The organism is bacterium (assembly GCA_037128595.1).
GTDB lineage: Bacteria > Verrucomicrobiota > Kiritimatiellia > CAIKKV01 > CAITUY01 > JAABPW01.
Map to the genome: position 1 here is coordinate 1 of JBAXWB010000009.1, position 57,169 is coordinate 57,169.

Sequence of the window (57,169 nt, forward strand, 5' to 3'; positions counted from 1 at the left end):
TGTTTCATCAAACCGACGTGTGCATGTGATTGGTTTCATTCTTTATAAACCCAACGTTGGCGCTTTGGCTGAGGCGCGTCAGCGCCGATAGCCAGGAGCGCCCGGTTGGGGGCATTTCTGTTTTCCTGATTCGATCATCTTGATTGTCCCTCTTGTGGGAGGCGCGCTATGCGCGGCGACTTGTCCGGTCCAGGCACCCAATTCAGCCTGTCGCGGCGCGTAGCGCCCCTCCCACCGGGAATCAATGCCCATTCATCATCTCTTCAGTTTCATTCCCCAACGCCGAAAGTCGGGTTCCGAGCGGGACGCGAGGTAACCTGCACTTTCTGGTTGGGAGTCCATTCATTCTCCCGGAATATACTCTGCTCTTTCAAAACTCCCGGTCTGGTGAATCCAAAATCGAGCCCCGCCGTTAGGAAGCCCCAAATCCCACCAGACTTGAATCTCCCATGTTTTGTTTTGATTCAACTCACATTTCATCACTTTGAGCTCGCCCGGCGGTTCACCCCACAGCACGTGATAGGCCGCGTTCGCAATTTGAATTGCCTTTTCTTTTGTGATGCCGCCCGGAGCCAAGCGGCGAGTCATCTCCTGTATTGACTCCTTCGCCGGTGCATTGGTTGCTGTCTGTGCCGACGCGAATCCACTCAGGACTACGGCGAGGAGGCAGAATATGAGTATTCTCATCATCTTTATCTTTCTCCCAACGGTGCTCATGACCCGCGGCGAGCGTGCGAGCCGTCGCGGTCAAAGAGCTGGTTCGGGTTTCGTTTTCATCCGGATTGCTTCTCTATGCCAATGCCGATGTCGGATCAAGCAAAAGATTCCGAACCCAAACGGTATCGCCGCTGACAAAGTACTAAGGCCAAAAGCACACGCAATCTCTTTAAGACCTGACATTGGCCGATCCGCCAATGGGGTTAGTAACGTGCCAACGCCCATGATGATCAAGAAAACGGCTGCAAGGCCATAGACTAATCTCGCTGTTCCGTATTTCATATCATTCTCTTATCCCGAACGTTGGCCTTGTGGCTGAGGCGCGGAGCGCCGATAGCCACAAAGGCCGTGTTCGGCTCTATTTTATTAATAATAATATCACTTCCATCCGAACAGCCACTGTCCAATATCCACAATCATATGCCCGACGACTGCGAAACCCAATACCCCCATGACAATGCGAAATACTCTCCTCGAACTCCTGTCTGACCCCAACCAAGCCTGCGCTCTTTGGCGATTGTCGCCTTTGTTGAGATATGCTCGCCAAGCAAACAAATACCCCACGCTGACGCACGAAATAACAATAAGTTCAACAATGTCATGCATGGTTTATTCTTGCCGAACGATCAACATGAGCATCGAGTTGAACCCGCGGGTTCACCGAGTATGCTCCATGTTTTGGTTGGCCCTTCATTGATCATGGTGATCTCATCAGGCATTCTTTGAACCGCCTTCTTCCCCAATCCGTCTTCATACACTCAACCGGAGTCAGATCATCCAAGGCAGGAATCGAACGCTTCATGTACTCCAAGGCGTGCGTCAGTGCAACATGGAAGACGACTCGTGTTATCTGGCTATCGCCACCGCAAAGTGCGAGAAGTTCTTGCCGACCATGCCACGCCTCAAACTGTGCGTCGAGGTCCAAGTCGGGTACACCCGCAAGTCTTGCGAAGGCTTCATCTCCACAATAGTATTTCTCTAGTGGCATTGATTTCCTTGGCCAACGGTCACAATCTGGTTGAGGAGCGGAGCGACGATAACCAGAATTGTGTTGTTCGAGTCCTATTTTCCATCTTTGTTTTCTTCAAGTCCAGATTGACCAAACAATGCGTGCATCTGGTTGATCATGAACTTCCCAAGGAGCCGAAAGGTGAGAAATCCGACCAAAAGTGAAACGATGGACGCTGTGGTCAAAATGACACATGCAACAATCTTCCCATTCCCCGAGCCCTTGATGAGAGCGAAGACCGCGAATGACAAACTGCCGAAACCACTCAACATGATAACTACTCCGACAATCTTTGATAAAATCATCGCGTAGATTTCAAATGCCCTGATAATTCCTTTACTGATTTTTATTTTATATTTCTCATGCTCGAACGTTGGCGCTTTGGCTGAGGCGCGTCAGCGCCGATAGCCAGGAGCGCCCGGTTGGGGGCATTTCTGTTTTCCTGATTCGATCATCTTGATTGTCCCTCTTGTGGGAGGCGCGCTATGCGCGGCGACTTGTCCGGTCCAGGCACCCAATTCAGCCTGTCGCGGCGCGTAGCGCCCCTCCCACCGGGAATCAATGCCCATTCATCATCTCTTCAGTTTCATTCCCCAACATATAATGTGCCGCCGGCGGTGATTCCCTGAAACCCGTCCCAGAGGCACTGCCAGCCTGATTGATCAGGAACCTACATCTGCAAAGTTATGCTGTCAAGAAGCCGTTCTTTTTGTCTCAGGTTTATTGCGCTTAACCGACTGCTACTCAAAGGTATAATGGAATTGTTATTGGCATTGCCGAGCCTGTAACCCACCTTTTATATCCATCGTTCGTTCGTCACGATTTCGTCACTTCCGTCACGCCGAGCGGTAATCACCCGTCAATATGATGGATGAGCCGCCAGCGGTATATCCCGATGCTTGAGCACTCAATTTTGGTTGTTTTGAGCGGCTAAAGGTAACTAATATATAGGCTATACCGCTGGCGGTAGTTTGTCGCCAGCACACAAATTGATAGGAGCTTTCGATGGAACCCTTTAATCTTGAACCGTTTGTGGCATTCATGAAGAGTCGCGGTCTGCCTCCGGAGAGGAATATCCCATTCTACGCCTCATGGGTGCGGCGCTATTTGCAGTCTGAAATGCCCGGCGTCATCGCGGATAGCACGGACAAAATCCGCTTTTTCTGTGAACAGTTGGCCCGCACGGAGGGCGTGCAGGATTGGCAGATCGAACAGGCGCAACGGGCGATTGAATTGTATGAGCGCGTTTTCAGGAAAGAGGGGCTTCCCAGTTCCGCTCCGGCTCAACCGCTTTCGGATGGCGAAACCGCTTGCGGCCGGATGCGGGAGTTGATCCGGCTCCGTCATTATTCCTTGCGCACGGAACAGACTTATCTGGATTGGGTAAGGCGTTATCTTGCCTATGCCAAGGCGAATCAACTGGATTGGCAGACGGACAGTACCTGCCGGAGTTATATCTCGTATCTGGCAACCACCCGCAACGTCGCCAGCTCCACCCAGAATCAGGCGTTCAACGCCTTGCTGTTCCTGCAACGGGAGGTTTTGAAGCGGGAGGTAGCGGATATCACTTCCGTCAGGGCAAAGCGCGGAACCAAATTGCCTTGCGTGCTCAGCGTGGATGAAGTCCGGGCCGTTTTAAAGGCGGCCCCGGAGCCTGCCCGGCTGATGCTTGAATTGACTTACGGGGCCGGGTTGCGCGTTTCAGAGACGATCCGCCTGCGTATTAAGGACCTGGATTTCAACAACCACCTGGTCTTTGTCCGGGCAGGAAAAGGCGACAAGGATCGCAGCACGCTGCTGCCGAAGAAATTGGATGAGCCCTTGAAGGCCCAAATCGCATTGGTGAAGTCCATCCATGAGCGGGACCTTGCCGCCGGCCATGGTGGGGTTTACCTGCCGTTTGCATTGGATCGCAAATATCCCCGGGCGGAAGTAGAGTTCGGGTGGCAATACCTCTTCCCGGCCGCGGATCTCTCGACGGATCCGCGTTCGGGGAAATTCAGACGGCATCATATCATGGACGAGGTGCTTCAGCGCGCCATGCGGGCGGCCGTCCAGAAAACGGGTATCAACAAGCCGGCGACAGTCCATGCACTGCGCCATTCCTTTGCCACGAATATGCTCCTTAAAGGTGTCAACATCCGGGAAGTTCAGAAGTATCTGGGTCATCAGAGCGTGGAAACAACCATGATTTACACCCACGTCATCCGCGGCATGGATTCGACCGCCGAGAGCCCACTGGATGAATTATAAGGTAGCTCCCACGCTGAAGTGATTTTTCGGATTGACTTAAAATACATCAATGCTTAACAGTTTAAGCATGAGCATAAACGTTTCCATCAAGGATGTCGCAAGGGCGGCAGGGGTGTCAGTCGCAGCGGTCTCTTATACACTCAGCGGGAAAGGTTCCAGATATCGCATTGCACCCGGGACCCAGGACCGGATCCGGGTTATTGCCAGTCAGTTGAATTACCAGCCGGATGGTTTGGCGAGGGAGATCAGGGTGAGTCGGCGGTCGCCGGATGGCAGTGGGCAAACGGTAGCAGACAAAGGACGACAGATCGGACTCGTGATCGCCGTCGGTAGCCCCGCTTCTACCCTGGCCCTGATTCCTGCGCAGGAACCGGTCCTGTCAGCAGCGGGGTTTACGACCATCTTCATTGCCTTGACGCCGGATCCAGAGGTGATTCGGACCCGGCTGGCCGCACTTCTGGCCTCAGGTGTTTCAGGGATTCTGTGCTGCCCTGGAGTCTTCACTGCCGTGTCAGCCACCGTGGGTGACCGGTGTCCGGTAATTGCGTTGAGCCCCTGGGCAGCTGAGCTGCTGGTGAAACCGAAGCCTGTTATTCCTGCAGCCACTCCGCCGAAACCGGCGCCCACGATGGTGGTCGAACCCGCACCTTTTGTGACGCCAAAACTGACCCCGGTCGCGGCGATAGCGCCAATCGCTGTTGCGCCCGCAACTGTGATGTCACCTGTGGACGCGGCGGTGACGGAGCACCGCCCTCCAGTTGTCCCAGAGGCCGGGCTAGTGCCCACTCAGGTCCCTGAGCCGGTCACCCTGCCGGAACCAGTGTTGGTGGCTTTGCCTGATGCAACACCTGTCCCGCCGGTCGTCATGCCGGAGCCGGTGTCTGAGCCGGTGTCTGAACCGGTAGTTGACGGGACGTCGGTGTCTGAACCCGCGACATCCCCGGTGGACACGGCGGTGATGGAGCACCGCCCTCCATTTGTCCCAGAGGCCGAGCCAGTGCCCACTCAGGTCCCTGAGCCGGTCACCCTGCCGGAGCCGGTGTTGGTGGCTTTGCCTGATGTAACACCTGTCCCGCCGGTCGTCATGCCGGAGCCGGTGTCTGAACCGGTGTCTGAACCGGTAGTTGACGGGACGTCGGTGTCTGAACCCGCGACATCCTCGGTGGACGCGGCGGTGACGGAGCACCGCCCTCCATTTGTCCCAGAGGCCGAGCCAGTGCCCACCCAGATCCCTGAGCCGGTCACCATGCCGGAACCGGTGTTGGTGGCCTTGCCTGATGCAACACCTGTCCAGCCGGCCGTCATGCCGGAGCCGGTGTCTGAACCGGTAGTTGACGGGACGTCGGTGTCTGAACCCATGACATCCCCGGTGGACACGGCGGTGACGGAGCACCGCCCTCCATTTGTCCCAGAGGCCGGGCCAGTGCCCACTCAGGTCCCTGAGCCGGTCACCATGCCGGAGCCGGTGTCTGAGCCCGCGACATCCCCGGTGGACGCGGCGGTGACGGAGCCCCGCCCTCCATTGACGCAGGTTTCTGAGGGGAAAGAGGCTGAAGCAGAGGCTTCAATCGACACGGAAATACCCAATGCTTAACAGTTTAAGCATCAGGTATTGATCGACGCAAACCCCTCGGCGATTTCCCGTCGAAGCCATGCCAATAACGCTTCGCGATCTGCCACCGTGCCTTCAAGTTGGGCGTCGTAGGCCTTCTTGCGCCAGACCCCGACTTCCGGTCCCTCGGGGATGCCTAGAGCGATAATGTCACGCCCGTTGACCCAGGGCTCGGGGAGCACGGGTTCCGAATCCATCTGCCGCCTGAATTCCAGGAGATACTCATGGTTCACTAAATCCCCGTGACTTGATGCGCAATCCAGCCGGTGCAGTTCCATTTCAGAGAGAAACGTCGGTGATCCCACCAGACGCCGCAAAGTGGCACGCCGCATGGATTTCACATCAATAAAGCGCATGTGGTTTCCCACCATAAACGTGATGGCATCGCGATCATCACAGGAGAATTTCAGTCTTTCCAGAATCACTTTGGCGGCCTCCGCCCCCACCTTCGCGTGACACTCGAATCGCCACCGGCCCTCTTTAAACTGGGCCGTAGGCGGCTTTCCGACATCATGCAGGAGCACCGCCCAGGCCAGCCGATAGTCATCCGTGTGCATCTGATTCAACATGATGATCGTATGTTGGAACACATCCCCCTCAGGGTGATATTCCGGAGGTTGTTCCACACCCTGCATGACGGCCACTTCCGGCAGGATCATCTGGAGCAAGCCCAGTTCCTTCAACAGGATGATGGCATCCCCCGCCTGCCGGGACTCGACCAGAAGCCGGTTCAGTTCCTCGCGAATCCGCTCTGCGCTGATCGCCCCGATCCGGACGGCTGTTGCCCGGATGGCATTGGCGGTAGCCGGCTCAATGGCAAATCCCAGCGTGGCGGCAAACCGGGCGGCCCGCAACATCCTTAGATGATCCTCCCGGAAACGATCTGCCGGCACCCCCACCGCACGGATGATCTGCCGGTCAATATCACCGCGACCACCCACATAGTCCAGCACCTGCTGCTCAAGCGGGTCATAGAACAGGGCATTTACCGTGAAATCGCGCCGCTGCGCATCCGTTTCAGGATCTGAAAAGGTGATGCTCGTGGGGTGCCGCCCGTCGGTATACACGTCATCTTTCCGGAAGGTCGCCACTTCATACCAATGCCCGGCCACCGGGACGCGCACCACCCCAAAGGATTTCCCCACCGCCACCGCGGCCGGGAACAGCTCCATCACTTTGTCCGGAACGGCATTGGTGGCAATATCGAAATCCTTGGCGGCCCGCCCCAGGATCAGGTCGCGAACGCATCCCCCTGCCCAATAGGCGATAAAGCCCGCGTCCTTGAGCCGGCGGACAATCTCCAGGGCACCCGGAACCGCCACGTGGGAGAGATTCAAAGGGACAGAAGTCAGAACACAGGATTCAGGATTCAGAATGCTCTCCAATCTTAAACCCCTGCGGCAGCAGGTCTCCCAGCAAGACCACTTCAAACTGCTTATGATCATCCAATGAGGCCAGGATCATCGGGAAATCAGAGCCGCAAAACTCGGCCAGCATCTGCAAACAGGCGCCGCAAGGACGAATGGGTTTTCCCTTTCCCCCCACAACGGCCATGACTGCAAATTTCCGCTTCCCCTCGGAGATCGCTTTCACCAGCGCCACCCGCTCCGCACACAATGTCAGCCCATACGAGGCATTTTCCACATTACACCCGGTAAAGACCTCCCCCTTCTCCGTCACCAGTGCCGCCCCGACCGGGAACCGGGAATAGGGCGAATAGCTTTGATTGGTCGCTTTATATGCCAGTCTCAACAGGGCCTTCATCTCCGTCAGTTTACTCATGGGGTCACCACCTTCTTTATAAATTCCTGCAACAAGCCGGTTAACGCCGGGACGGCCTTCCGGGCGCCAGCCAACACCTCTTCGTGAGAGAGCGATGAGGCTCCGCCTGCGGCCGCGTTCGTGATACAGGACAAGCCTGCCACTTTCAGCCCGGCGGCATGAGCCAGAATGGCTTCCGGCACAGTGGACATACCAACCGCATCGGCTCCCATCTGGCGAAACAGCTCAATTTCAGCAGGCGTTTCATAGGAGGGCCCCGTTACCGCAAGGTAGACCCCTTGCGGCAATGTCATCCCGGCACTCCGGGCCGCCTGCTCGAGCAAGGCCCGATACCCTTTGTCATAAATACAGGTCATATCCGGGAAACGGGGGCCCCAAAAGCCATGATGCGGGCCAATGAGCGGATTCGTTCCCATGAGGTTAATATGATCAGCAATCCCCATCACCGTCCCCGGCTGGAATGATTTCCTGATTCCCCCGGCACTATTGGTCAACACCAGCCCGGACGCCCCCATGAGTTTGGCAAGACAAACGGGAAACGCGACCGGGTCCCAACCAACGCCTTCATACACATGACGGCGTCCTGCAAAAATCAACAGTTCCACGCCCGCCTGTTCCGCCAGCAGGAGTTGCCCGCCATGGCCCGCCACTTGCGGAGCACCTAACTCGGGAATATCGGCATAGTTCAGTGTCGCCCTGACGGCAAATCCATCGGCCACCTCACGCCAACCGGAGCCCATCACCAGGGCTAATTCCGGGCGAAACCCTGGAAATTGGTTGCGGATTTTCTCCGCCGCTAAAATGAGTGTGTCCGTGTGTATCATCTTACTCCCATCCCCTCTCAAAGTCTTTCGAGCACCAGCGGGCCTGTTGGCACAGGATCCGGACTGATCACAAAGGCCTGACGCACCAAAGCCAGCCCCGCCTCCAGGCGCTCCCGGGTGGCGGCATGCAGGGTCACCAGCGGGGCCCCGGCGGCAACCGCTTCCCCTATCTTCAACAAATGGGATAAGCCGGCAGCATGATCAATGGAATCGGTCGTTTTACTGCGGCCAGCGCCCAGCAACAAGCTAGCACGCCCGATTTTATCCGCATCGACATCCTTCACAAACCCGCCTGCAGGCGCAGGGTAATCCATCCGCTCCCGACTGGCCGGAAACCGGCGGGGATCATCAAGCACCTCTGTATTACCTCCATGCAGACGCACCATTTTCTTGAAGCGCTCAAAAGGCTCGCCGGAGTCTAATGCCCGGCGGATAAGCGGCAATCCCGCTGCGGCGGTGGGAACCACTCCCGCCAGTACCAGCATTTCAGCCCCCAACATCAACGTTAACTCGGTGCTATCCGCAGGGCCCCGCCCCTTCAGAATATCGACCGATTCCGTGATCTCGAGGGCATTGCCCACGGTGCGCCCGAGTGGCTGATCCATCGCGGTAATCAGGGCGGTAACCCGCTTTCCCATGCTGCGCCCGACCTGGACAAGCGCCCCAGCCAGAGCCCGCGCCTCTTCCCGTGTTTTCATGAAGGCACCCCGCCCGCATTTGACGTCCAGCACGAGCCCGTCAATTCCCTCCGCCAACTTCTTGCTCATGATACTGGAGACAATCAGGGGAATGGAGGGCACCGTCGCGGTGACATCCCGCAAGGCATACAGTTTCCGGTCCGCCGGCACCAGCCGTTCCGTCTGACCGATCAATGAGCACCCGCAGGCCTGAAGCACCCCGATAAACTCGGAAATCGACAACCCTGTCCGATACCCGGGAATCGACTCCAGTTTATCCAGGGTTCCCCCCGTAATCCCCAGGCCCCGCCCGGAAATCATGGGAACCGCCACGCCGCAACAGGCCATGATCGGCGCCAGGGGAATGGAGAGTTTGTCCCCGATTCCGCCCGTGGAATGCTTATCCACCTTGGGAAGCAGGAGTGCGGAGGTATCCACCACGTCACCAGACTGCATCATGACACGCGTCAGACTGGCCATTTCCCCGGGAGTCATCCCCTTGAAAAAGATGGCCATGGCCAGAGCGGACATCTGGTAATCCGGAATATCCCCCCGGGCATAGCCCCCGATAAAGTGACTCAACTCTTCATCGGTGAGGAGTTCACCGTTACGCTTTTTTTCGATAATCCATTGGGGAAGCATATTGGGACAATACGAACGCCCTCCGCCGCTGTCAAACCCTTCCTCGAATCAGGGCATTTCCAGCAGGGCCTGTTCCGCAGCCTTCTGGCGCAAGGCCTGCCAGATTTTATCCGACCCATCGGCCCCGGCCACCGGCGTCCCGTGCAAACGCGCGATCCGGTCATATCCGGCCGCAAAGGCGGGAACCCCGAGGCGTCGCCAAATCTCACTTCGCACCAGCCAGTCCACCACCAACTTCTCCCTGCCAACCTGATCCAGGCCGGTCGCCCGGTCCGCCACCTCTTTTTGAATAAAGGCCTCAAGGGTCATCTCCCCGGCGATGCCATCCGCTTTCTCCCGCTTTAATTCCTGAAGGGCGGTGTTGGCCTCAAGCGGGCGATCAAATGCATATAAATACAGGGCCGACTCCTTGAGCAGCACGGTCACGGCCAAGCTCACCAACGGATCCCCTGCCGGTTTCGTATTGGCACAATGTCGAATGGCTTTCATCGCGACATCCAGCCGCGGGCCACGCTGATAGCGACGTTGCTCGGGGAGATACACCAGTGCCCCGCCCTTTACGGTCTCGGTCAGCGCCATCCAGACAAGCCGGTCACACCACACGGCATCGGCGGAGGCGAGCGATTTCCCCCGGTAGCCCCAATACATCGCATGCGTTTCCGGGAGACGCCAATCCAGAGGGCCATAGGCGCGATCAAGGGCGTTCATCACCTCGACATTCAATCCCAGGGAGGCCAGTAACGGCGCGGCCTTCCCCTGCTTCAAAAGCATGGGATAATCCGCCAGCCCACCGCCCAGCAGTTGGGTCATCTCACCCGCCCAGGCAATGCGGTAATACGGAGCGGCCTCATCCCACCGTCCGCCCACCTTGTCAAAGAACATCCAACCCAATTCCCAATAGAGCTTCGCGTTGGAGGGATTTGAGGGGATGCCTTCATCGCGCAGGAGCCGGATGCCATTTTTCACCCAATGCCAGCGGTCGGCCGGATCGGACACCACTGCGGTAATATTATAGGCCATATTCCAGGCATGATAGGCCCAGATTTCAGGATAGCGTGGTTCCAGCCGGGTAATCCAATCCGATAACTGGGCCACTTCAAAAAACCGGCCCTCGTCCTGGAGAGACGCCGCCCGTACCCAGAGGAAATCGGCCAGCAGTCCGCGAAACCCGCCCAGGGCCACGGAGACAAAGCGCACACCCGGCGGGGTGTCGGCAGTTAAGTCACGCGATGCAGGACCGGTTGAGGGGGAGTGCCCGCCCCATATGGCGGCCAGTGCGAGCAGTCCCGCGGCCAGAAGCACCAGCATGAACGTCGAACGCTTCGAATTCACCACGTTTCCTGATGTACCAGTTCGGCCATCGACTTCCTGCTTTTGGCGCGCACGGGTTCGGCCGGATAGCCGAGCGGAAGCATCGCCAGCGGCTCAATTCCGGCAGGCAGATTCAGCACGTTTTTCACTTTGGCCGGATCAAAGGCACCGATCCAGCAGGTGCCCAGGCCTAACTCAGCCGCGCAGAGCGTCAGATGGTCCACCACAATCGCCCCGTCTACATCCGCATAACTCTTGTTGTCCGAACGGACCCAGGCGCGTGCGGGTTCGACACAGATCACGATGAGCACCGGGGCCTGCCAGAACCAGTCCCGCGGATAGGCCACCCCCAGCTTGCGCCGCTGTTCTTCATTGCGGACCACCACCAGATGACAGGGCTGCCGGTTGGCTGCCGAGGGGGCCAGCCGCCCCGCCTCAAGGACCGCTTCAAGCGCCTCTGGAGGGATCGGCGTAACATCGAAACGCCGCACACTGAACCGCTTCTTCGCCAAATCAAGAAAGCTCATGGATTCTCCTTATCGGCAGGCTAGCACGACACGATCCCGATTTCCCAGATCCTGATGAATGTGCACCCCGTTAAAGCCGTGATGGCTTAAGCATTCCACAACCGGCGCGCCCTGGTCAAAACCTATTTCGAGGAAAATCCAGCCGCCCGGACGCAGCCTCTGCGCCGCCTGCTCCACCAATTTCCGGATCAGCTCCAGCCCATCGCCGCCGCCATCCAGGGCAGACATCGGCTCATGCTCCCGGATATGGCGCGGGAGGGTCGTGCAATCGGCCGTTGTAATGTAAGGCAGATTCGCCACAACCGCATCCAGTGAGCCCGCCTCAACCCCCTCCAGCAGATTTCCCAGCGTGAACCCGATGGCAGCCCCGACTCCATTCAATGCCGCATTCTCCCGGGCCAGGCTCAGCGCCGCTTCACTGGCATCCACCGCGAGGTAGCGGGCCTCAGGCCTAGCGATGGCCAGGCTGATCACAATGCATCCGGACCCCGTTCCCACATCCATAATCACAGGCTTTGCCACGCCCCACAATGGCTCGCAGGCCAGGATCCGGTCGATCAGGGTCTCGGTATCAGGCCGTGGAATCAATGCCCGCCGGTCGACCTTGAACCGGTGCCCCATGAACTCCGTGTCACCCAGGACATACTGCAGGGGTTCCCCCGCCCCCAGGCGCTTGAGGCCGGCCCGCAAGCTGACCAGATCGGGTTCAGACATCAGGGTTTCAAAGCGGATATACAGCTGGAGCCGGGGACATTTCAAGACATGGCTCATCAACTGTTCCATCACGAGGCGGGCAGGCTCAACCCCGCGTTCCGCCAGATAGCCGGTGCCAGACTGCAGGACCTCGAGGAGCGTCTTCATTTTTTGAAAGAGCCCATTTCCTTGCGGACCCGCAAATCGGTGTCATGTTCCTGAAGCGCGACGATCAAATCATCGAGGCCCCCCTCCATGACGCGGTTCAGGGTATAAATCGTAAAGTTAATCCGATGATCGGTGAGCCGGTTCTGCGGAAAGTTATAGGTCCGGATTTTCTCACTCCGGTCGCCGGTTCCAATCTGGGTGCGCCGGAGATTCCCGTTCTTCTCCTCATCCTGACGCAAACGCCAGTCCAGTAAACGTGCCTTCAGCACGCTCATCGCCTTTTCCTTGTTCCGGTGCTGGGAGCGCTCATCCTGGCTTTGCGCCACCAGGCCGGAGGGGAGATGCGTGATACGAATGGCCGAATAGGTTGTATTGACGCCCTGGCCGCCGGGTCCGGATGAGCAGAAGATGTCCACCCGCACATCCGCCGCCGGGATATCAACATCATCCACCTCATCCACCTCCGGAAGTACCGCAACCGTGGCGGCCGAAGTGTGAATGCGGCCCGATCCCTCCGTGACCGGCACGCGTTGAACGCGATGACAGCCGGATTCGTATTTCAGGAAGCTGTACACATTGCTCCCCGTGACGGAAAACACAATTTCCTTGAAGCCGCCCACACTGGAGGGACTGGCGTCAATGATGGAAATTTTCCACTTCCGTTCATCACAGAAGCGGCTGTACATCCGGAACAGATCGCCCGCAAACAAGGCGGCTTCATCGCCCCCTGTGCCGCCCCGGATTTCCATGATGACATTGCGCTCATCATTTGGATCGGAAGGGATGAGCGTGCTCAGGAGTTCTTTTTCGGCGACCGAGAAGGCCTGTTCCAGGCCGGCCACCTCTTCAGCGGCCAGCTCCTTCAGGTCCGGATCCGCGTCTTCCGACGCCAGCAAGGCCTGCTGTTCGTTCAAATCCCGCTGGATCCGGAAATAAATTCCCGCCTTATCCATGATCTTCCGGAGCCGGGAATGCTCCTTAATGGTCTCCCGGAATTTCTTCTGCTGGGCCGCCACGGCGGGATCGGCAATATCCAACTCCAACCGGACCATTCGGGCGGCCAATTCGTCGATATAAGCTTTCTCGATCACAGAAGCGCTCCCAGCCAGCAGGGTCAAAAACCAGGGTGGAATAAAAACGGAAAAAGGCCAGAACACCTTTCGGTCTTCCGGCCTTTTCCAACGATCCGAGCTGACTACTTCTTCGCGTAGCGCTTGCGGAACTGCTCCACACGACCCTTGCTATCCTGCAGGGCTGAGCGGCCAGTATAAAACGGATGACAAGCAGAGCAGCTATTCACATGCATAGTCTGGCTGGTTGACTTCACCTGAACGATCGCACCACAGGAGCAAGTAATCGTTCCATCAATATAGTTTGGATGTATATCCTTCTTCATAACAAAACCTTTCTTCCAAAAAAGCCGCGTACTTTTACCTGATTCCCACCGGTGGCGCAACCACTTTCTCAAGAAACCTTATTCAGGGAGTATCCAAGGCCTGCCGCAACTCGGTCACGAGCGCGGCCAGTTTCCCGTCTGCGGCGGCCTGGACCAGGGCACTTCCCACTACTACCCCATCCGCATATTGCGCCGCCGCCCTGGCCTGCGCCCCGTTACTCACCCCGAAGCCGGCCGCAATGGGAAGCGTGGTATTCTGCCTCAAGCGCGCCAGATGCTGGGATACATCAGGAGGAATGTCCGCCCTCACCCCGGTTACCCCTTTGACCATAATGTAATACACAAATCCGCGGGCGTTCTTAAGAATGACGGCCAGGCGTGCCGCCGGCGTCGTGGGGGCAATCAGCGAGATGAAATCCAACCCGTGTTTGTCCAAATGCGTCTTGAATTCTTCCCCCTCTTCAAACGGGAGGTCCACCACCAGGAACGCGTCAACCCCGGCTTCGGCGGCCTCTTTGGCCAGCCGGGCGTAGCCGTAACTGAAAAACGGGTTGGCATAGCCGAAAATAACGATGGGGGTATCGAAGTCCTTGCGCAAACGGGCCGCCATCTTCAGAACTCCGTCAAGGGTGGTTCCCGCCTCCAGCCCGCGCCGTCCCGCCGCCTGGATCACCGGGCCATCCGCGGTAGGATCAGAGAAGGGCACCCCCAGCTCCAGGATGTCCACGCCGTTTTGTAGCGCCACCCGGCAATGCGTCTCCGACCGGTCAAGGTCCGGATCGCCGGCCATCAGAAAGCCTACCAGCGCTTTGCGGTCCTGCTGTTTCAATCGCTCAAAGGTCTGTTTGATCCGGTTCATATGATGGATTTCTTGAATTGACTGTTAAAAACCATTAATTTGCCATATGCATGGCAGCCATACAAGCCTGAACGCTTCATTCAAATCCTCGCCGTTTGTCTGGCGCTTTAGCCGGGTTGTTGTAGAATAAAAGAACGAAGGACCACACGATGAAAATGAATTATAGAATTGCCCGTAGAGTGGTGATGGGGATTTTATCCACCGGCCTTGTCATGGGCGCAGGGGCCGAAGAGATCAAGGTTGGCGACACGGTGGAGGTGGTGGTTAAGGAATTGGGGAAACCGCAAGGCCGCATCACTTCGGGAGCCTACGATTTGTACATCTACCCCCGGGGAAAAGTGGAATTTAAAAATGGCACGGTGACCACGGTCGAACTGGTTACTGAAGAAGAGGCCACGTCACGACGCCTCGAGCTGGAACAACGACGGTTGGAAGCCGAGCAACGGACCCAGGAGGCCCAGGACCGACGACGGCTTGAAGGGAACAAGGTCCTGGCGGAACGGCTCGCCGATACCGCTTTCCGGGCTCAATCTGCCGGGGATCAACTGGCCTACTGGGATGTGTTTCGGAAACAATACCCTGAAATTGACATCGGTACCCTGTACGCCAATCTGGCCCGGCAGTCTCAAGCGGACCTGGATCAGGCCAGGATCCAGGAGCAGCTGGCCGACCTGCAACAGCGCACGGCCGCCGCCGAGGCCCGCGCCTTGCGCGCGGAGCGGGCCGCAGAAGAAGCCTATTGGTCACGGCCACCCGTGACCTACCTCGCCGCCCCCTGGATTCAAAGCTATTCCTCCTGGGGCCCCACGATCCCCCCATACACGTCCGACCATCCGCACACCAAACCGAGCAGAAGTACCGTGACGTATCCCCTTCCTGCTACCCACGCCGGGTCCATCCCGGTCCAGACCCGCACGATCCCGGCCGTTCCTTTCTCGCAAGCCGGCAGCTCCATCAGTTCCACCGGGACAACCCTCAACGGGAAATCGGGGCCAATCCACAGGCCCTGAAGGCATCTTTGGCTCTCACGTTGACTTAAAGGCTTCTGTTTCCTATAATTAATGGCCTATGACGACCGCATTGCCGACCAGTTTAACGGGATTGCTGAAACGCACCGGACTCTTATCTGAAGCCCAGATTGCCACCCTGCTCCAGCACGCCCAGCAAAATGATCTTTCCATCACCCGGTCCGCCGTGGCCCAGGGGTTCACCACCGAAGACGCCTTTCTCGAATCCCTCGCCACCGTCCTGCATGTGCCCTTCCTGCGGCTTGGCACCATTGCCATTGACGGAGCCATTCTTGAAAAACTACCCACCCGTACGGTCTTCCAATACAATGTCATTCCCTATGCCATTGAAAACGGGGCCTTGATGGTGGCCACCAATGATCCGTTTGACAGCGGTCTGGTGGATGCCCTCCGGCTCGCCTCCGGCATGCGGGTGAAACTGGCCCTGGGCCTGCTCAACGATATCGCCAACGCCACCAAGAAATTCTACGGCGTCGGCGCTGACACGATGGAAAAACTGATGCAGGATGACCATCGCATTGAGGTGGCCCCTGATGAGGCCCTCATGAAAACCGACCTGGGCGAACTCGACCAGGAGGCCTCCATTGTCCGTTTCGTGAACCAGATCATCTGGGAGGCCTACCAGGAACGCGCCACGGATATCCACATGGAACCCATGGAGACCCAGCTGCGCATCCGTTACCGGGTTGACGGGGTCTTGCACCAGACGCCGCTCCCCGCCCAACTCTCCCGGTTCCAGGCGGCCATCATTTCGCGTATCAAGGTAATGGCCAACATGGACATCGCCGAGAAGCGACTGCCCCAGGATGGGCGTATCGGCATGCGCATCCAGGGCGAAGATATCGACATCCGCGTTTCCACCCTGCCCACCGCCTACGGGGAAAGCGTCAGTCTGCGGTTGCTCATGCGCGGCAAGGAATTCATCGGGCTCCGCCAGCTGGGACTGCGTGAACGCGACGAAACCATTATCCGGAAAATCATTGAAAAGCCGAATGGGATCATCCTGGTGACGGGCCCCACAGGTTCGGGAAAATCCACCTCGCTCTACGCCTATCTCCACGAGATCAATACCATCGACCAGCGCATCATCACGGTGGAAGACCCCATTGAATACGAAATGGCCGGCATCAACCAGTGCAACGTCAAATCGGAAATCGGACTGACCTTTGCCAATGCCCTGCGCTCCATCCTGCGGCAGGACCCGGACATCATCATGATTGGTGAAATTCGCGACTTTGAAACGGCAGAAATCGCCATCCGGGCCTCCCTGACCGGTCATCTGGTGTTCAGCACCCTGCACACCAACGATGCCGGCGGCGCGGTGACCCGGCTGCTCGACATGGGCGTGGAACCCTTCCTGGTGGCGTCTTCGCTTGAAGCGGTCGTGGCTCAACGGCTGGTGCGCCGGCTCTGTCCGGCCTGTAAACGCCCGGTCACGAATCCGGATCTAGCCCTTCTGGGAAGTCTCGGCTTTCCCCTCGAAAAAATCGCCACCGCCACCATGCAGGAGCCGGTCGGGTGCGAGAAGTGCCGCATGACCGGTTTTCGCGGGCGAACCGGCCTGTACGAACTACTGGCCATTTCCGAGGGGATCGAGCATCTGATCCTGCAACGCTCCTCCTCCAATGCCATCAAGCAAAAGGCCGTCGAAGAAGGCATGCAAACCCTGCGCGATGACGGTTGGATCAAGGTGCTGGAAGGCATTACCACCGTGGAAGAAGTCGTCCGGGTGTCGGAGGATGCCGATTGATTTTCAACTACATAGCCAAGGATAAAGCGGGCCAGCGCGTGGAAGGGTCCCTGGAAGCCAATGACCGCCTGACCGCGCTGCGTCAGGTGGAAAAGAAGGGCTATACCCCTGTTTCGATTGCCGCCGAAACCGCATCGAGCAAACCTAAAGCGGCGAAATCAACCGCCGCCCCTTCCAAATTCGGCTTCAATTTCAACAAGACCCCGCGCATGAAGCCCCGTGAAATCCTGGTCTTTTCCACCGAACTGAGCGACTTGCTGGCCTCCGGCATGAACTTGGGCCAGGCCTTGTCGACCCTGGCGAACCGGAAAACGGGGTCGGCTTCGGATGACATCATCCGGGACCTACGCGATCAGATCATTCAGGGAACCACATTGTCCGACTCCATGGCCAAACATCCCAAATCATTCCCCTCCCTTTACGTCAGTATGGTGAAGGTGGGTGAGGCCAGCGGCGCCCTGGCGGAAATCATGTTACGCCTGGTCGAGCACTACGAGCGCGTACAGGACTTGAAGGAAAAAGTGGTGATGGCCCTGGTGTATCCCGCCATCGTGCTCGTCATGGGATTTGCCACCATGGTCTTCTCGATGGTGTTTGTGATCCCGAAATTTTCCGCCATCTTCCTCGAAATGGGAAGCACCCTGCCGCTGCCAACCCGCATGCTGATCGGCCTGAGCCAGGGGATGCTGAAATACGGCTGGCTGGCCGTAGGCTTGGCGGCACTGGGCGGGTTCCTGCTGAACCGCTACCTGAATACGACTGAGGGAAAACATAAGTGGCACCGCATCCAATTGAAGGCCCCGTTCATCAAGGGGATCGTGGCCGCCAGCACCTATGCCAATTTCGCCCGCACCCTGAGCACCCTCCTGAGTAACGGCGTGCCCGCCCTGCAAGCGTTGACCATCGTCGAAAAAACGGTTGATAACGTGGTGATTGCCGCCGAAATCCGGAATGCCCGCGACCGGGTGACCGACGGCACCACCATCTCCGGGCCGCTGGCGGCGGGCAAGGTCTTCCCCCCCCTGATGACCGACATGCTGGCCATTGGCGAGCAGACCGGCGATATGGCCAGTGCCCTCAAGCACATTGCCCACCGTTACGAAAATGAATTGAACCGCAATGTGAAACTGTTCACCACGGCCCTGGAGCCCATCCTGATCGTGGTCGTCGCGCTCCTGGTCGGATTTATTGCGGTCAGTATTGTCATGGCTGTGTTTAACATCACAAGCGGGTTAGGGGTCTAATAAAGGAGAAATCATGAATATGAACACGTTCGCATCCGTCCTGTTATTGAAATCAGAAAAGTCTCATTCACGCGCCGGCTTCACACTGGTCGAAATCCTGCTCGTGGTCGCCATCCTGGGAATCCTGGCAGGTGTGGCCGTGGTCAGCCTCAAGGGGCGGACCCAGGCCGCGAACATCACGGCGGCCCGCACGAGTATTCAGGCCATTGCCACGGCCATTGACACCTATGAGGTGGACAATGGCGTCTATCCGCCCAGCTTGCAGAATCTGCTGACCAAAGCCAGCGAACTGAACTGGAACGGCCCCTATTTAAAGGATGGCCGCATGCCCAAAACGCCCTGGGGTGAAGATTTTGTGTATGCGCTCAAAGGGGATGTGTATGAACTCAAGGCCCGTAAACCCGACGGGGAGTTCGTTACCAATTAATTGAAAATCGAAGCTTCCATGCCAGGGCTCCCCCACTCCCGCCGTCCCGGTTTCACCCTCGTTGAAATCCTGATGGTTCTTGCCATCATGGGAATCATGACGGTGGTAACCATGCCCTCGCTGGTCAAGTCCATCCGGGGCAACCGGCTGAGAGTGGGTACCCGGACCATCGTCATGGCGGCAAATTACGCCCGGACCAGCGCCATTCTGAGGAATCAGGAGATGAAACTGACACTCGACAAGGGAAATAATCAAGTGAGCGTCGACCCGCTGCGGTCCGCCGCTCCCGCCCTTCCGGGTGATCAGATCTTCCAAACGGAACCGTCAACACCCCTGACTGGAACGCCCCCGCCCGATCCCGATGCCCCCGCAGAAACGGGAACCAGCGCTGCGCCCTTCACCAGTATCATCCGCAAGTTGGACGCGGTACAAATTGAATCCTTTAGTGTGGAAGGGAAGAAAGACAGCCTGAAAGGGGATGCGGCCACCATCCTGTATCAATCGAACGGCCGGTGCACGCCCTTCGAAGCGCGTGTCGTGGACGAATTCGGCAGCAGTATGGTCATTACTGTGGATGCCATCGGATCTGTCAAGGTTACGCAGAAAGGGGATTAAGACGTGATCAGACGCTCCAAAGCCGGCATGACTCTCGTTGAAATTCTCATGGCGCTCGCGATTCTGGCGATTTCGGCCGGCGTTCTCATGACCGCCACCTCGCGCTGCCTCGCCGTCGTCAGTACGGCCAAGAATTACTACGAGGCCCGCCGTATTCTTGAAACCGGTGAACTGGACTATCCGTTGCTGGTGGTTAAGAAGAAAAATGAAAAGGACCTGAAAGCCCTGAACCTGAATGTGGGCCCCATCGACTATCCGCGTAACTTCACCTATCAACGCACCTCTGAACGGGATGCCGATAAAGAGGACCTGATGATCGTCAAGACCCGGGTCTCCTGGTCGGCGAAAGGGAAAGCCTCGTTCGAGGAAGTCACCAGCTACTTATACTTTACCAATGATGTGACCGGACTTTGAACCTCATGAATTCAGAATCCAGAATACAGAATCCAGAATCTTCCGGTAGTCATCGGACTCCGGCCTCCGGACTCCTGTCTTCAGGCGTCTCACGCCTCACCTCTCACGTCTCACGTCTTACGTCTCACGGATTCACCCTGATTGAGCTTCTGGTGGCCTTATCCATCATGACCCTGGTCTGCGGGGCGTCCTTCATGCTCCTGTCTTCGGTCAGCAAGGCCTGGCAGCGGGGAACGGCGTTAAGCAAAGATCTGCATGCCGGCGATTTTGTGATCGAGCAACTCGTGGGGGCGCTCCGCTCGGCCCGGTACCGCAATGGCGAAGACGGGTTGATCCTCAAGAAAAGCGGAAGCGGGAAGACGGCCTCCGACAGCATTTCCTGGGTCAAAGAGGGATCGGATCTGGTCGGCGTCAACTCCTATATGGCCAAGACGTTTCATCATGTCCGCTTTTTTATCGGACAGGACAAGAAAGGGACACGCGGCGCCGCCTATACCGCCTGGGGCGATGAGTACCTCCAACCGGAAGACTTTGATCCCGAGACCCTTGAGCCGGAAGTGCTCTCCGACCGGATTATCGGCCTGGGCGTCCGCGTGGCGACCAATGATTTTGAAACCGAGAAAATCGAGTGGTTGGATGAGTGGGAAGGCCGCTGCACCGCCGGGGGGGACCTCACCAACCATCTTCCGCGTTTTATCGAGATCACGCTCTATATGCAGCCCCTGGAAGAGGGTAACGAACCGCTTGAGATGCGCCGCCTGATAGATATTCCCATTGCCAAAGAGGGGTTACGATGAAACGCGGCTCAGCCTTAATCATTGTACTCTGGGTGGTCGCCCTCCTGTCAGTCCTGATCGGCGGCTTCGCCTTTGACATGCATGTGGAATCAAAAATCGTGTCGTACCTCCGCAAACGTCTTAAAGCCGAGTATCTCTCCAAGGCAGGGCTGGAATATGCCCAGGTCCTGCTGATTCACAGCCAGGAGGTTAAAGGCAAGGGAGACACCGAGGAGCTGAAGGGCAAATACTGGTACGATGCCGCCAAACGCCTGCGCCAGGGCTATGCCGTCATGGGCTTGACCGAGAAACTCGGTGAAGGCACCTTTGTGCTGGATATCCTCCCCGAACCCGCCCTGAGAAATATTAACGCCTTGAAAGATGAGGATTGGGAGCGGATATTCAAGCTGAGCGGCGTCCCGGAAGACCAATGGAGCGAGCTGATTGACTGCCTCAACGACTGGCGGGATCCCGATGATCAGCCTAATCTGGATGGAGCGGAAACCGATGACTATTACGCCCGGCTTGACCCGCCTTACAAGGCGCGAGGCCACAGTGAAAGCGGGTCTAGCTCCAAAACCCCAAAAGTCACCACTCCTAACAAATTCGTCAATTTAGACACCATTGAGGAACTCCTCCTGATCAAAGGGTGGAGCTATGCCATCCTCTACGGCGGTTATATGGACGAGGGGGACACCAACACCGTCGCCCTGACCGGCATTGCAGACCTGTTGACCGCCAACCCCGAAGCCGGGGAAACGGTCAATATCAATGCCGCCTCGAAGCGGGTATTGATGACCCTGCCCGGCATTGACAGCACCCTGGCGGATGCGATTATTTCCGAGCGGGAGAAGGGGGGCAGACAAGGTTTGACAGGAAGCGCGCAAATAAGTGAAGATTACTTTTTTACAGACGTGAATAACCTGTTCAGCCGGGTCCCGGAGCTGAGCAAGCTCACGGCTGAGGAGCAACAGCGGCTGAAAGCGCTGGGAGGAACCGTGTCCTCCGTGCTCCGGGTGCGTTCATCCGGAGTGGTGCACGGGGTTGAATACCGGATGACGTCCACCTTGGGAGGGGATCCCTCGAAAAATGGGAACCCGACAATACGTAAATAAGCGACGATTATGGCTGGAAAAGTCCTGACAAGTTTAGCTGTGCGGTCCCGCTCACTGGAGTGGGCCGTCCTGCATAAGGCCGGCGAAAAACAAGTCCTGCCCCCTACCCGCTCGGTTGAACTGGAGCTTGGCGAAAATCAAAAGGATCTTCTCGCGGGCATCCAGGCCGAACGGGACCGGCTGATAGAAGAGATCCGGACCAAATGCGGCCGCATCCCCGCCCCCGTCAGCATCGGGATTCCCGCCTCGTGGGTGCTGCTGCGCATTGCGGAACTGCCCTCCGGCAGTCCTGACGAGATCAAGAGCATGGCTGAACTTCAGATCGACAAGTTCTCGCCCTTCCCGATTGACGAGTCGGCCTTCTCCTATGAACTCCTGTCAGAGCAGAACGGTCGCTGCCGCCTGTTGTTAAGCGCGATTCGCACCGAGACCATCAACCTCCTGGCGGACGCCTTGAAAGCTGCCGGCATCGAACCCAAATGGGTGGACATCAACCTGCTGGGCTGGTGGCAGTTGCTTCAAGATGCCGGCAAAGTTCATGCGGCGGGGGTCCAGATTTTCATTATTCTGGAAGATGCCACGTGTGACCTCATCATCACCTCTGCCGGCATTCCCCTTTCCATGCGCTCGTTGAGCGGAATGAATGACATGCCCGCCAGTGAAGCGGATGAGGAAATTGCCAGGGAAACCGCCTTGACACTAGCCTCATTGGATCTGGACCGGGAGGGGGAACAACCGGCGTCCTTCACCATCTGGCACCGGGGCGATAGTCCGGCCGGCCTTATCGGGATTTTTGAAAGCCAGTTCCAGATTACCGCCCACCCCGAACCGCTTGATTCCCTTCCGCCCCTTGCCGAAGGCTTGCTCAAACGGACCGAAACACGGACGGACGGCAGAATGGATCTCGCCCCGGTTGCCTGGCTGCAAACGGAAACCGCCCTGCGGACCAAACGACGGGTCATCCTGTTCTCGATCATTGCCGCCTCAATCTGGCTGACCGGCATGCTCGCCCTGTTCGGGGGCCTTCAATTTCAGCGGAACAGCATCAACTCCCTCACCAGTGAGCTGACCGAACTCAAGGCGCCGGCCGAGAAGGTTAAAGCAATCCGGGAACGGACCCAGGGGCTGACCAAATATATGGACCGGTCCTTCTCCGGTCTGGAGTGCCTGCGTGAAGTCAGCGACCGGTTGCCCCCCGGGATTACGCTCAAGTCTTTCAATTACCACAAGAACAAGAACCTGGAAATGAGCGGAGAGGCGGACGAGTACGCCCTCATTGCCGACTTCAAGAAGGATCTTGAGCGCTCCAAGCTGTTTGTGGCCTCAGACCTCACCCGGACCCGACGCACCAAAGAGGGCAAAGAGGAATTCAAGATTATCTGCACCCTGCCGGGAGGTGAGCAGCCATGAAGATTTCACCACGGGAAATGATATTGGTGTGGGTGACCGGCGTGGTCGCACTTGGCGGCCTGACGTTTTTCCTGGTCGACCCCCAAATCAAAGAGTGGAAAGTGTTGGCGGACAAGAAATCCGCGTTGGAACGCGATGTTGAAAAACAAAAATACCTGATCTCCCAGGCGCCGAAATGGGACGCCCAGCTTAAAGCCCTCAAGAAAAAGCTCCCGACCCACCCGCAAGGAAAGGACGTCAGCACGGATCTCCAGATTCTCATTGAGCGGCTCGCCAAGGCCAATGGCCTGAACCTGATCAGCCGCGATGCCGAAAAAGAGACCCTCAAGGGGAGCATGTATGAAGTTGCCATCAACTGCAAATGGGAGGGAAAGCTGGCCTCCCTGACCCGTTTCCTCTTTGATCTGCAAAAGGAAGATGTTATTTTGGACATCAGTCAGTTAAGCATTTCTCCGAATGAGAAGCTGGTTTTGCGTGGGGGATTCACGATTTACTGTTCGTATTCAAGGGTCTCCCCCGCCAGTGGCGAAAAAGAATAACCGAAGTCAAAGGCTATAAAAATGATGTCATTCCAGTACACGCTTCGAAGGTTACTCGGGATACTGGTGCTTACCGGGTCCCTCTTGCCTCACTCGCCCGTGCAAGCGCAAGGACTCCCCCCTGCCGTGCGTCCCGTCCCGCAACCGGGGGTCACCCGCGCCGTGGGAGTCAAGACCGACACCAATCGTACCGTGGAGTTGAAATTCAATCAGGCCACACTGGATATGGTGCTGCAATATTACTGCTCGGAATTGACCGGCCGCACCCTCCTGCAGGCCCCCAACGTCAATGCCGTGATTACATTGCGAAGCCAAACGGAACTGACGATTCCCGAGGCGATCCAGGCCATCAAGGCCGTTCTGGCCATGAATAACATTGCGTTGGTCAATCAGGGGGACAAGTTCGTTAAAGCCGTCCCGATTACGTCCGCCTCGCAGGAAGGTCTGCAGATCCAAACCAACCAGGCCGACCAGGTCATTCATCCGGAAACCGACGAACTGGTCAGCGAAGTCGTTCCTTTGAAATTCATTGACCCGGCCGAGGCCCAGAAAGCCATAACAGGACTGATCCACACGTACGGCAAGATCCTTCCTCTGGAACGGATTAACAGCCTGATGATCGCCGACACGGCCGTCAACCTCAACCGCATCAAGGATATCCTGACTCGGATTGATCAGCCACTGGACATCAAGGAATCCATCCATATCCTGATCATGCACAATTCCAAACCATCGGACATCAAGACGAAGCTGGAAGAGATCATTGCCGACCAGAAAGATAAAGAGAAACAGCCCACCGTCCGCCGCTTGAACACCTCGGGCGCGCCCGGCGTCGACACCACCCCCGCCACCATTCCCGGGGTTATCCGCGCCCGCAGCGTCATGCCCGCCATCGGAGGCACCAAGGCCGGGGGTTCGGACGCTACCGACAGCGACTCCGGTGACGACCGGATGATCCGGGGGAACGTGAAGGTGATTGCGGATGACCGGACCGGAACGCTGATCATTATCACCCGCCAGGAAAATATGAGATTTTTCGAGCAGGTGGTGTCCGCGCTTGATATCGGAACAGCCCCCGACGTCACCATTGAAGTCATCCGTCTTGAATATGCCGACGCCGAGGAAGTGGCCTCCATGCTGAATGCCTTGATCGGTGCCGCCACCAGCACCACATCGAAGAGTTCCCCCACCAAAAAAACAAGTACCACCAGTACGACCCGTCCGGATGGCAGCCCGGGCGCGACGACGAGTTCGACGACCACCCGCGAAGAGCCGCGTAGCAGCTACCAGTTGCAGGAATTTATTGACCAGCAGCGGCAATTGTCAGGTGCCAAAGGAGCCGAGGGCAAAACCAAGGTTGGGCAACTTTCTGCTGAAAACATTAAAATCCTGGCTGACAAACGCACCAATGGCCTGATTCTCATGGCCAGCAAAGGCGACATGGCCGCCCTGAAGGATATTTTAAAGGGGATGGATGTCATGCTCTCGCAGGTGTTGATTGAAGCCGTGATCATGCAGGTGTCGCTTGATAAAAACCTGGAACGGGGTGTGGACTGGGTCCAACGCTCCATGATCGCCTATGACAAAACCGCGAGCGGCGGCAGGGATCCGTTATTTGCATTTGCCGGCCAAGGGGGCGGCGGGAAAACGGTTCCCATCAACGCCTCCTCCGTCAACAACTCGGCAGGCATCGGCGGGGCCGGCGGCCTGACTTACTACTTCACGCAATTTGGCCTCAACATTGATGCGGTGATCAAAATGTCACAAAGCGACAATCGGTCAAAAATCATCGCATCACCGGTAATCCTGACTACCGACAATAAAGAGGCGAAAATCGACGTCTCTGAAGAACGCTATTTTTACAAGGGAGTGACCTACACGGGATACACTGGCACCTCAGGCGCACAAGCAACCCCCAATGTTGAAGCCCGAAAAGTGGGACTTTCCCTGACCGTGACCCCCCGCATTAATGCCAAAAAGTTTGTCGTCATGGAAATCGCACAGAAAATTGAAAACGTCAACGGGACACAGACCATTTCAGACTCAAGCGGGAACAATGAGTGGCCTATCGTCGCGTCCCGCGAAATGAATGCCTCGGTTTCTGTAAGAAGCGGCGAAACCATTATTCTTGGCGGGCTTGTAGAAAACAACAATACAGCGAACAAAAACGGCATCCCCTTCCTCAACAAACTCCCTTTCCTTGGCTTCCTGTTTGGTTCAGCCACTGATACGGGGAAACGCGCGGAGATCGTGGTCTTTATCACCCCATATGTTCTCGATTCGCCGGAAGAAATTGAAACGGAGTCAGCCCGACGTAAGGCCGCCTTAAGTGCTGACTCTGCGGGGCTTTGGGAAAAGGGCTGGTCTGACAGCAATCTGGCCGATCCGCCCCAAAACCGGCGCGGCATAAAAAGTCTTCTGAAATAACGAAAGGATCCACGATTTTATGAAACCAGCCTATTTATTGACGATGACGCTGATTGCCTGCATGGGCACAGGATGCAGTTCTATCAAGGTAATTGAAGGAAGTGTCACCCCCCCGAAATGGGTAACCGACACCTCCCTTGCCTCAAACTGTGACCCCACCAACTACGTGTATGCCAGCGGGATGTCCACTTATACGCTGGTCCTGGAGGAAGGCATTAATGATGCCCGCCATGACGCCATTCGCAAACTGGCCGAACGGGCCGGAGTCGCCGCCGAGGACATTTACCGGACCAGTCGCAGTGACAAGTACAGCTCGACACAAACCGGTATGCCGAATGTACCCCAGGTGATTCAGAATTCACACAAGGCCGTTCAAACCACCAGCAAAGTGGAATCCAAAACCACACTGACACCCCAAGCCACCCACACCACTCAAATCCGGCTTCATGACGTTGATCAAGCCTTGATCTGCTACACCATCTGGCAGTACGGCCCAAGCTGGTGGGCGCGAACGTGGGAGGGCGACACGGCCCTGCGCTTTTATGATGTCTACGTGCTCATGCGTTGTCCCAAAACAGAATTTGAGGCGGCCCTTAAAAGGGAGCGATCCTCCGACGGCTATGAGACCGGCCCGGCTAAGCCATAATTTACGCTTTTCATGGGAGACCTTTCCCATTACTCTTCCCGGACTTTACGAACAAGGGGAATATTATGAGTAATGCAAAAAAAGCGCTAGTTACAGGGATTACGGGACAGGATGGCTCTTATCTTGCAGAATTGCTTCTGCAGAAGGGCTATGAGGTTACAGGCATTGTCCGTCGCTCCAGTTCGATCAGTCGTACCCGTATCGACCACCTCCTCGACCGGAATCTTAACCTCCACCTTGAATACGGCGATCTGGCGGACAGTTCCTCCCTGAGGCACGTCATGACCAAGGTTCAGCCGGATGAGGTTTACAACCTGGCCGCGCAATCCCACGTCCGCATCTCTTTTGATCAGCCGGAATATACCGCTGATGTCACGGGACTGGGCGTCCTGCGGGTGCTGGAGGCGATTCGCGACTACAACAACGCGACCGGCGCCAAAGTCCGCTTTTACCAGGCCTCCTCCTCTGAAATGTTCGGTGCCGCCAAGCCCCCGCAAAGCGAAGCGACCCAGTTCCACCCCCGCAGCCCCTATGCCGTGGCCAAAGTAGCCGGGTTCTGGCAAACGGTTAACTATCGTGAATCCTATGGCATGCATGCCAGCAATGGCATCCTGTTCAACCACGAGAGTGAACGGCGCGGTGAAAATTTTGTAACCCGCAAAATCACCCGGGCCGCCGGCCGGATCAAGGTCGGACTCCAGAAGACGCTTTCCCTGGGCAATCTTGACGCCAAACGGGACTGGGGCCATGCCCGTGACTACGTCGAGGCCATGTGGTTAATGCTACAACAGGAACAGCCTGATGATTACGTGGTGGCCACAGGGGAATCCTACAGCGTCAGGGCATTTCTGGATGAAGTCTTCGGACACCTGAACCTCAACTGGCAGGATTACGTCAAAATCGACCCGCGTTTTTATCGTCCCGCTGAAGTGGATTACCTGTTGGGTGACCCCAGCAAGGCCATGAAGGCCCTCGGTTGGAAGCCGAAAATCACCTTCAAGGAACTCGCGCGCGTTATGACGGAATTTGACTTGGAACTCGCCCAACGCGAGGCCCATGCCGCTTCGTTTAACGGAAAACCGTAAAGTCGAAAAAAATTCAAACTCGCTAAAAGCCGATCCTTAACAGGATCGGCTTTTTAGTTTTCGGCCATTTCCGTCAACTGCTGGAGTTCTTTTCCCCAGAGTTCCTCGTTCGGAGTCTCCAGCACCAGCGGCATGGCTTCGAACCGTGCGTCCCTCATGATGCACTTGAATACGTCAATTCCGAGAAGCCCGGCACCCAGTGACTCATGCCGGTCCACATGTGAGTTAAATGCCACCTTGGAGTCGTTCAGATGCATGCCACGCAGGTAATGCATGCCCACCGTTTGCGTAAAGTGTTCCATCGTCTTGAGAAACCCGTCCCGCTTGCGTATATCATACCCTGCCGCGAAGGCATGCATGGTGTCGAGACAGACCCCGATGCGGGTCTTATCCTCCACCCCATCGATCATCGCCCTGATTTCCTCGAACGTTGAGCCGAGATTCCCTCCACTGCCCGCCGTATTCTCGATCACCACCGTCACGCCAACCGTTTCTGACAGCGCCGTATTGATGGATTTCGCCACGCGTTCGCAGGCCTCCTTTGGCGTGATCAGGCGCAGGTGGCTGCCCGGATGGAGATTCAACTTATCCAACCCGAGCGCCGCGCACCGCCTCAACTCGTCCAGGAGTGCGGCCATGGACTTTGCATGCGCCGCCGCATCCGGATTTGCCAGATTGATCAGATACCCCGCATGAGGCATGACCTGGGCCGCCGTATACCCATCGGCCTTCATCTGGGCTTTGAAGGCCGCCTGGGTGGACGCCGCATAAGGCGCCGCCGTCCACTGGCGCTGGTTCTTGACAAACATGCCAAACCCGGTGGCCCCTAGCCCCTTGGCGTTGATGGGGGCATTCTCCACCCCGCCTCCAATCGACACATGTGGTCCGACGAAATACATGAATCCTCCTTTTCACAAGTTTACGAACGATTAAGCCCTCTCGGTCATGAGGACAAGCAGTTCTTCAGGGGTAATGGCGGGAATCCGGGAGTTCTTGAAATCGCTAACGTTTCGCGAAACAATATATTGGGAATGTCCCGCCTCCGCCAAACTTGCCACCACGGCATCTTCAAAATCCGGCATGTTCAGGCTTCTGGCCCGAATGAACGCCTTCTGCCCGGCAGGGATGACCTTCAATGTTGAAAGCAACCAGTCAATGGTTTGGCCCGCTTTAGCGTGCCCGACATATTTTGCGACAATGTAATGAATGGTTGTGAGCGCATGGGCTGGAATCTGTCCGGAGAGTTTCCGCTTGGCCACGAGGCCTAGTATTTTCCCGGACGCGGCATAATGCGGGTCACGTTTCTGGATCACATCCAGCAAAACATTCAAGTCAATCAGGACTTGCATCAGGATTTCTTCATGTGATGCGCATGATATTCCGCCCGGGCGTCCACCTTGGACGGGACGATGCCTGAAATCGCTTTAATCTCGGCGGGCATGTCACCTTCCGTCGATGACTGCAACCGGGCCAGATAGCGACCGACCAAGGCCGTGAGGGAAAATCCGCTGCGCCGAGCATAAGCCTTTGCAAATTCAAGTTCCGAGATCGGCAACCGTATGGTCATCTTAGCATCATTCATAAGTATCCTTCTTCCTGTTGTATGGCAATTATTAGCGGAATGTACGGCATAGTCAATGCCGGACATGGAGATCCATCCGTAGTCATCGTAGCACCCATTTAACAAGATACAGACATTTCGACGGGATTCTGTCAATTCAGTGGTGTTGACCTATGATATCCGAGGGACAGACAACCTGTGCACAAGTCATTGATGCTCAAAGCTTTATTTTTTCGATTGAATTACTGTCGATTTATTTGACTTTGAAAGGACTGAGAATGCACATGATTGACACGATAAATGCCATTTGGCATAATGAATGGCATGAAAGCTGAATTGAGTATTGATAAAGCTGGGCGGGTCGTTCTTCCTCAAGCGATTCGCCGTCAATTTCATCTGGTTGCTGGTGACCACCTTGATCTACAAATATTACCCGATGGAATATTCTTGAAAGTCCATGATCGCCAGGCACATCTGGTAGAAAATAATGGGCTTCTGGTTCATGAGGGAGAACCAACCGGAGATCTCAACCAAGCCGTTGAACTAAGCCGGTCAAGCCGTGATGCAGAAGTGCTGGGATGGCGGAAATGACGGTCTTTTGTGACACATCCGTTCTGGTTGCCGCTTGCATCCATAAGCATCCACATTATGAGCGGGCACGCCCGATCTTGGAGTCTATCGCCAGCGGTGAAAAAGTCGGCTTTGTTTCAGCTCATAGTTTGGCGGAGGCTTTTTCTGCATTGACCTCGGTACCAATCACTCCGCGGATCCTGCCGTCCGAAGCTAGAGATATTATCGCCACGAATATCAGGAAGCACTTCCAACTGGTGGCCGTCACGGCTGAAATGTATCAACGGGCAGTTGAAGTCTGTGTCGGATGCGGGCTTGGAGGCGGTAAGGTCTACGATGCCTTGTTGCTCGAGTGCGCCCGCCTGTCTCAAGCGGATCGGATCTACACTTTCAACCTTCAGGATTTCCGCCGGCTGGCCCCGGATCTTGTGCCCCGTATTTCCGCACCGTGACGGGTAGCTCCCACCGCAAGGCCCATGCGTATGCATACGCATGGGCCTTGCAAACTGCCACGAACAAGTCCACGGGCTGGCTCTGGGTCCGACCATGGATGCGGATATCCTACTGGTATTCCCGGTGCAGTCACAGGTTGACCAGCTTCGATCATATAGAGGGTCATCAGGGGTAGAAAATATATCCGCATTCACCAGACACAAATGCCGCCGGGACGGCGGCATCCACCTCGGATGCCGTGCTTGAATTCGATGAGCCATGATAAGCAATCGGGTACAACCTATCGGCAATAAACTTATATCTGGCATCACCTTGAGTATTACTATACTGTGCCTATATCTACAGTTAGTAAAGGAATGTTATGTTAGCTAAAGTGTATAGCGGAGCCGTTTACGGGGTGGATGCCTATCCCGTCGAAATTGAGGTCAATGCCGGGCATGGAGACCCCAGCGTGATCATCGTAGGCCTTCCTGACACCGCCGTGAAGGAGAGCAAGGACCGGGTCCATACCGCCATCAGCAATTCCGGCTTCCGGCCCCATATCGGGCGAACCACCATCAATCTTGCCCCGGCGGATGTAAAGAAGGAGGGGCCTTGCTTCGATCTTCCCATCGCGATTGGCATTCTGGCCACCCAAGATCATCTTCCGCAGGAGAAACTCAATGAATTTGCAATGATTGGGGAACTGGCGTTAAGCGGCGAAGTCCGGCGCATCAAGGGGGTCCTCCCCATCGCCCTGGCCATGCGCAAGTCCGGACGCCGCGGTCTGCTTGTCCCGGTCGACAATGCCGAGGAAGCCGCTGTCGTTAAAGGGCTGGAGGTCTATCCCGTCCAGAATCTCCGGGAAGCCGCTGATTTTCTGGCGGGGAAAACGCCTATCTCCGCCTATCATGTGGATCTTGACCAGACGTTTGCCGTCCCCATGGAATATGAGGATGATTTCGTCGACGTCAAAGGACAGGAAACAGCAAAACGTGCGGCAGAAATCGCTGCCACGGGTGGCCATAATTTGCTTTTGATTGGGTCGCCAGGCACAGGAAAATCGATGATCGCCAAGCGGATCGCCTCCATTCTTCCGCCCATGACCATCGAGGAAGCACTCGAAACCACTAAAATCCACAGCATCGCCGGCGTATTGTCCTCTCATCAGGCCCTCATCGTCCGACGCCCATTCCGCTCGCCGCATCACACGATTTCAGATGCCGGACTGTTAGGCGGAGGAACCCATCCCATGCCCGGAGAAGTCAGTTTGGCTCATCGCGGGGTGCTATTTTTAGACGAGCTCCCGGAATTTCACCGCAATGTTCTGGAGGTGATGCGCCAACCCCTGGAGGATGGCCATGTCACGATCTCCCGGGCGGCGGCATCAGTCACATTCCCCTGTCACTTTATGTTGATCGCGGCCATGAACCCGTGTGCCTGCGGCTATTACGGGGATGCGAAACGTGAGTGTCGCTGCAAGCCGAATCAAATCCAGAACTATCGGAATAAAATTTCCGGCCCGCTTTTAGATCGCATCGATCTCCACGTTGAAGTTCCCACCATCCGGTATCAGGATCTTTCAGGGATGACACCGGGCGACAGCTCGGAAACCATTCGATCCCGGGTGATTGCCGCACGTCAGATCCAGCGCGACCGGTTCAAATCATTGCGCCGAATCCATAATAATGCCGGAATGAGATCAAAGGACATCCAGCGATTCTGTCCGCTCTCTCATGAGGCCCAGGATGTCCTGAAAATGGCCATTAACGAGCTGAACTTCAGTGCCCGGGCATATGACCGGATCATCAAGGTGGCACGCACCATTGCTGATTTGGACAATCAAGAACACATCCAGCCGCACCAGATGTCAGAAGCCATTCAGTATCGCACGCTGGACCGACAATTGTGGGTGTAAAACTCAGAGGTAAGCCGCCAGCTTATCCTGAAGCTGAAGTTTACTCAAAGCGCCCACCATCTGCCCCTTGACCTGACCATCCTTTAACACCAGCAGGGTTGGAATGGAGCGAATGCTGAATTGCGTCGCCAAATCACGATTTTCATCCACATTGACCTTGGCGATCTTGACTTTTCCTGCCATTTCCGTTGAAAGCTCATCGAGGATGGGCGCGATCATTTTGCAGGGGCCACACCATTCTGCCCAAAAATCGACCAGCACGGGAAGCTTCGATTCCAGCACTTCAGTCTTCCAGTTCGCACCCTTAATATAAACCACTTGCGAGTTACCCATAAAGTCATTCTCCTGTTAAATAGATAAACCTCACCCACCCACAGACCAACCCAGGGAGGGATACGCTTGTGCCATCAACACATATAACATCACACACATCGTCACCACGGCTGCACTTGCCACCAGCACAAACGACCAGTGCGGCACGGCCACCTGCGATACAACCGGGGCAGACACCTCTGCTTCAGTCCGGGAAATACTGATCGACCGGGGCGCTCCTTTGACTTCAGCGCCGCCTCCCTCAGCACGTCGAATTTTAATCGTCTTTTTCTGAGTTTGCTGCCCCTCCGCAGCCATCGCCTCTGGCGGGATATCGACGCGCGCCGTCTGGCTTTTACTGCTGGGCTCTGTGGCCGACGTAACGACAGGCTCATTAGACTGGAGCGGGGACAGAGCGGGAGCCTGGGAAATGGTCGGGCGCTTAATTTTAATCGTCTTGGGGGGAGCATCTGCTCCTGATGCGGCGGCGTCCAACTGAGGGAGTACGGAATCCAGGGAAATCCGTGATGTCTTGCGCTTGGTGTCTTCAGCAACGAAAATCCCCGTCATGGCCTTTCCTACTGAGGCAAGAGGAACGGCCGAGACCTGACCGGACATCGCAGGAGCCAGACGAATCGTTTTGGAGGCCAGTCCGCCTGCAGACACCGTCGCCGCAGCGCCGGGTTCAGCCGACACCTGATCCAAAGCAATGCGAGCCGTCCGCTTCTTCGGGTTGAGCGGAGCGCCCATGTCCGGGCTCGGCACCTGATTAAGGCCAGGACTGGCCAAAGGCGCCGACGCGGGGGTCTCGGGAGGGCTCATTGCCCCACCCTCGCCTTGTCCCGGCTGCTTAATTGTCAATCGAGGGGGAATGGAACCAGTGCCAGATTTAATATCTTCGCTCATAGGACCTCTCTCTTTTCGAAAAAACTATGCTTAACCTCCAGGGGAGTCAAAACAAAAAGAAGGCGACGACGCTCCAACTAGACCGCCATCACTTCTTTTTCCTTGGCTGCAAACGTATGATCGACCTTCCCGATATGAGCGTCGGTTTCTTTCTGAATCTGGGCCAGTCCCTGATCCCGCTCATCTTCCGTGATCTTGCCATCCTTTTGGAGGGTCTTGATCTGTTCGTTTGCCTCACGCCGGATATTCCGGATAGCCACGCGCCCTTCCTCGGCCATGCGCTTGGCGACCTTCACCAGGTCCTTGCGCCGTTCTTCACTGAGTTCCGGAATGATGATGCGGATCACCCGTCCATCATTCTTCGGCGTCACGCCCAGATTGGCCGCCAGAATGGCCTTCTCGATCGCGGGAAGCGCGGTCGGGTCATAGGAGTTAATGACAATCATGCGTGCTTCCGGAGTGGATATGCCTCCAATTTCCCGAAGCCGGGTCATCGCACCATAGTAAGGGACCATGACATTTTCGACCAAACTTGGAGAGGCTTTGCCGGTTCGTAACCCGGAAAACTCCTGGTGCAGAAAGGTCAGGCATTTCGCCATCTTGTCGTCAGCTTCCAGTAATACATCATCCAGTGATTCCATAGCAGCTCCTACTCTGTAACAAGGGTTCCTATCGATTCTCCGGCAACGACCTTCCCGAGATTTCCGGGCTTAAAGAAATCAAACACAATAATGGGAATATCATTCTCCATACACAGCGCAAAGGCGGCCGCATCCATCACCTTCAACTGCTTGGCAATGGCTTCCTGGTAACTGATGCGGGCATACCGCTTCGCCTTCGGATTCTTAACCGGATCCGCAGTATAGATTCCATCCACCTTGGTGGCCTTGAGCAGGGCATCCACATCCAGTTCGCTGGCACGCAAGGCCGCCGCGGTATCCGTGCTGAAATAGGGATTTCCCGTGCCGCCCCCGAAGATCACCACCCGGCCCTTGGACAAATGCCGCAGGGCACGGCGTCGAATGAAGGGCTCCGCCACCTGCCGCATTTCAATGGCGGTCTGAACGCGGGTATCCACGCCCTCTTTCTCCAGCGCATCCTGCAAGGCCAGGGCATTGATAACGGTGGCCAGCATCCCCATATAGTCCCCGGTATTGCGATCAATGCCGCGGCTCTCACCCACATGCCCACGGAAAATATTTCCGCCACCCACAACGATCGCGATTTGAACCCCGGTCCGCCGGACTTCCTTGATTTGCCGGGCAAACCCGACCAGCACTTCAGGATCAATGCTGAGTCCGCTTTTCTTGCTTTGCAGCACTTCGCCACTCAGTTTAAGAAGCACCCGCTTGAATTTACTTTTCTGGGTTTTCAAACCTGACATATTACCACCCTCGATGAGTCGAATTGATGAAATTTGTTGAGTAATCGGATGGACGATACGTGAAACAGGCGGGAGTGTAAAGGCTGAACGATGTGGCGCGCCCACGGGGAATCGAACCCCGCTGACTAATGATCACTCAGAAACCATCATTTTATTGGGGTTTCTTACATCGTTATTTGCTCTTTACAAGGGTAGACGTTATGCATATCGTTATGCATAAAAGAGCGGTAAACCATGGCAAGCATACACAAACAAGCAAATAGACCGTATTGGTACTGTGCCTTTTACCAACCGGACGGAACGCGGGCATTCAAATCCACTAAAAAAACGAAACGTTCTGAGGCTATGGCTGTATGCGTCGAATGGGAGCGAGCGGCCAAAATAGGACGTGCAGGCAGGCTATCGGAGAACCAGGCCCGGCAGGTGGTCGCCGACATCTTCATGCGAGCGAATGCCACCACCCTTCCCACTTCTACAACCAAGGAGTTTTTAGCAACTTGGCTATCACGAAAAAACCTTGAACTGGCAGAGTCATCTTTTGTGGAATACAAACGGATCGCCGCCCTATTTCTTAAATACCTCGGGAAGAAGGCAGAGCGGCCGATTGATACGATAAACGCGGCAGACATTATCGGCTGGCGGGCCGACCTTGCCGGGCGTGTAGCCGGAGGAACTGTCAACAAGGGGCTGAAGATCCTGCGTGGTGCCTGGCGACAAGCCCAAAAGGAGCAACTACTCCGGGAAAACGTCTTCCCCGCTGTGGACTTCGTGAAGGAAACCAGACTACACCGCCGGGCTTTCACCATAGGCGAACTCCATAACATTCTTGACGTATGCGATGCTGAATGGCGCGGCATGGTCCTTTTCGGGCTCTACACCGGTCAGCGTCTTGGCGACCTCGCCGGGCTGACATGGGACAATATTGATGCCGTATCGGGTGAACTGCGAATCATTACCGGCAAGACGGATCGGCCTATGGCCCTACCGCTGGCGCAACCCCTTGCCGCCTATATCGCCACCCTACCCGCTGGGGATCACCCCGGCACTCCCCTATTCCCCTGCATCTCCGCCACCATGAAGGCCAGTGGATCAGGAACACTATCACGGCAATTTTACGAAATATTGGCAACCGCTGGTTTAGCAAAAGCCAAATCTCACAAGGTAGCAAAAGGCAAAGGTAAAGGCCGGGATACCCGGCGAACCACCGGCGGGCTTTCATTCCATTGCCTGCGACATACGGCCACCAGCTTATTGAAGAATGCCGGGGTCTCAGACGCCGTTGCCATGGAGATCATCGGCCATGACACCGAAGCCATAAGCCGGGTCTACACGCATATCGAGAAGGGCGCACTACGCAAAGCCATGAACGCCATGCCGGATATAACAGCGGGATCGTCACATTCAACGACATCCTGAGGAACGCCAATAATGACAACCACCCGGAAGAGTATTGCTGATTATCTCGCTACGCTCCCCCCAACGAAACATTCTAAGCCGAAGAGATTTACCAAACTAAAGATGACGCCTGTTCTGGAAGAATTACATCAGTTCCGGACTGCGCTATGTGCACAAGTACGCATTACCAATGGGGAAAAGGTCGCCCCTCTGATCAAGGTATTTTCCACAACCGGCCCATTCCCACTCTCCAGCGAGTTGCCTAGGCCGCCCACGATGCGCGAGATTGCCAGACAATCGTGTTATGAAGTTTCTGAACAAAGGCTTATTTCAAAACATTATTCTGGGCTCAAAGACCCTTGTGCTCAAGGCAGATTCAAAGCACGGTGGAATTGGTGGCAATACAAAGACACTCAGGTTCAGCAATACTTTGAGAGATGTTATTTCGGCGCAAAACGCACATCGAAACATTACAAAATAAAGGACCCCAAATACTATAGAGCCTATTGGGCAGAATTTCATAGTCTTGTGATGTACCACTGGCAGGAATTGGATCGGAGAAGCATTGGGTTGGAATGTTATTTCTATGGGACTCCAAATGAGTCCAAAACATATAAGGACTTTAACAAGTTCGTTGATCACTTCTTTGCGGAAAGGCGACATGAAGCAGTTGAACAAGAGCACTTCGTCCAGGATGGCAAGATAATCTCCGCCAGGCGAAAAAAAGGGACTGCCGCCACTAAAGCGAAAGGCGATGAAAACAAACGGCTATTCCTCGAAGAGTTTCAGCGTGTTGCGAATGATCCTGAGTGCCGGGCGCCGGGCAAAAAGGGCAAGTTATTTGAAACAATCTCACGCCTTGAAAAACGGAATATTTTCGTAAAAGAACGTACTGCACGGGAATATTTGCGCCTTAACAAAAGTGTTGCAAAGGCTTAAGCCTTTGCAGTCCTGATCGCTATTCGCCTCCATCTACCTATGTTTAGATGGAGCCATGAAAACACCAATAGCATCGGATGTAATCGACGGCGGAGATCAATCCGCCCCGGCAGAAATGCCGACGTATCCCTTAACGAACGCCTTACCGCGTAAGGCCAAACACCGTTCGATCGTCCCTCCTCTCGGCCCCCAGTGGATTGGCATTCCATCTGTTGGTCACTGCCCGATCACAGGGTTGAGCAGGCCTCACATCTACAATCTGATCGCAGCCGGTTTGATTCGGTCTGCATGCCTACGTCAACCCGGCGCGATTCGTGGACGGCGCTTGGTTTACCTCCCTTCCGTCCTGGCATACCTCGACAAATGCGCTGACGAGGAGACCTTACGGTTCGAGCAGGTACGAGAGGGAGCGGCATAACCATGACCTCCTCGAAAGGCTTCACCCTGCCGACCATATCAGATCGAGGTGGAAAGTGAACTCCGCCTTCTGCCACCGATGCCAGCACGAGACCGCGACGACGTTCCTGAAATTGTCCACCGGCCATATCGGGAACCTATGTGCCGAATGCCGGACGGCACGCCGGGGCCGCCCCTATGTCTCACGAGAATTTGCCGCAGCCAACACCCCGGACGGGGTAGAAGGACGGATCAATGAGCTTCAAGGCCATGGACGCTGTATTCGCTAAATCGCAAACTAAAGGACCAGAGCGGGCCATCATGATGGTATTGGCACACCACGCTAATGAGAGTGGATTCTGTTGGCCATCGATTTCGCGTATTGCGGGTTATGCCGGACTCCATGACCGCACGGTTAAAAAGTGCCTTCACCGTATTGCCAAGAGCGGAGAAATCGCCATCGAATACCGGTCGGCTGAAGTCAAGACACGCGGAGGCCGTCAAACGTCCAACGGGTATCGGATTATGTTGTTAGGTGGTGGCCGTGGTTCACTACCTTTGACACCCAAGGTAGTGGCCGACACTCCCCAAGGTAGTGACTCAAGTTCACCCAAGGTGGTGGCCGACAGTCCTCAAGGTGGTGGCCGACGTTCACCCGAATCATTAATGAACCATAATCCTGAATCACCAATGAACCACTATACAGGAGGTCAACGCCATGAATACCGTATGCCGTTATTACCGTCACAAGAACGATCATCTCCAAGCCCTGAAAGCCTCGAACCATATTAAGGAGAAGCCTGATGACAGCAGTCCAACTGGCCCGAGAAGAATGCTCGAACTTCAATTCCGATACCATGTGCCTCGGCATGAACATCGCCAATGACGGCAGCATGATAGCGTTGTGGGGCAAACCACCCAAGCGCTGTGTCATCCTGGACAACATGCCTTGCCGGTTTTACGAGGAGTGTGTGCTGGCCGGGATCCCAGCAATCAGTAACGAGAAGAAAGCCGATGCCTGGCAAGAGGCAGCAGATGAGTACAACCAAAGGAGAAAGCATGAATGCGACGGTAGAAATAGCGAAGGAAGTGTGGAACGAGACGGCAATGGCGGATCTGTTGGGGGTGATGCCCAAACAACTGCGGCGAATGGTCCTGGAGGAAGACGCTCCTGCAATTCGGGTGTCCAAGGGGAAATACGTCTTTTTGGCCGTGGACATACTGAAATGGCTCGAAGCAAAGAGATCGGGTCCAGGCTGATCCGTAGGAGGTTCTGAAAATGCCCTATCTGCCCCCTTGCGCAGGTCACCACGGTCTGCCACGGGGGACAGAAACGGGTTGGATATGGAGATAGCCATCAGGTGGAAATCGGTGATTGCAGAGCCTCCTAGAACAGCGTGGTGAATATCATCAGAAAATAGCCAGAATACCCCTCCAAGCCATCCCCCTCATACTCCCCCTATATTAAAAAGGTCCTTATGTTTATCTCTGTCAGAGAAGTTATCGGCATGACATTACCCACGCGGCTGGGGAAATGGGACAAATCCATCTTGGATCTTGCCCGTGGGTTGAAGTTTGAGGCTGGGATGGCGGGTCAATCGGTGGATGTGCTGAGGCCTATTGTCGAGGAGTGGCACATGAAGGCGATCCGGATCCTGGGGGACAGGCGGTGGGCATATACGTGGTACAGTTTCGTGTATTCGTGGCGCCATGCCCGTGTGCCGTTGACTGGGGATCCGATACTGGTCGCCATGCAGAATGTCGTGGATGACCCTCCCTCGATTCCCGCCTGGATCAAAGATAAGAATTTGCGGTTGATCTATGTCACCCTACTGAGGCTGTCAGAACAGGATGGCGGTCGGTTCTTCGTGTCATGCCGGAAGCTGGGGGAGATGCTGGGGATGTCCCACGAGACGGCGCGTAGCCGACTGAAGGTGCTCCTGGCGGCCGGGGTAATTGAGAAGGCTAAAGCTCATACACCATCCCGTGCAACGAGGTACCTGTGGCGGGGGGATACTCCAGGCCGGACTCCTGACGGTGCGGTGTAGGGTATCTGTATATTCTCACGCGCCCGCATCCCTTCTCGGCAGCCGGAGAGTGGCGCATATATTCAGCCAGAAACGCATGAGCGATGTGGCAGTAATCCTTGAGCAGGGTGCAGTCGACGCGGAAGCACAGGCGGAGCATCGTGGGACTGCCGAGTGTGAAGTGGCGGTGCGGGACAAGAATTGCCCCGGCTGAAGTTTACGGCACGTCCGAAGAGGGAAGCCCTCGACCGACGGATGGAGAACCTGACGGAAGCGTGTTTATGGGCTAACTCCAATGCACTTGACCAGCATAAAGAAAGATTAAAAATGTTGACAGCTCATGTGAAAAGCATATATGTAGCGCATCATGAATATTTAAAAGATGCCAAATATGCATTAAACATGCATTGATAAGGCATTATCATTGTGAGATTATATTACCAATCAGGGACGAGTGGCGTCAGTAGCGGTCGGGGATAATAAGTGAACCTTGAAGCGTCAAGGAAAAGTTCTGGGCGTGATAGGATGAATTGGCAGTTGCAGGGATTCCTTGCGGGAGAGAATATTCCTTGCTAGACGCAATGGCTATGCTTGGGGCGGAGTGGGAAGAATGATGACTACGAAAACAAAGGAGAAAGAAGGGTTTAACAATGGCTAGAATGACGGTTGAGTTCAATCCACAGGTGTCGGGCATGCTTGAGACGCTCGCAAAAGCGGAAGGTCGGACGAAGACTGAAATTCTGAGACGCGCACTTGGGTTGTACAGTTACCTAGAGAAGGAAATGGCCGGCCGGGAGGAAGAGAAGTTCGTGTCCGTTACAGATAAGGAGAACCGTGTGCTCGCCAAACTGAAATGGTTATAGCACGGCAAGAGCTTCTAGCGGTCTGGTGATGGCAGGGCAGTAATGAAAGGAGGAAGCGTGACGGACATAAAGAATCCATGCCCACATGAGGTATATCCTACGGGCGGAGCCTCGACAACAGTAAGTCTGAATCAACTTACCACAAAGGTTGAAGAACTCACGACAGTTGTTAACGAACAGATGCCCGCCGCAGATGCAGCGATGGAGGAAAAGGCGACTGAACTCCAGCGATTCTGGTCGTGGGCAGCCCTTGGAATATTTGTTGTTATGGCGGTACTTATCTTTTTGGTCTGTCTGAACTGGTACTCAACCGACCAAGGGTTTCGGGTGGCGCTCATCACGTCAAGTACGAACGACTTGTCGCAAGTGAAGATAGACCAATACACCAAGCTTTCAGACCAAGCGTTTGAACGTTCCTGGCGAGTTGTGGATCGAGTTGTCATGGGAGGGTTGATGTCGCTCCTTACACTGATCATTGGTTATATCTTTGGCACGCGTCGAAGTAGGCACGACGTTGCTCAGGGGGCTGGGGAATAAGGCATGACAGTGTAGCGTTGTTGCAAAGCAACGCTACATTGTTTCCTTCACGCGGGATCTTTCGCCATGGGGTTCCTGGCGGACGTATCTGATGGCAGTTTTTCGTTCCGAAATAGTGCCATTGGACTGTCTTGACTTACGCCAATTCCACCGTCATATTCCACCGAAGCAAATCGGAAGGGAAATGGGTATGTGCGACTGGTTAGCGATCGATGTCATGAGTTGTGTTCTTCGCGACCAGGTTAGGTTGTATGATGGTTTGTTGAGCGCAGGCGGCATCCCGGAGGATGCACAGAAGTTTTTTGCATGGGGCTCACCTGATCTTGTTGTAATGTCGCGATTCCCGGGGGTTGACCAGGCGAGAGGGATCTATCACCGCCAAACGGATAATGGCATTTTTGATCGGCAGGTTTACTATGGGCATGTTATTGGCGGCACTCAGAGACCGTTGAAGCAAATCACGGATCGACTTCCTCTCGTAGGAATATCGTTCCTGAAGGTAAAGAGTCATATTATTAAGAGGCTGCCATCGAGCAGTCTAGGATTCGCGGCCTATGGATGGCTCAATGAACGACTGCAAAGCCAGATTTTACCTAGGATAGAAAGAAAACTGCCTGGTTTTGTTGAGCGGGATTTCGAGTATGTGCTCTGTGCGGCGAGCGGCTGGGCCGATGTCATACTCGTCTGCTTTTCGACATCCTATGCGCCGATGCAACTTGTTCTCTCCCACCTGCGGAGAACGCGTGTGAAGGATGTGCTGAAGCACTATGGTGTTGAGGCTGCGGAAACCCCTGAATGCCCGCATCACGCTCTTGTAACGACATGCACAATTCCGGGAACGCACGTAGCCTATCCTGCACGGTCGCGTGGCGGACGAGAGTTGATTGCCGCTCAGCGGCTACGGCGAAAGCTTGCCAAGTGGGACAACGTCACATCTGCGGCTATCGCCGTGCATGCAAAACCTGGTCATTTGAACAACGCAATGTCGCAATTCCCCGGTGGCAAGGGTGGCACGGTAGCGACGTTTGGACGGGCGGATTTCGTTGAGAAACCACTATATGGTCGGAGTTCAGGCGTTCTTGAGCATCATCATTTCTTCATAACAGACCTCTTGCCGAAAACACAGGACCGAATCAGTTCCATTGGATGGACGGAAACGCGGATTGGATTCTCGGGACAGATATTCCGTGCTGAGCCGGGGCCACGGCCTGATCCGAAGACGCGCACTACGCAGTCAAAGAGCGGTCTAAATGTCCCCGTCTGGAATGACAAACGCTTTCGCGATGTGATACCGTTGCACACTGGTGGGGCGCTCAAGCAGATTGGTTTGAGCCTCGCGAGTCTCATTGAGCATGAAGCAACATGCGAGTTCTATGAATCTCTGGCTGTGTGTTACGAAGTTGCCTGCCGAAATGCGGTCGAACTGGCAGAGCGGTTAACGAATACGGACACCGAAGTTGCTGGCTCTCTTTCCGGCAGTCTTGGGCAATTTTGCGAGCGTCTTGATCTTTGCTTCAAAGACCGTTACCGAGGATCGTACCCAGCGGGATCTATGTCGGCGGTGCCATCGCTGACTTCGCAAGCGTCATTTCACACGACGTTGAGCGTGATCGACGATTTGGCCAACAGTGTGCTGGACGCAGTTTACGAAAATCTTTGGAAACTGGCACAGAATGGAAGCAAGAAGCGATATCGTCGGTTTGCTGCCTGTTGTCATCTTGGAAATTCCTCTGTTCCGCAGGTCGATGTTCTACCTCGTCTTGGCGTGGGGTTCATCAACGTGCCTACTGAGCTGATGTTTGCGCCGGAGGGTATGGCCTACATACTGCATGAAACCGGGCATGTCTTCTGGCACACTCTTATTCCGCAGTTGGGGCATGAGGTCCGGGCCGTCATCGACAAGAACGATCCTTCTGTGTATCGCTTCGTAGAGGACGTTCTTTGCGATTTCGTTGTTCTCGCCGCAGCCTTTCGCGGCGATGCGGCCGCAATGCACAGCGAGGTCTGTGGAGTGCTGGCGGGGCTGCTTCCGCCACCGAGCCTCCAAGAGGGCGAAGAGATCATGATTGTTCGGAGCGCTTGCGCCGATGCGCTCTGGAGGACCGTGTCGAGTGGCGGCAACGTGGCGCAACGACTTGATGACGAGAAAAGAGCGATAAGGGCGTTATCAGGTAAGAGGCGCAAAGGTAGTCAGAGGCCGTGGTTTTTGGGGAGTTCTCTGATCGGAACCTTTTCCACAATGGTACAAAAATCCGAGCCTTTTCTTTGGATGCTACAGGCGGTACGTGAACTGGGAAGCGCGAAGTCTGCGAATGGTATTATTGATCCCCTATCGGAAATTCAGACATTCTTCGCAACGCCTAGCGACAAACGAAATCGTGAGGAGTTTATATATCGATTGCGGCAGGTGCAGAGCATAGCGGGAGAGGTTAGGAGAGGCACCTATTCGACTGATCCCGTGATTTGAGGATCTCTTTACGACAGCGGCCAATGATGGGGTGACTGACTTGAGTCCTGAGTTCCTGCGGCAGGCGCTTTCTGATTTGGACTCCATGTGCAGGCGTTCTTCCAAAAGATGTTTAATATCTACCCCCTGAGCCTGAGCGGAGTACCCTCAGCTAACTAGTCTCAGTCCCAGGGGTCTGCCAAGCATCCTTAACCTGCGGCGTATACCAAGACTCTGCCAGTTGGCTGATCCCGGAATTATTTTTTCCTGCTTTGTTTTCTCAAGCAACTGAAACTAACCCAGACAGGAGCGTGAATCATGAATGACCATGACGATGAACTGTCCACTCTGGCCGAACAATACCGGCCTGATGAACCTGTCCTGACCGAAGCTGAACGGCAGGCCGAAGCGGCTATGGAAGCGGTACGCCAGCAGGCCATGGTCAAGGTGGATGAAGCCTACCGTCTCGCTCTCCAACAGGATCCCGCCGTGGCTGAACTCCGGAAGCGGGAATGGGTCTGCGCGGAACTCGGGCAGATCGGGGTCTACGAAGAGGTGCTACTCATTGACCCGAACGTTGTCCAGGCAATGACGGTCGATCAAGTGGCCTATGTCCTTCGCCATGAGGTGGGGCATGTCGTGCTGAATCACCATGTACGGGAACGGGCATTCCGGGCCGGGCTAACGGATCCAGCGACCCTGAACATGGCGACAACAGCCTTCAATGCCGGGGCCGACCTGGAAGTGAACGGCGGATTGCTGGATGCCATGGTGGAAGCCGGGCTCCAGGACACGGGCGTTGTGCCGGGATATGGCGCGTTCGTGGGTGTCCCCCCGTTCCTGACTGCCGAGGAATACACCACGCTCATCCTCAACACCCCGGAATTATGGGCGGACATTGCCAAGCGTGCCGGCCGGTAGTGACACCAAACCAGGGGTGCCCACAAAACATCACAAGTTGGGACTGGGTAGATATATAGAACCCCCTATCAGGCTGGGGCATATGGGGGCCTATTATTCCCTCCTGGCGTTCTCTTGAGGGAAAAGAATGCTTTTATTCCCTCTTGGCGTGAGGTTATCGCTACGGTTCCAGCAATGGACAGGGTACGAGACCAGCAGCCCCCGTCGAACGACACAATGGGGTTCACGCCTGCCTATGCTTGCCACACTGGCTGGCCACCAGAGGATGTCGCAGGTAATCGCCCAGTAATGGGTATGGATCCGCCTGAGTATGACGGCATGGGTAGGCCACTTATTCCCTCTTGGCGGTGAGATACCGTCCTCTGATCCAGCCACGGTCTGACCGGCCAGTCAGCGTCGTATGAGTGCTGGGCTTCCTCCCCCCGATAACGCGAAGGGGGACATCTTACCTGGGTAGTACACCCAGAATGGTTCCCGTACCACTTACGGGGTGTTCCGAGTATGGAGGTGTGTATGTTGTGCAGGTTATCAGTTGGACAGGTGAAGACGGTTGTGGGCGGTATGGCGGATGACGGCGAGATCCTCGTGAGCTTGCCCGATCGGTCGGGGGTTGTGAAGGTGGCGCCGGCGGATGACAAGCGGCTGACGTTCATGGCCACGCGATCCAAGCCCGGGAACAGTATCCTGGGTGATCCGGCCATCGTGAGCCACAACATCGGCGTGGTGGGCGGCTTTGCCTGGGCGAAGAAGGCCACCGTCGTTGCTCAAGAAGCGTGATGATAATGGCGGCAGTGCTGGCGGGAGAAATCCGTCCAGGCTGCCGAGCTTTTCTTTTTCTTTTCGGTCGGACTTATCCCGCAACCTCCGGCCATGGATCCGGACTGTGTCTTGAATATGCCTCTGGATCCGGGATCCAACCCGTATTCCTCGGACATCTGCCGGTAGACCCCCCGTAAAAACCCCTAACTCATGCTGTGGCGATGCGTGGGCGTGTCTGGAGGGCGATGATTTCCGGGTCCATATGGAGACCAGGGGGTACCGTAGTTCGGGCCTTCCAGGGGGCCAAATCCGCTTGCCTCGATCAGTTTCTTACCCTGCATGTGCGCCTCCCGGCCACAGGAACCCCGCTACCCCTCACCGGATGCCGGGCACACTGTCTCCCACAGCCATCATGCAGGGCTCTATTTTGTCCATCCATGCCACCTTACCGGGAAACCGGGGCCGTGGTCGGGCGTGCCTGCATCTTAAAACAACTGCCTATGGTGAGAAGCATACCATGGGGTAACGGTTGAGCCTGGGCGTCTATGCATGACGTGACTCGGGTCGTGGATGGATCTTCTCATTTTCGAGACCGGTGGGGGTGCATCCCCGTCCCCGTAATCCTGGAGGGAACAGGTCCCGGTCTGGATCCACTACAAGGCCCACCTGATTCAACCTGAAGGGGACTAAAGCCACAACGGGCTCAGGGGCAGGTGTTGGTATGGATCCGGCGGACACCCCCCATCCCGCGTGCTCGGATGCTCTGACCGGCATATGATCCGGTCTGGGCCAGAAAATGGGGGCTACAAGGCATGCGGAAGGCATCTGTAAGGCCCGTGGGGAACGAAAGTGCCATTCTGCGGGTCAAGGTATGGACTTCCGCAGTTTCTCCCCAGATTGTGCCAAGAACCGTATGGACAGCACCAATGGCAGGCGGTACATTTTCTGGCCATGGGCGGCGATGTGAAGGCCAATGTCTACTGCCACCCTAGAACAGTACAATACGATGAAAGAACATATAAACAGAACAATGGCAAATCTGGGTCTTCATTCACGCGATACTCGAATCAACTACCTTGCCGCTATTCTCTGGGGTATTTTGATTGTAATCGGCCTCAACCATCTTGGAGAACTTAAAACCTTTTTTGGCGCGATTCTCACGGCATCCTTCTTTTTCGGATTGAGTCACCTGAGAAACACGTATCTCGAAGCCCAACTCAAGGCGGCGCTCGAATCGGGCCTAAATTATTCAACGGCGACCTTCGATGAATTTCATGTGATGATCCGTAACGCAACTTGGGTTCCTGTCACGATTCGCGAGATCAGATTGCGGAAGGCGCCAGACAAGCAGAAGCCAGGCCACCTTGCGCGGATGCGTTATCGCGGACCGTCGTACTGCGTCGTAAATAATGATCCTGATGAATTTGCCGGCGACTTCTTACCCCACTCTTCCGACCTCCCGTGGCCTGTGAAAGCCAAGATGGGAATACTTAAAGGGGACGAGAAATACGATGTGAAGTTTTCACCTGACCCTGGAGACTTCCACACGCTTGCACCGGAAACGGGCGCAATATACGCACTCGCTTTCGGGGCTTGTCAGCAATTTATGACCGATAACATACATGAATGCCTCATTGTCGTTGACTACCCAACGATCCTTGGACGGACGAAAACAATCATCATTCGCGCCTCTGCACAATCGGTTAGGTTTGTTCAGCACTCGTTACGTGACATGGTTCCTATGATGCAGAAGCAGGCCAAGGAGATGCTCGAACAAGCAACTCCCCTTGTTAATTCACCTCTCCAATAACTTCGACAGTTGTAACGTTGTGCCCACAAAGGCCGAAGGCGTGCCCGATGGCAAGGGCTGGCTGGGCAGAAGGAGCGTTATGCGAGCGTGCCGAGCCGTATTCCGGCGAGGGTATTTCGGGAGGGACCCGGTGGGAGGGTCCCGAAACACGTCGTCATAACGACGACTTCTGTTGAGCCAGGTTCGCGTAGCGAACGAACCCAGCATCGGGCATGACTGAAGGCCGGCGCTCCATGTCCACTCATCACCTTCGCTCTTGCGGTGTTCAGTCGTACTTGTAGAAACGAATACCCAGATAACGCCCAAGGGCTACGCCAATTATGATTCCTACGACACTTGCTATGGGATTGTGAAAGATAATGAATCCAATGACATTACCAGCTACCCCGCCACCTAATAACAATCGCATCCGCGTTTTTCCAAGTGATTTCCGGCGGTCATCATTTTTTGACTGCGCCACTTGTCGCGTGACATTTGCCTCTACGATAAGCTTACGTCGCTCTACCTCTGCATCAGCTGCAATTCTTTGTCGTTCCGCCTCTGCTTCAAAATCCAGCTTCTTTCGCTCTGTCGCCTGCCGAAGTGTTTCCGCATACTCCGGAGATGCAAGCCATTTTCGGCGGGCTTCTTCGATGTGCCTTTTCTGATCTTCAGCTAATTTTTCGTTCGAGCGAATATTCTTCCAAAAATCCAAAGTTACATCAGCGCAACATTTCGGACAACGCAACGCATCATTCTTAAGACTTCTCATCTTGCACGTAGGGCATATATAATCTCCCGGATTATTGGACAAATACGCAATACGCTCTGCAGCCTCACGGCTAACTCGTTCATTATCTACTGTCTGATCTGAAATATCAGAAAGCTTCTTCAGTAGCTTTTCATTGTCGTTTTCGGAACGTTCCGTTGCATTCTGGCAGGCTGGGCAACCGCCGCTTGATTCACCGTATACGTTATACTCGCCATGAATATTGCAATAGTGTGTCGTTGCCATTTAGTCTCCTGGGACAGAAGTCATCTGTTGCCATAATGAGGGTTACATATTCGTTAATCTGCCTGGACCCTTAGTTCGCAAGTCGGATTCCAGATTTTCTATAAATTTCTGGCCTTCCTCAAAGCTTTTACCCGTGTGTTCCCGATAGAGTTTAATTGCTTCAAACTTATGTCCGGTAGAAGTGTAGTCTTCAATCTGTTTCGCAATCACATTTGGTCGATAGGATTCATTTGTCAGTGGGTCGAATACGATGCCATCACGATGACAATAGTAAGATCGGGTCCAGCGAACCATTGATGTTTCCCATGCACGCTTTCGTATCGATAAATCGTAGTCAGACTCTGCTTTGCGTCGCACTTTTGCATCGTCTGGCTCCTTGGTTAATCCCCAATCCACAAGCAGTTTGCGAATTTCGTTGCGCCACTTGAAATAAACGAATCCTGCGGCCGCAATCAGTAAGAGAGCAACGACGCCTCCCGACCCGTTTGAGAGAGTTGAAAGACCTCCGAAAATTGACACTCCTATGAGGCCAGCAACCATAACAAGACATCCCCTTAGACCTCCCGCGCAGCACCCCCATAGTCCATCATAAGTTTCCTCCTTCTTGGGTTCGGCGGGTGGTGTTAACGCTTTGGCTAATTCGCTTATGGAGCTTCCTTTGAGGGATGTATAGGCTTGAGTAACCAAGAAATCTCCGTCGTCATACGTAACACCAGTCGACGAGCCAACAGATGAGCTGCTGTGTTGATTGGTCGAAACTACTGCTGAAACCTTTTGAAGCTTGTCGTCTTTACCGCATACGGGGCACAGTAGTTTCTTTTGTGTGTGAGACACAGGGATAGATGAAGGGTTTGCGATATTCACTGCCTCATGCACGATCAATGGCGGCGGAACCATGTCGGTCGATTCTTTATCGGAGGCGGGTTGCCGGTCATTAGGCATTCCCGCTGGGTTCTGTAGTTCACTCGCCGAATCTTTCACAAACTCCCACCCTTGGTCATTAATCTCAGGGATGGCTACTTGGTACTTGCATTGAGGGCATTCGACTATCTTCGGACGTACAGAATATCGGAGTTTGAGCATCTTGCCGCAGACGGGACACTGAACCTCAATTGTTTCCATCGGTCACCCTTTCTTTTAGCGGAGAAGAATCGTAATAAGGCAGTTATGGTCGCCCTCTAACAAACCGCACTTATGCCGCGAACTATATTCCCAGAAATTGTGGCAGTCCACCCTTTTCCTTGATCAACCATTTTCCTCAAACATTTCAACCAAGGAACCCCCATGCATATTATCTATGCCGAAAAGTATGTCAGTCCCCGGGAACGGCCACTCACCCCGGAGGAAGCTGAAGTCAGGCGGATTGCCTATGCCATCAAGGTGCCCACCAGTGAGGCCCTGGACATAGCCAGTCGTGCCTTGGCGCCGCTGGTGGAGTCACATGCGCCCCCCGGAGCCGTCATTGTCCTGATGCCGGTACCATCCAGCACCAATACCCTGATCGCCTCCCATTCGCTGGCTACTGAAATAGCCCGGCATATTCGAGGTCTGTCACGGCGGCGGGATGTCTTCATCAAGGCGACCGTTGCCCGGAAACATCCCGTGGAGAGTTCCTGCTTCAGGCGCCGACATGACCAGGCCGGTCTGAGTCTGGAGGAACACGTCATGGTCCGCATTGCCGGGCCGTTGACCATTACCAACACGGTCTTCTATTTCGTAGACAATGTGGCTACCACGGGCACCACCCTCGAAGCCTGCCGTCAGGCATTGGGTTTCGGGGACGGCATCGTGTACGCCGATCAGGGGAGGAGGACTCAATGAGCCGTACATGGTGGCGAAGAAGGCCACGAGGCCGATTCATCCATCCCTGCAAGGGCGGATGCGGCGGCTTCCTGAAGACAAAGGGTGCCCACTGCTATGGCTGTGCGGCGGATTTGCTGTCAGGACTCCCGTCGGGATCCTGGCGAGAACGGGAGCGGGATAGGCCGGAAAGCCCCATTCCCGCGTACGAATTGAAACTAATCGCAATGTTCACATGAGGAAACTATGAAAAAACGATCTGACTTCTTCCTGGGCTTCTGCATGCAGCCGGCCCCGGAAACGACCGATGTGTTCGTCAGGACACCGGAGGATGCCTATAAAGCATGTGAGGAACAGGCTGGGTACGGGCAGGAAGCCTTTACGGTGCTCTGCCTGAATGCCCGGAACCGGTTGATTGCCGGCGGGATCGTCACCATTGGCATAATAGATTCCACGCTGGTTCATGCCAGGGAGATATTCCGGAAAGCCATTGAGGTCAATGCCAGTGCGGTGTGCCTCGTTCACAATCATCCGAGTGGGGACAGTACGCCCAGCACGGAAGACGTGAAGCTGACAAAGCAAATGATCCAGGCCGGACAACTCATTGGGATCAAGGTATTGGATCATGTCGTTATCGGCAGGTTAAGTCCGGGGAATACCCGTCGATTCCTGTCATTCCGGGAATCCGGACTGGTGGAGTTTGATCCATGAACATCATCAAGCATGGAGGGATCCAGTCGGTCAGAACGGCCAAGATTGACGGCTTTCGGTACGAACTGATGGCCGTCGGGCCGGGCGGTGATATTGGCAGGCAGGCGCTGAAACTCCTGAATGCCCTCCCACCACGGTCTGTGGAGAGGACGCCGATGACAACGTGGGATGATACGTGGGGGTGGGTCTCTACCCAGATGGATTACAAATACCCCTGGCACCCTAATGAGGCAGGGTCTCCGTACCGCATGAAAGCGGCCACGGTCGCTCAATGCCAGAAGTACCCGGAGTTGTCAGCATACAGGGACATGGAAATCAACAAATGGCGGCGGGTTATACCGTCACTGCTTTGGAAGAAAATAGAACAACCAGTGGAGTTTGACGCATGAACATCAATGCCCTGATCGAGTTGGTGAATGATGGGTATCCCGATGATCTGGTGTCTGCCCAGTGGGATCCTGAGAACGAAGTACTGCCATTAGCGCCACAGGGTGATTCGTTGGCCTACTTCATAGCCTCTGAACTCGCCAGCACATTCGACAAGGATGCGACTGACGGGAGGCAGATTGAGGAAGCGATCCACCACATGAAGGTTGCGATCGGAGAATTGAGCGATTTGGTTACGTATCTAGAAGATCAACAAACCAAGGCCGTTATTGGCCGGAAGGAAAGGGAAGCATGAGTATTGACGTGAAGATTGAGGGAAAGCGGCTGGTGATTACGGCCGACTTGGAGACTCCCACGCCATCAGCGTCGGGGAAGACCCTGGTCGTTGCCTCCAGTCGGGGGAACATGGCCACCACGGCTGTCGTGGATGGGAAACCTGTGATCGTGGGACTGAACTGTTACATCAAGAAATAGGAGAAAATCTATGTCCGCAAATATCGAGAGCCTTTTTAGCGTTCGGGAGGTCCCCTGGCATAAACAGGGAATCGTCCTGCAAAACCCGCCCACCAGTGAGGAAGCCATTGTCCTGGCCGGTATGAACTGGGAAGTAACCAAGCACCAGACGTTCTACGCCCTGGAGGATGGGACCAAACTGGGGGAAGTCCCCGGTCAGTTCGCCATCGTTCGCAGTGACAACAAGAAGGTGATTGGTAAGGTTGGTCGCCATTTTGAGCCATTGCAGAACGTGCAGGCGTTTAAGTTCTTCGATCACTTCGTCCAGGAAGGGCTTGCTTCATACGAGACAGCCGGAGTTCTGGGCACTGGAGAGACCGTCTGGATCCTGGCAAGGTTCAACGGGCCTGTGAATATCGGGCGGGATGATGAACTGCGGTCGTACCTGTTGCTGGCCAATGGCCATGACGGGCAGACCAATGTCCTGATCCAACCATCGAACATCCGTGTGGTATGCCAGAACACCCTCATGGCCTCCCTGGGTACGGGGGACGTGGTCAAGGTACGGCATATGCCGGCAATGACCCAGAACCTGGATCAGATCCGGGAACAGATCGTCCGCCTCCATGCCAATCGGGCAGGTGTCCATCAGGCGTATGAGCATATGGCCAAGACGGTCATCAGCGAGGGGGACCTGGAGAAGTTCATCCTGTCCATCTGGCCATCACCGGAGAAGTACAAGCTGGATAACGCCAAGAAAACCATCGCCTTCCAGATATGGGAATCCAAGCAGCTGGCCCTACGGAACCTCCTGGAGCATGGGCAAGGGACGGAGAAGACCTGGCTCAAGGGCACTGTCTGGTGGTTGTACAACGGCGTGACCGAACTGGTGGATCACTACATGGCCAACCGTAGCCGGATCAAGGACAAGACCAGCTACGTCCTGCGCGGGGATGGCGCCGCCTTAAAGGATGCCGCCTTCTACCGGGCCGTTGAACTGGTGAATGACATCCACGGGACGGAGGTCATCAGCGACAAGCAGGCTGGGATAGACCGCGAACGGTGGCGGTTTGCGGCCTGAGAAACATAGGCGGGAGCCGGGAGGACTGCAAACTCTCGGCTCTATGCCCTTTTGACCTGGATGGCTGTATAGGTATTCACCCCGTCCGACTTGCCACTGGGAACCCGTGGGAACCTTACTTAGGGGCTTCTGGGCTATTCTCAGCATCGGTTAGCAACGCATCACGTTTATTCCTGGTCCTCTGCACCATCATTTGAGTCTTCAACTGTGGAGTCGGATGCCTGTATATGTTTCGGTCGCCATTTGTTCGCTAGGCGGACATTCTTCTTCACTCCGCGCCCCGCCTCGTAACAACTGGCAAGATGAAAGGCGGCGATTGAATAGCCCTGCTTTGCCGCCTTCTTGTACCAATGGACGGCTTGCCGGAAATCCTGTTTCACGCACTGGCCTATTTCATAACATAACCCGCAGCGCCATTGCCCTGCCGCCCATCCTTGTTCTGCTGATTTTCTTAACCATGAAAATGCCTGCCTATGATCCTTGTCAACACCCCAGCCATTAATTAGGCAGAGACCAACTATACATTGGGCTTGTGCCAGACCTTGTTCGGCTGCCTTCATGTACCAGCAATATGCAAGGACCTTGTCTAACGGGGCTCCTAATCCAGCGCTGTAATATGTCCCCAAGAGGTACTGAGCCCGGTCTGAACCTTGATCTGCTGCATACCGACACCATTCCACAGCCTGTTCGATATCGCTTTCAATGCCCTGGCCCAATCTGTAACAGAGGCCCAACTGGAACTGGGCATTAACATTCCCATGATCTGCCGCTTTCTGAAACCACGCAACGGCTTCGCCATAGTCTTTTTCAACGCCAGCGCCTGAGTAATAGCATCCGGCGAGATTGTTCTGGGCCGATGGCAGGCCTCGATCGGCCGCCTTCCGGTAGAGAACAACGGCGCGTGCGGGGTTTTTCCTAACCCCCCATCCCTGTTCGTAACAAATGCCAAGTGTCGTTATGGCCGTGAGATGCCCTTGGTCTGCGGCTTGTTGAAACCATCTGACCGCTTCTCTCTGGTCACGGGGACATGCCAATCCATCCAGAAGACACATGCCGTACAGATATTGACCATCCGCGATCCCATATTCAGCAGCCTCCTGCCAGATGGGAAGCTGACCAATGGCGATGGGACGGAGGTATTCCGGACTGTTGATCATGCCGGAACGTGTTGCCGATGTGAGTTCACTTACATCTTCAGCGGCTATGCGCTTGGCCTTTTCATAGGCCGGATCCTTGTGAGATTGCTGATTCTTTGTGTTCATGGTCATTCCGCACTTTTACAGCGGTCTCGGGTTGTCATCTATCCATTGCTGAATTTCTGCATCAAGTTTCTTCAACCCCTCCAAACCAAATTGTGCGGCAGCATTCCCTTGCTTGGCCGCCTTACTAAGCCATTTTTCTGCCTGCACACCATCTTGCTCAACACCATGACCACGTAAATAGAGGAGCCCTAAGTGGACCTGCGCGTCCACGTCATTCTGTTCTGCCGCTTTGCGATACCACACAGCGGCCTGCACAAGATCCTGCTCAACGGTCTTCCCATACTCGTAACACCACCCTAAGTGGTATTGCGAGTGTGAATACCCTTGCTCAGCCGCTTTTCGGCACCACGCCAGCATCCAGATAGGATCAGACTCAACACCAATCCCTTTTTGATAACAAGCGGCCATGCTGCCTATTGCCTGTACACGCCCCTGATCAGCCGCCTTTCGGAACCATTCAACCGCCTGGACAGGATCCTTCGCTACGCCCCTTCCCTGACAAAGACACACTCCCAGACTGGATTGAGCTATAGCACTACCCTGTGAAGCGGCCTTTCTATACATCTCAACCGCCTTGGCCATATCCTCTGTGACACCAATGCCTTTTTCATAACAGAACCCCAGACAGTCTTGCGCTCTCATGTGGCCTTGATCTGCCGCCATCGTGATCAATTTGATGCCCTGCTCGACGTTTTGATCGCAACTCAATCCCTCCAGGAGGCATATGCCGTCTAGGTATTGCCCATCAGCCAGGCCATATTCAGCCGCCTGACGCCAGACCGGGAGTTGGATGATGGCAATAGGGCGGAGATGGTCAGGGCTACTTATGAGTCCCGACTGAGTGGCAACCGTGAGTTCGCGTATGTCCTCAGCGGTTATGCGCTTAGCCTCGTCATATACAGATACGTCAGGTTGCTTGTTCATTAACGCTCTTCGCCTTGCCGCCTGTCAGCCGTCGGGACGGGATGCCACTGCAAACGCAATTCCCCCAGCCCAGGGCCGGACAGGAACAACGATCCCTCCCGAAAATCAAACTCTGTTCCACCTGCCATGCTTCACCCAAATACTATGATCACGCGTCTACGCCAATTCCCGCATTTTGGCCATGAGTGCGGGCGGCGCAATTACCATCGAACTTCATTACGCATCTTTTCTGCGCGTGGTGTCGTTGTCTTTGATAAACCGATGACACGCCAACTTTGTCTCCTTCTTCGAGGATTGATTTCACTGATGATGTTAATATCCAGGATATCGCCATCATGAAGATTGTGTTCCTGAATAAGCTTCGGGGAAACGTAGGCATTGTCCGCTAAACCAAAATCACGTCCTTCGTCCATGTGAAATGTTGCGGAAACTTCGCGATAAAGACTGGTATCGGGATGCTTTTCAGTAATGTCAAATGACAACAGTCTGTAAAACTTTTTTCCCGGATCACGTTGGACCGGATCAAGTTGAACACTAACTTCCAACAATGTCCCAACGGGCAAGTCCTGCAACCCTTCATGCATGTCATGTTTAGCAACACATAAATCAACAAGGCTGAACAAAATGGTGGAAAGACCTTTCCCGGGGTTGACGTGGCTAATTACCGCGATTTCCTTTGGAAAGACATCCCAGGCCTCTCCAGTACGGGGTTCAAGGGCGAGCACAATATTATGGTCAACCTTCACCATGACTGGTGTTCCGTTCTTTACGCCAATCAATGCGAGGAAATCTGTGTGCCGAACTGAAACATCTACCAGTCCTTTCTCCTTCTTTACAGTGATGAAAGCGTGGGCGGGATGCTCTGCGTTAGCTTGGATCTGTGTAGTTACCACAGCGTTTACCCAAGGAATGTCCGCAAGGAGAAGAGCTCCTGCTGCTGGGGCGTGTTTTTCATAATAATCACGGTTGTCGTGTGCTGGTTTGACGGTCGAATACCAATGTTCAGATTGGATGGATTGAATCGCTTCTGGAACTCTCCATCCCTTTTTCGCACGAACCGCTAGGTAGCGCTCGAGTTCATGTTTGGCCTCAGGGAGTTCACCTTCTGCCTTCATTATCATGGCTAAATCCTGCATGACGTTGCACAAAAATGACTCGTCTCTCTCCCTGCACATTAACGCTTTGCAGAGACAAGCTTTTCGTAATGTTGTCTCATCGTTTTCAAATGTACTAGCCAGCAGATCCCAAGCCCAAAACTTGTGTGGATTGTCCCTGATGATCGGGATGGCGAATTTTCTGGCTTCGCCATGTCGAGCCTGATGCACCAGCAACTTCCCGTAATGGTAAGGAAGCCATTTATGATTCGGACAGCGATCTAATGCTTGCTTCACGAAATCAGTAATCCACGGCATGTCCTGTGTGTTATCGCCCGCCTTTACTGACTTATACAGGGTTTCCGCCAAACGTTCAGCGAGTGCGTCATATTCCTGACCGTCCTTTCCTGTTGTGTGTAGCCAATCCTCTGGGCGGAGATTTGCAATATTCCACCATCGCACGAATCCGGGAAACTGAGGGAACTGATCAGCAACGCGAATGGCAATTGTCAATACCAGTGAGTGAAGCAAGCCAGGCTTTTCGATAAGGGACAGGGTCGCGTATTCCCTCAACAATGATCGAATCTTATTGATGGGGACATTCTCATCTTTGAGGAGTAGCGCGAGTGCCCTGTAGATCTCCCACCCAAGTCCAGTATGGGCATCGACGGAGGTGGGTATATCCTTTACGGCCTGTCGGTAAAGTTGCAAAGCCTTTACGTGGTTATCGTTTTTGGCGGCAACCCGTGCTTCTGTTAGGATTTCGCTTCCAGGCTCTGTCCTTTTTCGCATGGCATCCCTCTTCGATGCGAGCAGTTGGTCATCAGCCCCAAGGGATAACGAATCCAGTTCAGCAACCATGTTTTTCGCCATTGGTACGTCGTTATTGGAAAGGGCACGTTTGGCAAGGTCATACAATACCCAACCCAGTGCGCGGACTACCAAATAATCGGAACTATCAGCTTTGAATAGTTCACGGCCAATTTCGAGAGCCTCATCCAATCGGCCTTCTTTTCTGAGGGTTGACACCTGTTTACTGTCATAGTCCATGGCTATGCCTCCGAGTACTCGGGTTTCAGTAGTCCCGAAACGGCCGCAACAATATCCGGCGAACTGTCGCCGACCACACTTGAAGCTGTGAATATCCATCGTTTGTTATAATAGAAATCAATCAAAGCCTTGGCCCCCGCCTTCTGAAAACAGTACCGCTCTGACCATGGACCGTGCTTCACCCAATGAATAGAAACGCCGTAACGAGCGGCACTCGCTTTGAGGGCAACGTAGGTTTCAGACAGAAACTCGCGGCCGACTGGAGGAGCTGGAAAAGGTTTTTCCGGTTCA

The 57,169-nt window shown here is 55.1% G+C and carries 61 protein-coding genes (1 of these 61 cut by a window edge); 37 read left to right on the forward strand and 24 right to left on the reverse strand.

Annotation, left to right across the window (positions count from 1 at the left end; all coding sequences use genetic code 11):
* Positions 1-342 precede the first annotated feature (342 nt).
* Positions 343-690 carry a hypothetical protein gene (locus WCS52_07040; GenBank protein MEI6166933.1) on the reverse strand — a complete coding sequence of 116 codons (348 nt, stop codon included), beginning with the start codon at positions 688-690 and terminating at the stop codon, positions 343-345.
* A gap of 2,041 nt (positions 691-2,731) precedes the next feature.
* Here WCS52_07040 and WCS52_07045 point away from each other — a divergent pair.
* Together WCS52_07045 and WCS52_07050 are read left to right on the forward strand one after the other, a co-directional pair.
* Positions 2,732-3,979 (forward strand): integron integrase, encoded by a 1,248-nt coding sequence (locus tag WCS52_07045; GenBank protein ID MEI6166934.1) that lies wholly within the window; start codon positions 2,732-2,734, stop codon positions 3,977-3,979.
* A gap of 67 nt (positions 3,980-4,046) precedes the next feature.
* Positions 4,047-5,573 (forward strand): LacI family DNA-binding transcriptional regulator, encoded by a 1,527-nt coding sequence (locus WCS52_07050; protein MEI6166935.1) that lies wholly within the window; start codon positions 4,047-4,049, stop codon positions 5,571-5,573.
* Between the two features lie 11 nt (positions 5,574-5,584).
* On the opposite strand, the gene WCS52_07055 is transcribed toward WCS52_07050, so the two are convergent.
* From WCS52_07055 to trpA, 10 genes are all read right to left on the reverse strand, one after another.
* Positions 5,585-6,976: a CCA tRNA nucleotidyltransferase gene (locus WCS52_07055; GenBank protein MEI6166936.1), complete on the reverse strand. Its 1,392-nt coding sequence runs from the start codon at positions 6,974-6,976 to the stop codon at positions 5,585-5,587.
* Positions 6,954-7,373 (reverse strand): cytidine deaminase, encoded by a 420-nt coding sequence (gene cdd, locus WCS52_07060; GenBank protein ID MEI6166937.1) that lies wholly within the window; start codon positions 7,371-7,373, stop codon positions 6,954-6,956. Before cdd ends, WCS52_07055 begins: the two co-directional genes overlap by 23 nt.
* Positions 7,370-8,197, reverse strand: a complete 828-nt coding sequence (locus tag WCS52_07065; GenBank protein MEI6166938.1) for a purine-nucleoside phosphorylase — start codon at positions 8,195-8,197, stop codon at positions 7,370-7,372. Before WCS52_07065 ends, cdd begins: the two co-directional genes overlap by 4 nt.
* A gap of 17 nt (positions 8,198-8,214) precedes the next feature.
* The gene (locus tag WCS52_07070; protein ID MEI6166939.1) at positions 8,215-9,516 is read right to left on the reverse strand and encodes a thymidine phosphorylase; all 1,302 of its coding nucleotides are present in this window, start codon (positions 9,514-9,516) and stop codon (positions 8,215-8,217) included.
* A 48-nt stretch (positions 9,517-9,564) separates the two neighbouring features.
* Positions 9,565-10,848, reverse strand: coding sequence for a hypothetical protein (locus WCS52_07075; protein ID MEI6166940.1), 1,284 nt, complete (start codon positions 10,846-10,848; stop codon positions 9,565-9,567).
* Positions 10,845-11,354, reverse strand: coding sequence for a nitroreductase family protein (locus tag WCS52_07080; GenBank protein MEI6166941.1), 510 nt, complete (start codon positions 11,352-11,354; stop codon positions 10,845-10,847). Before WCS52_07080 ends, WCS52_07075 begins: the two co-directional genes overlap by 4 nt.
* A gap of 9 nt (positions 11,355-11,363) precedes the next feature.
* Complete coding sequence (gene prmC, locus WCS52_07085) at positions 11,364-12,215, reverse strand: peptide chain release factor N(5)-glutamine methyltransferase (protein ID MEI6166942.1); 852 nt, start codon at positions 12,213-12,215, stop codon at positions 11,364-11,366.
* Entirely contained in the window at positions 12,212-13,306 is a 1,095-nt protein-coding gene (gene prfA, locus WCS52_07090; protein MEI6166943.1) for a peptide chain release factor 1, read from the reverse strand. The genes prmC and prfA overlap by 4 nt, the downstream gene beginning before the upstream one ends.
* Positions 13,307-13,410: 104 nt before the next feature.
* Positions 13,411-13,611, reverse strand: coding sequence for a 50S ribosomal protein L31 (gene rpmE, locus WCS52_07095; protein ID MEI6166944.1), 201 nt, complete (start codon positions 13,609-13,611; stop codon positions 13,411-13,413).
* 82 nt (positions 13,612-13,693) lie between these two features.
* Complete coding sequence (gene trpA / locus WCS52_07100; protein ID MEI6166945.1) at positions 13,694-14,470, reverse strand: tryptophan synthase subunit alpha; 777 nt, start codon at positions 14,468-14,470, stop codon at positions 13,694-13,696.
* Positions 14,471-14,619: 149 nt separating this feature from the next.
* On the opposite strand from trpA, the gene WCS52_07105 reads away from it, so the two are divergent.
* The 13 genes from WCS52_07105 (at position 14,620) to gmd (ending at position 27,946) form a co-directional block, all read left to right on the forward strand.
* Positions 14,620-15,480 carry a hypothetical protein gene (locus WCS52_07105; GenBank protein ID MEI6166946.1) on the forward strand — a complete coding sequence of 287 codons (861 nt, stop codon included), beginning with the start codon at positions 14,620-14,622 and terminating at the stop codon, positions 15,478-15,480.
* A 58-nt stretch (positions 15,481-15,538) separates the two neighbouring features.
* A complete protein-coding gene (locus tag WCS52_07110) occupies positions 15,539-17,248 on the forward strand; it encodes an ATPase, T2SS/T4P/T4SS family (GenBank protein ID MEI6166947.1) in 1,710 nt (569 codons plus the stop codon).
* On the forward strand, positions 17,245-18,492 hold the full coding sequence (locus WCS52_07115) for a type II secretion system F family protein (protein ID MEI6166948.1): 1,248 nt from the start codon (positions 17,245-17,247) through the stop codon (positions 18,490-18,492). The genes WCS52_07110 and WCS52_07115 overlap by 4 nt, the downstream gene beginning before the upstream one ends.
* 13 nt (positions 18,493-18,505) lie before the next feature.
* Positions 18,506-18,919, forward strand: coding sequence for a type II secretion system protein GspG (locus WCS52_07120; GenBank protein ID MEI6166949.1), 414 nt, complete (start codon positions 18,506-18,508; stop codon positions 18,917-18,919).
* A gap of 18 nt (positions 18,920-18,937) precedes the next feature.
* Positions 18,938-19,534, forward strand: a complete 597-nt coding sequence (locus WCS52_07125; protein ID MEI6166950.1) for a GspH/FimT family pseudopilin — start codon at positions 18,938-18,940, stop codon at positions 19,532-19,534.
* A gap of 3 nt (positions 19,535-19,537) precedes the next feature.
* Positions 19,538-19,948 carry a prepilin-type N-terminal cleavage/methylation domain-containing protein gene (locus tag WCS52_07130; protein MEI6166951.1) on the forward strand — a complete coding sequence of 137 codons (411 nt, stop codon included), beginning with the start codon at positions 19,538-19,540 and terminating at the stop codon, positions 19,946-19,948.
* A gap of 5 nt (positions 19,949-19,953) precedes the next feature.
* Positions 19,954-20,745 carry a type II secretion system protein gene (locus WCS52_07135; protein MEI6166952.1) on the forward strand — a complete coding sequence of 264 codons (792 nt, stop codon included), beginning with the start codon at positions 19,954-19,956 and terminating at the stop codon, positions 20,743-20,745.
* Positions 20,742-21,839 (forward strand): helix-hairpin-helix domain-containing protein, encoded by a 1,098-nt coding sequence (locus WCS52_07140; GenBank protein ID MEI6166953.1) that lies wholly within the window; start codon positions 20,742-20,744, stop codon positions 21,837-21,839. The genes WCS52_07135 and WCS52_07140 overlap by 4 nt, the downstream gene beginning before the upstream one ends.
* 9 nt (positions 21,840-21,848) lie before the next feature.
* Positions 21,849-23,249 carry a PilN domain-containing protein gene (locus tag WCS52_07145; GenBank protein ID MEI6166954.1) on the forward strand — a complete coding sequence of 467 codons (1,401 nt, stop codon included), beginning with the start codon at positions 21,849-21,851 and terminating at the stop codon, positions 23,247-23,249.
* Positions 23,246-23,788, forward strand: a complete 543-nt coding sequence (locus WCS52_07150; protein MEI6166955.1) for a hypothetical protein — start codon at positions 23,246-23,248, stop codon at positions 23,786-23,788. The genes WCS52_07145 and WCS52_07150 overlap by 4 nt, the downstream gene beginning before the upstream one ends.
* A gap of 21 nt (positions 23,789-23,809) precedes the next feature.
* Entirely contained in the window at positions 23,810-26,215 is a 2,406-nt protein-coding gene (gene gspD / locus WCS52_07155; GenBank protein ID MEI6166956.1) for a type II secretion system secretin GspD, read from the forward strand.
* A 19-nt stretch (positions 26,216-26,234) separates the two neighbouring features.
* Positions 26,235-26,861, forward strand: coding sequence for a hypothetical protein (locus WCS52_07160; GenBank protein ID MEI6166957.1), 627 nt, complete (start codon positions 26,235-26,237; stop codon positions 26,859-26,861).
* A gap of 65 nt (positions 26,862-26,926) precedes the next feature.
* Positions 26,927-27,946: a GDP-mannose 4,6-dehydratase gene (gmd, locus tag WCS52_07165; GenBank protein ID MEI6166958.1), complete on the forward strand. Its 1,020-nt coding sequence runs from the start codon at positions 26,927-26,929 to the stop codon at positions 27,944-27,946.
* A 53-nt stretch (positions 27,947-27,999) separates the two neighbouring features.
* On the opposite strand, the gene nfo is transcribed toward gmd, so the two are convergent.
* Genes nfo through WCS52_07180 form a run of 3 tightly spaced genes read right to left on the reverse strand, consistent with a single transcriptional unit; the run spans position 28,000 to position 29,528 of the window.
* Complete coding sequence (nfo, locus tag WCS52_07170; GenBank protein ID MEI6166959.1) at positions 28,000-28,845, reverse strand: deoxyribonuclease IV; 846 nt, start codon at positions 28,843-28,845, stop codon at positions 28,000-28,002.
* A gap of 30 nt (positions 28,846-28,875) precedes the next feature.
* On the reverse strand, positions 28,876-29,295 hold the full coding sequence (locus WCS52_07175) for a PIN domain-containing protein (protein ID MEI6166960.1): 420 nt from the start codon (positions 29,293-29,295) through the stop codon (positions 28,876-28,878).
* The gene (locus tag WCS52_07180) at positions 29,295-29,528 is read right to left on the reverse strand and encodes a DUF6364 family protein (GenBank protein MEI6166961.1); all 234 of its coding nucleotides are present in this window, start codon (positions 29,526-29,528) and stop codon (positions 29,295-29,297) included. The genes WCS52_07175 and WCS52_07180 overlap by 1 nt, the downstream gene beginning before the upstream one ends.
* Positions 29,529-29,831: 303 nt before the next feature.
* Between WCS52_07180 and WCS52_07185 the strand changes: the two genes are divergently transcribed.
* The 3 genes from WCS52_07185 (at position 29,832) to WCS52_07195 (ending at position 32,427) form a co-directional block, all read left to right on the forward strand.
* Positions 29,832-30,098 carry an AbrB/MazE/SpoVT family DNA-binding domain-containing protein gene (locus WCS52_07185; GenBank protein ID MEI6166962.1) on the forward strand — a complete coding sequence of 89 codons (267 nt, stop codon included), beginning with the start codon at positions 29,832-29,834 and terminating at the stop codon, positions 30,096-30,098.
* A complete protein-coding gene (locus WCS52_07190) occupies positions 30,086-30,529 on the forward strand; it encodes a type II toxin-antitoxin system VapC family toxin (protein ID MEI6166963.1) in 444 nt (147 codons plus the stop codon). Before WCS52_07185 ends, WCS52_07190 begins: the two co-directional genes overlap by 13 nt.
* 362 nt (positions 30,530-30,891) lie before the next feature.
* Entirely contained in the window at positions 30,892-32,427 is a 1,536-nt protein-coding gene (locus WCS52_07195; GenBank protein ID MEI6166964.1) for a YifB family Mg chelatase-like AAA ATPase, read from the forward strand.
* 3 nt (positions 32,428-32,430) lie between these two features.
* On the opposite strand, the gene trxA is transcribed toward WCS52_07195, so the two are convergent.
* The 4 genes from trxA to pyrH form a co-directional block, all read right to left on the reverse strand.
* Positions 32,431-32,760: a thioredoxin gene (gene trxA, locus WCS52_07200; protein MEI6166965.1), complete on the reverse strand. Its 330-nt coding sequence runs from the start codon at positions 32,758-32,760 to the stop codon at positions 32,431-32,433.
* Between the two features lie 30 nt (positions 32,761-32,790).
* Positions 32,791-33,645: a hypothetical protein gene (locus WCS52_07205; protein MEI6166966.1), complete on the reverse strand. Its 855-nt coding sequence runs from the start codon at positions 33,643-33,645 to the stop codon at positions 32,791-32,793.
* Positions 33,646-33,722: 77 nt separating this feature from the next.
* Positions 33,723-34,286, reverse strand: coding sequence for a ribosome recycling factor (gene frr / locus WCS52_07210; protein MEI6166967.1), 564 nt, complete (start codon positions 34,284-34,286; stop codon positions 33,723-33,725).
* A gap of 8 nt (positions 34,287-34,294) precedes the next feature.
* Entirely contained in the window at positions 34,295-35,029 is a 735-nt protein-coding gene (gene pyrH, locus WCS52_07215) for a UMP kinase (protein MEI6166968.1), read from the reverse strand.
* Between the two features lie 345 nt (positions 35,030-35,374).
* Here pyrH and WCS52_07220 point away from each other — a divergent pair, with 345 nt between their 5' ends.
* The 13 genes from WCS52_07220 to WCS52_07280 all read left to right on the forward strand — a co-directional run bounded on the left by WCS52_07220 (position 35,375) and on the right by WCS52_07280 (position 47,122).
* Complete coding sequence (locus WCS52_07220; protein MEI6166969.1) at positions 35,375-36,445, forward strand: tyrosine-type recombinase/integrase; 1,071 nt, start codon at positions 35,375-35,377, stop codon at positions 36,443-36,445.
* 12 nt (positions 36,446-36,457) lie between these two features.
* The gene (locus tag WCS52_07225) at positions 36,458-37,363 is read left to right on the forward strand and encodes a hypothetical protein (GenBank protein MEI6166970.1); all 906 of its coding nucleotides are present in this window, start codon (positions 36,458-36,460) and stop codon (positions 37,361-37,363) included.
* 473 nt (positions 37,364-37,836) lie between these two features.
* On the forward strand, positions 37,837-38,049 hold the full coding sequence (locus WCS52_07230; GenBank protein MEI6166971.1) for a hypothetical protein: 213 nt from the start codon (positions 37,837-37,839) through the stop codon (positions 38,047-38,049).
* Positions 38,015-38,551 carry a helix-turn-helix domain-containing protein gene (locus WCS52_07235; protein ID MEI6166972.1) on the forward strand — a complete coding sequence of 179 codons (537 nt, stop codon included), beginning with the start codon at positions 38,015-38,017 and terminating at the stop codon, positions 38,549-38,551. The genes WCS52_07230 and WCS52_07235 overlap by 35 nt, the downstream gene beginning before the upstream one ends.
* 11 nt (positions 38,552-38,562) lie before the next feature.
* Positions 38,563-39,036, forward strand: a complete 474-nt coding sequence (locus WCS52_07240; GenBank protein ID MEI6166973.1) for a hypothetical protein — start codon at positions 38,563-38,565, stop codon at positions 39,034-39,036.
* A 231-nt stretch (positions 39,037-39,267) separates the two neighbouring features.
* Positions 39,268-39,807, forward strand: coding sequence for a hypothetical protein (locus tag WCS52_07245; GenBank protein ID MEI6166974.1), 540 nt, complete (start codon positions 39,268-39,270; stop codon positions 39,805-39,807).
* A 49-nt stretch (positions 39,808-39,856) separates the two neighbouring features.
* Positions 39,857-40,000 carry a hypothetical protein gene (locus WCS52_07250; GenBank protein ID MEI6166975.1) on the forward strand — a complete coding sequence of 48 codons (144 nt, stop codon included), beginning with the start codon at positions 39,857-39,859 and terminating at the stop codon, positions 39,998-40,000.
* Between the two features lie 436 nt (positions 40,001-40,436).
* Positions 40,437-40,649 carry a hypothetical protein gene (locus WCS52_07255; GenBank protein MEI6166976.1) on the forward strand — a complete coding sequence of 71 codons (213 nt, stop codon included), beginning with the start codon at positions 40,437-40,439 and terminating at the stop codon, positions 40,647-40,649.
* Positions 40,650-40,706: 57 nt separating this feature from the next.
* Positions 40,707-41,186, forward strand: coding sequence for a hypothetical protein (locus WCS52_07260; protein MEI6166977.1), 480 nt, complete (start codon positions 40,707-40,709; stop codon positions 41,184-41,186).
* A 190-nt stretch (positions 41,187-41,376) separates the two neighbouring features.
* Positions 41,377-43,653: a hypothetical protein gene (locus WCS52_07265; GenBank protein MEI6166978.1), complete on the forward strand. Its 2,277-nt coding sequence runs from the start codon at positions 41,377-41,379 to the stop codon at positions 43,651-43,653.
* A gap of 297 nt (positions 43,654-43,950) precedes the next feature.
* Complete coding sequence (locus WCS52_07270; protein MEI6166979.1) at positions 43,951-44,553, forward strand: M48 family metalloprotease; 603 nt, start codon at positions 43,951-43,953, stop codon at positions 44,551-44,553.
* Positions 44,554-45,066: 513 nt separating this feature from the next.
* Positions 45,067-45,330 carry a hypothetical protein gene (locus tag WCS52_07275; GenBank protein ID MEI6166980.1) on the forward strand — a complete coding sequence of 88 codons (264 nt, stop codon included), beginning with the start codon at positions 45,067-45,069 and terminating at the stop codon, positions 45,328-45,330.
* A gap of 955 nt (positions 45,331-46,285) precedes the next feature.
* The gene (locus WCS52_07280) at positions 46,286-47,122 is read left to right on the forward strand and encodes a hypothetical protein (protein ID MEI6166981.1); all 837 of its coding nucleotides are present in this window, start codon (positions 46,286-46,288) and stop codon (positions 47,120-47,122) included.
* A 265-nt stretch (positions 47,123-47,387) separates the two neighbouring features.
* Here the strand turns inward: WCS52_07280 and WCS52_07285 are convergent, their stop codons facing one another.
* Together WCS52_07285 and WCS52_07290 are read right to left on the reverse strand one after the other, a co-directional pair.
* On the reverse strand, positions 47,388-48,116 hold the full coding sequence (locus WCS52_07285; GenBank protein MEI6166982.1) for a hypothetical protein: 729 nt from the start codon (positions 48,114-48,116) through the stop codon (positions 47,388-47,390).
* Positions 48,117-48,158: 42 nt separating this feature from the next.
* The gene (locus WCS52_07290; protein ID MEI6166983.1) at positions 48,159-49,238 is read right to left on the reverse strand and encodes a hypothetical protein; all 1,080 of its coding nucleotides are present in this window, start codon (positions 49,236-49,238) and stop codon (positions 48,159-48,161) included.
* A 162-nt stretch (positions 49,239-49,400) separates the two neighbouring features.
* Here WCS52_07290 and WCS52_07295 point away from each other — a divergent pair, with 162 nt between their 5' ends.
* The 6 genes from WCS52_07295 (at position 49,401) to WCS52_07320 (ending at position 52,548) form a co-directional block, all read left to right on the forward strand.
* Positions 49,401-49,937, forward strand: a complete 537-nt coding sequence (locus tag WCS52_07295; protein ID MEI6166984.1) for a hypothetical protein — start codon at positions 49,401-49,403, stop codon at positions 49,935-49,937.
* A gap of 225 nt (positions 49,938-50,162) precedes the next feature.
* Complete coding sequence (locus WCS52_07300) at positions 50,163-50,627, forward strand: JAB domain-containing protein (protein MEI6166985.1); 465 nt, start codon at positions 50,163-50,165, stop codon at positions 50,625-50,627.
* Positions 50,624-51,016, forward strand: coding sequence for a hypothetical protein (locus tag WCS52_07305; protein ID MEI6166986.1), 393 nt, complete (start codon positions 50,624-50,626; stop codon positions 51,014-51,016). The genes WCS52_07300 and WCS52_07305 overlap by 4 nt, the downstream gene beginning before the upstream one ends.
* Entirely contained in the window at positions 51,013-51,309 is a 297-nt protein-coding gene (locus WCS52_07310) for a hypothetical protein (protein ID MEI6166987.1), read from the forward strand. The genes WCS52_07305 and WCS52_07310 overlap by 4 nt, the downstream gene beginning before the upstream one ends.
* Complete coding sequence (locus WCS52_07315) at positions 51,306-51,488, forward strand: hypothetical protein (protein MEI6166988.1); 183 nt, start codon at positions 51,306-51,308, stop codon at positions 51,486-51,488. Before WCS52_07310 ends, WCS52_07315 begins: the two co-directional genes overlap by 4 nt.
* Positions 51,489-51,498: 10 nt before the next feature.
* On the forward strand, positions 51,499-52,548 hold the full coding sequence (locus WCS52_07320; protein ID MEI6166989.1) for a DUF932 domain-containing protein: 1,050 nt from the start codon (positions 51,499-51,501) through the stop codon (positions 52,546-52,548).
* Between the two features lie 167 nt (positions 52,549-52,715).
* Here WCS52_07320 and WCS52_07325 read toward each other — a convergent pair whose 3' ends face one another.
* The 4 genes from WCS52_07325 to WCS52_07340 form a co-directional block, all read right to left on the reverse strand.
* Complete coding sequence (locus WCS52_07325; GenBank protein MEI6166990.1) at positions 52,716-53,810, reverse strand: tetratricopeptide repeat protein; 1,095 nt, start codon at positions 53,808-53,810, stop codon at positions 52,716-52,718.
* A 15-nt stretch (positions 53,811-53,825) separates the two neighbouring features.
* A complete protein-coding gene (locus WCS52_07330) occupies positions 53,826-54,734 on the reverse strand; it encodes a tetratricopeptide repeat protein (protein MEI6166991.1) in 909 nt (302 codons plus the stop codon).
* Positions 54,735-54,934: 200 nt separating this feature from the next.
* Entirely contained in the window at positions 54,935-56,878 is a 1,944-nt protein-coding gene (locus tag WCS52_07335) for a hypothetical protein (protein MEI6166992.1), read from the reverse strand.
* Positions 56,879-56,880: 2 nt separating this feature from the next.
* Positions 56,881-57,169, reverse strand: the end of a protein-coding gene (locus WCS52_07340; protein MEI6166993.1) for an AAA family ATPase. The gene runs 1,880 nt beyond the window's last position; only the last 289 of its 2,169 coding nucleotides appear in the window; its start codon lies beyond the right edge, outside the window; the stop codon is at positions 56,881-56,883.

Excerpts from the sequence above, each read along its gene's own strand:
- WCS52_07045 (MEI6166934.1), top strand. The coding sequence starts at position 2,732 with ATGGAACCCTTTAATCTTGAACCGTTTGTGGCATTCATGAAGAGTCGC.
- trpA (MEI6166945.1), bottom strand. The coding sequence starts at position 14,470 with ATGAACCGGATCAAACAGACCTTTGAGCGATTGAAACAGCAGGACCGC.
- WCS52_07285 (MEI6166982.1), bottom strand. The coding sequence starts at position 48,116 with ATGGCAACGACACACTATTGCAATATTCATGGCGAGTATAACGTATAC.
- rpmE (MEI6166944.1), bottom strand. The coding sequence starts at position 13,611 with ATGAAGAAGGATATACATCCAAACTATATTGATGGAACGATTACTTGC.
- WCS52_07270 (MEI6166979.1), top strand. The coding sequence starts at position 43,951 with ATGAATGACCATGACGATGAACTGTCCACTCTGGCCGAACAATACCGG.
- WCS52_07325 (MEI6166990.1), bottom strand. The coding sequence starts at position 53,810 with ATGAACACAAAGAATCAGCAATCTCACAAGGATCCGGCCTATGAAAAG.
- WCS52_07120 (MEI6166949.1), top strand. The coding sequence starts at position 18,506 with ATGAATATGAACACGTTCGCATCCGTCCTGTTATTGAAATCAGAAAAG.
- WCS52_07050 (MEI6166935.1), top strand. The coding sequence starts at position 4,047 with ATGAGCATAAACGTTTCCATCAAGGATGTCGCAAGGGCGGCAGGGGTG.
- WCS52_07125 (MEI6166950.1), top strand. The coding sequence starts at position 18,938 with ATGCCAGGGCTCCCCCACTCCCGCCGTCCCGGTTTCACCCTCGTTGAA.
- WCS52_07070 (MEI6166939.1), bottom strand. The coding sequence starts at position 9,516 with ATGCTTCCCCAATGGATTATCGAAAAAAAGCGTAACGGTGAACTCCTC.
- WCS52_07255 (MEI6166976.1), top strand. The coding sequence starts at position 40,437 with ATGGCTAGAATGACGGTTGAGTTCAATCCACAGGTGTCGGGCATGCTT.
- WCS52_07275 (MEI6166980.1), top strand. The coding sequence starts at position 45,067 with ATGTTGTGCAGGTTATCAGTTGGACAGGTGAAGACGGTTGTGGGCGGT.
- WCS52_07150 (MEI6166955.1), top strand. The coding sequence starts at position 23,246 with ATGAAGATTTCACCACGGGAAATGATATTGGTGTGGGTGACCGGCGTG.
- prmC (MEI6166942.1), bottom strand. The coding sequence starts at position 12,215 with ATGAAGACGCTCCTCGAGGTCCTGCAGTCTGGCACCGGCTATCTGGCG.
- gspD (MEI6166956.1), top strand. The coding sequence starts at position 23,810 with ATGATGTCATTCCAGTACACGCTTCGAAGGTTACTCGGGATACTGGTG.
- WCS52_07185 (MEI6166962.1), top strand. The coding sequence starts at position 29,832 with ATGAAAGCTGAATTGAGTATTGATAAAGCTGGGCGGGTCGTTCTTCCT.
- WCS52_07135 (MEI6166952.1), top strand. The coding sequence starts at position 19,954 with ATGAATTCAGAATCCAGAATACAGAATCCAGAATCTTCCGGTAGTCAT.
- WCS52_07290 (MEI6166983.1), bottom strand. The coding sequence starts at position 49,238 with ATGGAAACAATTGAGGTTCAGTGTCCCGTCTGCGGCAAGATGCTCAAA.
- WCS52_07265 (MEI6166978.1), top strand. The coding sequence starts at position 41,377 with ATGTGCGACTGGTTAGCGATCGATGTCATGAGTTGTGTTCTTCGCGAC.
- nfo (MEI6166959.1), bottom strand. The coding sequence starts at position 28,845 with ATGTATTTCGTCGGACCACATGTGTCGATTGGAGGCGGGGTGGAGAAT.
- frr (MEI6166967.1), bottom strand. The coding sequence starts at position 34,286 with ATGGAATCACTGGATGATGTATTACTGGAAGCTGACGACAAGATGGCG.
- WCS52_07300 (MEI6166985.1), top strand. The coding sequence starts at position 50,163 with ATGAAAAAACGATCTGACTTCTTCCTGGGCTTCTGCATGCAGCCGGCC.
- WCS52_07330 (MEI6166991.1), bottom strand. The coding sequence starts at position 54,734 with ATGAACAAGCAACCTGACGTATCTGTATATGACGAGGCTAAGCGCATA.
- WCS52_07245 (MEI6166974.1), top strand. The coding sequence starts at position 39,268 with ATGACATTACCCACGCGGCTGGGGAAATGGGACAAATCCATCTTGGAT.
- WCS52_07240 (MEI6166973.1), top strand. The coding sequence starts at position 38,563 with ATGACAGCAGTCCAACTGGCCCGAGAAGAATGCTCGAACTTCAATTCC.
- cdd (MEI6166937.1), bottom strand. The coding sequence starts at position 7,373 with ATGAGTAAACTGACGGAGATGAAGGCCCTGTTGAGACTGGCATATAAA.
- WCS52_07065 (MEI6166938.1), bottom strand. The coding sequence starts at position 8,197 with ATGATACACACGGACACACTCATTTTAGCGGCGGAGAAAATCCGCAAC.
- WCS52_07310 (MEI6166987.1), top strand. The coding sequence starts at position 51,013 with ATGAACATCAATGCCCTGATCGAGTTGGTGAATGATGGGTATCCCGAT.
- WCS52_07190 (MEI6166963.1), top strand. The coding sequence starts at position 30,086 with ATGGCGGAAATGACGGTCTTTTGTGACACATCCGTTCTGGTTGCCGCT.
- gmd (MEI6166958.1), top strand. The coding sequence starts at position 26,927 with ATGAGTAATGCAAAAAAAGCGCTAGTTACAGGGATTACGGGACAGGAT.
- WCS52_07335 (MEI6166992.1), bottom strand. The coding sequence starts at position 56,878 with ATGGACTATGACAGTAAACAGGTGTCAACCCTCAGAAAAGAAGGCCGA.
- WCS52_07180 (MEI6166961.1), bottom strand. The coding sequence starts at position 29,528 with ATGAATGATGCTAAGATGACCATACGGTTGCCGATCTCGGAACTTGAA.
- WCS52_07140 (MEI6166953.1), top strand. The coding sequence starts at position 20,742 with ATGAAACGCGGCTCAGCCTTAATCATTGTACTCTGGGTGGTCGCCCTC.
- WCS52_07315 (MEI6166988.1), top strand. The coding sequence starts at position 51,306 with ATGAGTATTGACGTGAAGATTGAGGGAAAGCGGCTGGTGATTACGGCC.
- WCS52_07220 (MEI6166969.1), top strand. The coding sequence starts at position 35,375 with ATGGCTGTATGCGTCGAATGGGAGCGAGCGGCCAAAATAGGACGTGCA.
- trxA (MEI6166965.1), bottom strand. The coding sequence starts at position 32,760 with ATGGGTAACTCGCAAGTGGTTTATATTAAGGGTGCGAACTGGAAGACT.
- WCS52_07195 (MEI6166964.1), top strand. The coding sequence starts at position 30,892 with ATGTTAGCTAAAGTGTATAGCGGAGCCGTTTACGGGGTGGATGCCTAT.
- WCS52_07145 (MEI6166954.1), top strand. The coding sequence starts at position 21,849 with ATGGCTGGAAAAGTCCTGACAAGTTTAGCTGTGCGGTCCCGCTCACTG.
- WCS52_07040 (MEI6166933.1), bottom strand. The coding sequence starts at position 690 with ATGATGAGAATACTCATATTCTGCCTCCTCGCCGTAGTCCTGAGTGGA.
- WCS52_07110 (MEI6166947.1), top strand. The coding sequence starts at position 15,539 with ATGACGACCGCATTGCCGACCAGTTTAACGGGATTGCTGAAACGCACC.
- pyrH (MEI6166968.1), bottom strand. The coding sequence starts at position 35,029 with ATGTCAGGTTTGAAAACCCAGAAAAGTAAATTCAAGCGGGTGCTTCTT.
- WCS52_07295 (MEI6166984.1), top strand. The coding sequence starts at position 49,401 with ATGCATATTATCTATGCCGAAAAGTATGTCAGTCCCCGGGAACGGCCA.
- WCS52_07175 (MEI6166960.1), bottom strand. The coding sequence starts at position 29,295 with ATGCAAGTCCTGATTGACTTGAATGTTTTGCTGGATGTGATCCAGAAA.
- WCS52_07225 (MEI6166970.1), top strand. The coding sequence starts at position 36,458 with ATGACAACCACCCGGAAGAGTATTGCTGATTATCTCGCTACGCTCCCC.
- WCS52_07080 (MEI6166941.1), bottom strand. The coding sequence starts at position 11,354 with ATGAGCTTTCTTGATTTGGCGAAGAAGCGGTTCAGTGTGCGGCGTTTC.
- WCS52_07280 (MEI6166981.1), top strand. The coding sequence starts at position 46,286 with ATGTCTACTGCCACCCTAGAACAGTACAATACGATGAAAGAACATATA.
- WCS52_07305 (MEI6166986.1), top strand. The coding sequence starts at position 50,624 with ATGAACATCATCAAGCATGGAGGGATCCAGTCGGTCAGAACGGCCAAG.
- WCS52_07235 (MEI6166972.1), top strand. The coding sequence starts at position 38,015 with ATGAGCTTCAAGGCCATGGACGCTGTATTCGCTAAATCGCAAACTAAA.
- WCS52_07160 (MEI6166957.1), top strand. The coding sequence starts at position 26,235 with ATGAAACCAGCCTATTTATTGACGATGACGCTGATTGCCTGCATGGGC.
- WCS52_07320 (MEI6166989.1), top strand. The coding sequence starts at position 51,499 with ATGTCCGCAAATATCGAGAGCCTTTTTAGCGTTCGGGAGGTCCCCTGG.
- WCS52_07205 (MEI6166966.1), bottom strand. The coding sequence starts at position 33,645 with ATGAGCGAAGATATTAAATCTGGCACTGGTTCCATTCCCCCTCGATTG.
- WCS52_07105 (MEI6166946.1), top strand. The coding sequence starts at position 14,620 with ATGAAAATGAATTATAGAATTGCCCGTAGAGTGGTGATGGGGATTTTA.